This is a genomic window from Acidovorax sp. CF316 (assembly GCF_000276605.1).
In the GTDB taxonomy this organism is placed as follows: domain Bacteria; phylum Pseudomonadota; class Gammaproteobacteria; order Burkholderiales; family Burkholderiaceae_C; genus Acidovorax.
The window spans coordinates 1-55230 of sequence record NZ_AKJX01000165.1 but is presented as its reverse complement, the minus strand read 5'-3'; the positions used below and the strand labels follow the sequence as shown (position 1 = coordinate 55230).

At 67.3% G+C, this 55230-nt stretch carries 55 protein-coding genes and 3 tRNA genes (1 of these 58 only partly in view); 39 read left to right on the top strand and 19 right to left on the bottom strand.

What is annotated here, in order from left to right:
- The 10 genes from infC to PMI14_RS21360 form a co-directional block, all read left to right on the top strand.
- On the top strand, positions 1-208 hold the 3' end of the coding sequence (gene infC, locus PMI14_RS21405; RefSeq protein WP_081497365.1) for a translation initiation factor IF-3. The gene continues 401 nt to the left of window position 1, outside the view; the window shows 208 of its 609 coding nt (coding positions 402-609); the start codon falls outside the window, past its left edge; its stop codon occupies positions 206-208.
- Between the two features lie 186 nt (positions 209-394).
- Positions 395-598 carry a 50S ribosomal protein L35 gene (gene rpmI / locus PMI14_RS21400; protein WP_007857467.1) on the top strand — a complete coding sequence of 68 codons (204 nt, stop codon included), beginning with the start codon at positions 395-397 and terminating at the stop codon, positions 596-598.
- A 24-nt stretch (positions 599-622) separates the two neighbouring features.
- The gene (gene rplT / locus PMI14_RS21395) at positions 623-982 is read left to right on the top strand and encodes a 50S ribosomal protein L20 (RefSeq protein WP_005795139.1); all 360 of its coding nucleotides are present in this window, start codon (positions 623-625) and stop codon (positions 980-982) included.
- A 104-nt stretch (positions 983-1086) separates the two neighbouring features.
- Positions 1087-2139: a phenylalanine--tRNA ligase subunit alpha gene (pheS, locus tag PMI14_RS21390; RefSeq protein WP_007857463.1), complete on the top strand. Its 1053-nt coding sequence runs from the start codon at positions 1087-1089 to the stop codon at positions 2137-2139.
- A gap of 105 nt (positions 2140-2244) precedes the next feature.
- Positions 2245-4692, top strand: a complete 2448-nt coding sequence (gene pheT, locus PMI14_RS21385) for a phenylalanine--tRNA ligase subunit beta (RefSeq protein WP_007857462.1) — start codon at positions 2245-2247, stop codon at positions 4690-4692.
- A gap of 37 nt (positions 4693-4729) precedes the next feature.
- The gene (locus PMI14_RS21380) at positions 4730-5083 is read left to right on the top strand and encodes an integration host factor subunit alpha (RefSeq protein ID WP_007857461.1); all 354 of its coding nucleotides are present in this window, start codon (positions 4730-4732) and stop codon (positions 5081-5083) included.
- A gap of 101 nt (positions 5084-5184) precedes the next feature.
- Positions 5185-5616 carry a MerR family transcriptional regulator gene (locus tag PMI14_RS21375; RefSeq protein ID WP_007857460.1) on the top strand — a complete coding sequence of 144 codons (432 nt, stop codon included), beginning with the start codon at positions 5185-5187 and terminating at the stop codon, positions 5614-5616.
- A 30-nt stretch (positions 5617-5646) separates the two neighbouring features.
- Positions 5647-5723, top strand: a tRNA-Pro gene (locus PMI14_RS21370).
- Positions 5724-6040: 317 nt separating this feature from the next.
- Entirely contained in the window at positions 6041-6442 is a 402-nt protein-coding gene (locus tag PMI14_RS33670) for a hypothetical protein (protein ID WP_007857459.1), read from the top strand.
- A 94-nt stretch (positions 6443-6536) separates the two neighbouring features.
- Positions 6537-7229, top strand: coding sequence for a hypothetical protein (locus PMI14_RS21360; RefSeq protein WP_146187902.1), 693 nt, complete (start codon positions 6537-6539; stop codon positions 7227-7229).
- 66 nt (positions 7230-7295) lie between these two features.
- Here PMI14_RS21360 and PMI14_RS21355 read toward each other — a convergent pair whose 3' ends face one another.
- Positions 7296-7514, bottom strand: coding sequence for a hypothetical protein (locus PMI14_RS21355; protein WP_007857457.1), 219 nt, complete (start codon positions 7512-7514; stop codon positions 7296-7298).
- A 515-nt stretch (positions 7515-8029) separates the two neighbouring features.
- On the opposite strand from PMI14_RS21355, the gene PMI14_RS21350 reads away from it, so the two are divergent.
- The gene (locus PMI14_RS21350) at positions 8030-8395 is read left to right on the top strand and encodes a single-stranded DNA-binding protein (protein WP_369751505.1); all 366 of its coding nucleotides are present in this window, start codon (positions 8030-8032) and stop codon (positions 8393-8395) included.
- 25 nt (positions 8396-8420) lie between these two features.
- Here PMI14_RS21350 and PMI14_RS21345 read toward each other — a convergent pair whose 3' ends face one another.
- The 8 genes from PMI14_RS21345 to PMI14_RS21305 all read right to left on the bottom strand — a co-directional run bounded on the left by PMI14_RS21345 (position 8421) and on the right by PMI14_RS21305 (position 16706).
- Positions 8421-8612: a hypothetical protein gene (locus PMI14_RS21345; RefSeq protein ID WP_238541876.1), complete on the bottom strand. Its 192-nt coding sequence runs from the start codon at positions 8610-8612 to the stop codon at positions 8421-8423.
- Positions 8613-9033: 421 nt separating this feature from the next.
- Positions 9034-9109, bottom strand: a tRNA-Thr gene (locus PMI14_RS21340).
- A gap of 12 nt (positions 9110-9121) precedes the next feature.
- On the bottom strand, positions 9122-10129 hold the full coding sequence (locus PMI14_RS21335; protein ID WP_007857454.1) for a class 1 fructose-bisphosphatase: 1008 nt from the start codon (positions 10127-10129) through the stop codon (positions 9122-9124).
- A 36-nt stretch (positions 10130-10165) separates the two neighbouring features.
- Positions 10166-11008 (bottom strand): tetratricopeptide repeat protein, encoded by an 843-nt coding sequence (locus PMI14_RS21330; RefSeq protein WP_007857453.1) that lies wholly within the window; start codon positions 11006-11008, stop codon positions 10166-10168.
- 20 nt (positions 11009-11028) lie between these two features.
- Positions 11029-13743 (bottom strand): aminopeptidase N, encoded by a 2715-nt coding sequence (gene pepN / locus PMI14_RS21325; protein ID WP_007857452.1) that lies wholly within the window; start codon positions 13741-13743, stop codon positions 11029-11031.
- Complete coding sequence (locus tag PMI14_RS21320) at positions 13727-14461, bottom strand: HAD family phosphatase (protein WP_007857451.1); 735 nt, start codon at positions 14459-14461, stop codon at positions 13727-13729. The genes pepN and PMI14_RS21320 overlap by 17 nt, the downstream gene beginning before the upstream one ends.
- Positions 14461-15565 (bottom strand): peptide chain release factor 2 gene (prfB, locus tag PMI14_RS21315; RefSeq protein ID WP_108016494.1). Its coding sequence is split into 2 segments (ribosomal slippage): positions 14461-15483 and positions 15485-15565, totalling 1104 coding nucleotides; the frame shifts between segments, so codons are not numbered across the junction. The genes PMI14_RS21320 and prfB overlap by 1 nt, the downstream gene beginning before the upstream one ends.
- Positions 15566-15779: 214 nt before the next feature.
- Positions 15780-16706: an alpha/beta fold hydrolase gene (locus PMI14_RS21305; protein ID WP_007857448.1), complete on the bottom strand. Its 927-nt coding sequence runs from the start codon at positions 16704-16706 to the stop codon at positions 15780-15782.
- A gap of 204 nt (positions 16707-16910) precedes the next feature.
- On the opposite strand from PMI14_RS21305, the gene PMI14_RS21300 reads away from it, so the two are divergent.
- From PMI14_RS21300 to PMI14_RS21255, 10 genes are all read left to right on the top strand, one after another.
- Positions 16911-17927, top strand: coding sequence for an AraC family transcriptional regulator (locus tag PMI14_RS21300; RefSeq protein WP_007857447.1), 1017 nt, complete (start codon positions 16911-16913; stop codon positions 17925-17927).
- A gap of 122 nt (positions 17928-18049) precedes the next feature.
- On the top strand, positions 18050-19330 hold the full coding sequence (gene andAc, locus PMI14_RS21295) for an anthranilate 1,2-dioxygenase large subunit AndAc (RefSeq protein ID WP_007857446.1): 1281 nt from the start codon (positions 18050-18052) through the stop codon (positions 19328-19330).
- 13 nt (positions 19331-19343) lie between these two features.
- The gene (gene andAd / locus PMI14_RS21290; RefSeq protein WP_007857445.1) at positions 19344-19862 is read left to right on the top strand and encodes an anthranilate 1,2-dioxygenase small subunit AndAd; all 519 of its coding nucleotides are present in this window, start codon (positions 19344-19346) and stop codon (positions 19860-19862) included.
- A gap of 11 nt (positions 19863-19873) precedes the next feature.
- The gene (gene andAb / locus PMI14_RS21285) at positions 19874-20221 is read left to right on the top strand and encodes an anthranilate 1,2-dioxygenase ferredoxin subunit AndAb (RefSeq protein WP_007857444.1); all 348 of its coding nucleotides are present in this window, start codon (positions 19874-19876) and stop codon (positions 20219-20221) included.
- A gap of 56 nt (positions 20222-20277) precedes the next feature.
- Complete coding sequence (locus tag PMI14_RS21280; RefSeq protein ID WP_007857443.1) at positions 20278-21492, top strand: ABC transporter substrate-binding protein; 1215 nt, start codon at positions 20278-20280, stop codon at positions 21490-21492.
- 37 nt (positions 21493-21529) lie between these two features.
- Positions 21530-22450: a branched-chain amino acid ABC transporter permease gene (locus PMI14_RS21275; protein WP_007857442.1), complete on the top strand. Its 921-nt coding sequence runs from the start codon at positions 21530-21532 to the stop codon at positions 22448-22450.
- 50 nt (positions 22451-22500) lie between these two features.
- The gene (locus tag PMI14_RS21270; protein WP_007857441.1) at positions 22501-23454 is read left to right on the top strand and encodes a branched-chain amino acid ABC transporter permease; all 954 of its coding nucleotides are present in this window, start codon (positions 22501-22503) and stop codon (positions 23452-23454) included.
- The gene (locus PMI14_RS21265; protein ID WP_007857440.1) at positions 23451-24209 is read left to right on the top strand and encodes an ABC transporter ATP-binding protein; all 759 of its coding nucleotides are present in this window, start codon (positions 23451-23453) and stop codon (positions 24207-24209) included. The genes PMI14_RS21270 and PMI14_RS21265 overlap by 4 nt, the downstream gene beginning before the upstream one ends.
- Positions 24206-24925 (top strand): ABC transporter ATP-binding protein, encoded by a 720-nt coding sequence (locus PMI14_RS21260; protein WP_007857439.1) that lies wholly within the window; start codon positions 24206-24208, stop codon positions 24923-24925. The genes PMI14_RS21265 and PMI14_RS21260 overlap by 4 nt, the downstream gene beginning before the upstream one ends.
- A 17-nt stretch (positions 24926-24942) precedes the next feature.
- Positions 24943-26016 (top strand): CDP-6-deoxy-delta-3,4-glucoseen reductase, encoded by a 1074-nt coding sequence (locus PMI14_RS21255; RefSeq protein ID WP_007857438.1) that lies wholly within the window; start codon positions 24943-24945, stop codon positions 26014-26016.
- A 7-nt stretch (positions 26017-26023) separates the two neighbouring features.
- On the opposite strand, the gene PMI14_RS21250 is transcribed toward PMI14_RS21255, so the two are convergent.
- A complete protein-coding gene (locus PMI14_RS21250) occupies positions 26024-27073 on the bottom strand; it encodes an AraC family transcriptional regulator (protein ID WP_007857437.1) in 1050 nt (349 codons plus the stop codon).
- 249 nt (positions 27074-27322) lie between these two features.
- Here PMI14_RS21250 and PMI14_RS21245 point away from each other — a divergent pair, with 249 nt between their 5' ends.
- From PMI14_RS21245 to PMI14_RS21210, 8 genes are all read left to right on the top strand, one after another.
- Positions 27323-28123 carry an SDR family oxidoreductase gene (locus PMI14_RS21245; RefSeq protein WP_007857436.1) on the top strand — a complete coding sequence of 267 codons (801 nt, stop codon included), beginning with the start codon at positions 27323-27325 and terminating at the stop codon, positions 28121-28123.
- 13 nt (positions 28124-28136) lie between these two features.
- Positions 28137-29684, top strand: a complete 1548-nt coding sequence (locus PMI14_RS21240; protein ID WP_007857435.1) for an NAD(P)/FAD-dependent oxidoreductase — start codon at positions 28137-28139, stop codon at positions 29682-29684.
- A gap of 40 nt (positions 29685-29724) precedes the next feature.
- Positions 29725-30945 carry a dienelactone hydrolase family protein gene (locus PMI14_RS21235; protein WP_007857434.1) on the top strand — a complete coding sequence of 407 codons (1221 nt, stop codon included), beginning with the start codon at positions 29725-29727 and terminating at the stop codon, positions 30943-30945.
- 127 nt (positions 30946-31072) lie between these two features.
- A complete protein-coding gene (locus tag PMI14_RS21230) occupies positions 31073-32392 on the top strand; it encodes an ABC transporter substrate-binding protein (RefSeq protein WP_007857433.1) in 1320 nt (439 codons plus the stop codon).
- A gap of 58 nt (positions 32393-32450) precedes the next feature.
- A complete protein-coding gene (locus tag PMI14_RS21225; protein WP_007857432.1) occupies positions 32451-34199 on the top strand; it encodes an iron ABC transporter permease in 1749 nt (582 codons plus the stop codon).
- 13 nt (positions 34200-34212) lie between these two features.
- Positions 34213-35298 (top strand): ABC transporter ATP-binding protein, encoded by a 1086-nt coding sequence (locus PMI14_RS21220; protein WP_186458053.1) that lies wholly within the window; start codon positions 34213-34215, stop codon positions 35296-35298.
- A gap of 226 nt (positions 35299-35524) precedes the next feature.
- Positions 35525-36409, top strand: coding sequence for a LysR family transcriptional regulator (locus PMI14_RS21215; RefSeq protein WP_007857430.1), 885 nt, complete (start codon positions 35525-35527; stop codon positions 36407-36409).
- Between the two features lie 90 nt (positions 36410-36499).
- Complete coding sequence (locus PMI14_RS21210; RefSeq protein WP_007857429.1) at positions 36500-37561, top strand: aldo/keto reductase; 1062 nt, start codon at positions 36500-36502, stop codon at positions 37559-37561.
- Between the two features lie 34 nt (positions 37562-37595).
- Here PMI14_RS21210 and PMI14_RS21205 read toward each other — a convergent pair whose 3' ends face one another.
- Together PMI14_RS21205 and PMI14_RS21200 are read right to left on the bottom strand one after the other, a co-directional pair.
- Positions 37596-39023 (bottom strand): M20 family metallopeptidase, encoded by a 1428-nt coding sequence (locus PMI14_RS21205; protein WP_035204940.1) that lies wholly within the window; start codon positions 39021-39023, stop codon positions 37596-37598.
- 19 nt (positions 39024-39042) lie between these two features.
- On the bottom strand, positions 39043-40035 hold the full coding sequence (locus PMI14_RS21200; RefSeq protein ID WP_007857426.1) for a tripartite tricarboxylate transporter substrate binding protein: 993 nt from the start codon (positions 40033-40035) through the stop codon (positions 39043-39045).
- A 166-nt stretch (positions 40036-40201) separates the two neighbouring features.
- Here PMI14_RS21200 and PMI14_RS21195 point away from each other — a divergent pair, with 166 nt between their 5' ends.
- From PMI14_RS21195 to plsY, 3 genes are read left to right on the top strand one after another with little or no spacing between them, the layout of a single operon-like run.
- The gene (locus tag PMI14_RS21195; RefSeq protein ID WP_007857421.1) at positions 40202-41140 is read left to right on the top strand and encodes a LysR family transcriptional regulator; all 939 of its coding nucleotides are present in this window, start codon (positions 40202-40204) and stop codon (positions 41138-41140) included.
- Between the two features lie 25 nt (positions 41141-41165).
- The gene (locus PMI14_RS21190) at positions 41166-41657 is read left to right on the top strand and encodes an aminoacyl-tRNA deacylase (protein ID WP_007857418.1); all 492 of its coding nucleotides are present in this window, start codon (positions 41166-41168) and stop codon (positions 41655-41657) included.
- A gap of 45 nt (positions 41658-41702) precedes the next feature.
- Positions 41703-42356, top strand: coding sequence for a glycerol-3-phosphate 1-O-acyltransferase PlsY (gene plsY, locus PMI14_RS21185; RefSeq protein WP_007857417.1), 654 nt, complete (start codon positions 41703-41705; stop codon positions 42354-42356).
- Between the two features lie 31 nt (positions 42357-42387).
- Here the strand turns inward: plsY and PMI14_RS21180 are convergent, their stop codons facing one another.
- From PMI14_RS21180 to PMI14_RS21170, 3 genes are read right to left on the bottom strand one after another with little or no spacing between them, the layout of a single operon-like run.
- Positions 42388-43416, bottom strand: a complete 1029-nt coding sequence (locus tag PMI14_RS21180) for an HD-GYP domain-containing protein (RefSeq protein WP_007857415.1) — start codon at positions 43414-43416, stop codon at positions 42388-42390.
- Between the two features lie 25 nt (positions 43417-43441).
- Complete coding sequence (locus tag PMI14_RS21175; protein WP_007857414.1) at positions 43442-44095, bottom strand: TIGR02281 family clan AA aspartic protease; 654 nt, start codon at positions 44093-44095, stop codon at positions 43442-43444.
- A 12-nt stretch (positions 44096-44107) separates the two neighbouring features.
- A complete protein-coding gene (locus tag PMI14_RS21170; RefSeq protein WP_007857413.1) occupies positions 44108-44593 on the bottom strand; it encodes a YajQ family cyclic di-GMP-binding protein in 486 nt (161 codons plus the stop codon).
- A gap of 241 nt (positions 44594-44834) precedes the next feature.
- On the opposite strand from PMI14_RS21170, the gene murB reads away from it, so the two are divergent.
- Positions 44835-45908: a UDP-N-acetylmuramate dehydrogenase gene (gene murB, locus PMI14_RS21165; protein WP_007857412.1), complete on the top strand. Its 1074-nt coding sequence runs from the start codon at positions 44835-44837 to the stop codon at positions 45906-45908.
- A 66-nt stretch (positions 45909-45974) separates the two neighbouring features.
- On the opposite strand, the gene argG is transcribed toward murB, so the two are convergent.
- From argG to PMI14_RS21145, 4 genes are all read right to left on the bottom strand, one after another.
- Positions 45975-47315, bottom strand: coding sequence for an argininosuccinate synthase (gene argG / locus PMI14_RS21160; protein ID WP_007857411.1), 1341 nt, complete (start codon positions 47313-47315; stop codon positions 45975-45977).
- Between the two features lie 23 nt (positions 47316-47338).
- Positions 47339-47656: a pyrimidine/purine nucleoside phosphorylase gene (locus PMI14_RS21155; protein WP_007857410.1), complete on the bottom strand. Its 318-nt coding sequence runs from the start codon at positions 47654-47656 to the stop codon at positions 47339-47341.
- A 199-nt stretch (positions 47657-47855) separates the two neighbouring features.
- Entirely contained in the window at positions 47856-48482 is a 627-nt protein-coding gene (locus tag PMI14_RS21150) for a glycine zipper 2TM domain-containing protein (RefSeq protein WP_007857409.1), read from the bottom strand.
- Between the two features lie 146 nt (positions 48483-48628).
- On the bottom strand, positions 48629-49018 hold the full coding sequence (locus tag PMI14_RS21145; RefSeq protein ID WP_007857408.1) for an arsenate reductase: 390 nt from the start codon (positions 49016-49018) through the stop codon (positions 48629-48631).
- A gap of 57 nt (positions 49019-49075) precedes the next feature.
- On the opposite strand from PMI14_RS21145, the gene folC reads away from it, so the two are divergent.
- From folC to PMI14_RS21115, 6 genes are all read left to right on the top strand, one after another.
- Positions 49076-50404, top strand: a complete 1329-nt coding sequence (gene folC, locus PMI14_RS21140; RefSeq protein WP_007857407.1) for a bifunctional tetrahydrofolate synthase/dihydrofolate synthase — start codon at positions 49076-49078, stop codon at positions 50402-50404.
- Between the two features lie 24 nt (positions 50405-50428).
- A complete protein-coding gene (locus PMI14_RS21135; RefSeq protein ID WP_007857405.1) occupies positions 50429-51337 on the top strand; it encodes an SPOR domain-containing protein in 909 nt (302 codons plus the stop codon).
- 28 nt (positions 51338-51365) lie between these two features.
- A complete protein-coding gene (locus tag PMI14_RS21130; protein ID WP_007857404.1) occupies positions 51366-51854 on the top strand; it encodes a CvpA family protein in 489 nt (162 codons plus the stop codon).
- Positions 51855-51926: 72 nt separating this feature from the next.
- A complete protein-coding gene (purF, locus tag PMI14_RS21125) occupies positions 51927-53432 on the top strand; it encodes an amidophosphoribosyltransferase (RefSeq protein ID WP_007857403.1) in 1506 nt (501 codons plus the stop codon).
- Positions 53433-53628: 196 nt separating this feature from the next.
- Positions 53629-55053 carry a glutamate--tRNA ligase gene (gltX, locus tag PMI14_RS21120; RefSeq protein WP_007857402.1) on the top strand — a complete coding sequence of 475 codons (1425 nt, stop codon included), beginning with the start codon at positions 53629-53631 and terminating at the stop codon, positions 55051-55053.
- Between the two features lie 100 nt (positions 55054-55153).
- Positions 55154-55229: transfer RNA gene (locus PMI14_RS21115), tRNA-Ala, on the top strand.
- Position 55230: the final 1 nt, after the last annotated feature.

Genomic DNA, 55230 nt, shown 5'->3' with positions numbered 1-55230 from the left:
TTTTCGCGGCCGTGAAATCACCCACCAGGAGCTGGGTCTGGCGCTGCTCAACCGCATTCGCGATGAGCTGGCCGACACCATCATCATCGAGCAGTTTCCCAAGTTGGAAGGCCGCCAGATGATCATGATGATCGCGCCGGGCAAGAAGAAGCCCGCCGCCGCCAAGGCGGCCGCGACGGAAGGCACGCCTTCGGGCAGTGCCGCCTGAGGCGGGTCCGCTGCACAGAGACAAGGATTTGCCAGGCAGCCCCTGCAAGGGGGTTGCCCGGCGATAGGCAGTGCGAAAGCACTGCCGCACAGCCGGTGAAAGCCGGCTGAAAAAGTGGCTCGGGGCCAACAAGTTTGCAAATCGTTTTGCAAACGCCTCACGAGCACAACGAAAAGGAGCATTCACATGCCCAAAATGAAGACCAAGAGCAGCGCGAAAAAACGTTTCCGCGTTCGTCCCGGTGGCACCGTCAAGCGCGGTCAAGCCTTCAAGCGTCACATCTTGACCAAGAAGACCACCAAGAACAAGCGCCACCTGCGTGGTGCAGTGAATGTGCATGAGACCAACATGGGCTCTATTGCACAAATGCTGCCCGGTGCTGGCCTTTAATAACGACGAACAAGGAGTACTCACATGCCTCGCGTCAAACGTGGTGTAACGGCCCGTGCCCGTCACAAGAAAGTTCTCGCCCTCGCAAAGGGCTTCCGTGGTCGCCGCGGTAACGTCTTCCGTATCGCCAAACAGGCGGTAATGAAGGCTGGGCAATATGCCTACCGTGACCGCCGCACCAAGAAGCGCGTGTTCCGCCAGCTGTGGATCGCCCGTATCAACGCCGCTGCCCGTGAACTGGGCCTGACCTACAGCCAGTTCGCCAACGGCCTGAAGAAGGCATCCATCGAGATCGACCGCAAGATGCTGGCCGACCTCGCAGTGCACGACAAGGCTGCCTTCGGCAGCATCGTGGAGCAAGTCAAGGCCAAGCTGGCTGCTTGAGTTCACGACAGGCGGCCGTCTCTCACCGGACGGCTGTTTGCGCAATAACAGCAAGGGCTAGGGCTTGTGAAGGCACTAGCCCTTGTTCATTTTCAAGAGTCGATATGAACGAGTTGGATACCCTGGTCGAGAGCGCGACGCAACTGTTTGCGCAAAGCGCCACCCCTGCTGATCTGGAAAACGCCAAGGCGCAGTTCCTGGGCAAGTCGGGTCGCGTGACCGAGCTCATGAAGGGCATGGCGCAGCTGTCGGTGGACGAGAAGAAGTCCCGCGGTGCCGCCATCAACGTCGCCAAGCAGGCCATCGAAGCTGCGCTCACTGCGCGCCGCCAGGCGCTGGCCGATGCGGAGCTGCAGGTCCAGCTCAAGGCCGAGGCCCTGGACGTGAGCCTGCCAGGGCGCCAGCGCGGGCAGGGCGGCCTGCACCCGGTGTCGCTCACGTTCGAGCGCATCGAGGGCATCTTCGGCTCCATGGGTTTCGACGTGGCCCAGGGCCCCGAGATCGAGACCGACTGGTTCAACTTCACCGCACTGAACACGCCGGAAGACCATCCCGCGCGTTCCATGCACGACACCTTCTACGTGGAAGGCGGCACCCCCGAGGCGCCCAACCTGCTGCGCACGCATACCAGCCCCATGCAGATCCGCCACGCGGTGCAGCATGTGAAGAAGCACCGCGCTGCGCTGGATGCCGGCCAGTCCATGCCCGAGGTCCGCGTCATCGCGCCGGGCCGCACCTACCGTGTGGACAGCGATGCCACGCACTCGCCCATGTTCCACCAGTGCGAAGGCCTGTGGATCGGCGAGAACGTGAGCTTCAAGGACCTGAAGGTGATCTTCACGGCCTTCTGCCGCACCTTCTTCGAAAGCGATGACCTGGTGCTGCGCTTTCGCCCGAGCTTCTTCCCCTTTACCGAGCCCAGCGCCGAGATCGACATCCAGTTCCAGACCGGCCCGCTGGCCGGCCGCTGGCTGGAGGTGGCGGGCTCGGGCCAGGTGCACCCCAACGTGGTGCGCAACATGGGCCTGGACCCTGAAAAGTACATCGGCTTTGCCTTTGGCATGGGCATGGACCGCCTGACCATGCTGCGCTATGGCGTGAACGACCTGCGCCTGTTCTTCGACGGCGACATCCGCTTCCTGTCGCAGTTCCAGTAAGAAGGGCCGGCCCCCGCTGCAAGGCAGGGCCACCCGCCGTTTTCGCCCTGGCGCGCGCCTTGAGATCCTGGCCGCGCAAGGCACTTTCCGTACAAGAGTTCGACTATGCAATTCCCTGAATCCTGGTTGCGTGAGTTCTGCAACCCACCCCTTTCGACCGCCGAGCTGGCCGAGACGCTGACCATGGCCGGCCTGGAGGTGGAAGAGCTGCGCCCCGTGGCGCCGCCGTTCGCAAAGATCGTCGTGGGCGAGATCAAGGAGGCCGTGCAGCACCCCGATGCCGACCGCCTGCGCGTGTGCCAGGTGGACGTGGGGCAGGGTGCCCTGCTGAACATCGTCTGCGGTGCGCCCAATGCGCGCGTGGGCATCAAGGTGCCATGCGCCCTGGTAGGGGCCGAGCTGCCGCCCAGCGACGACGGCAAACCCTTCCTGATCAAGGTCGGCAAGCTGCGCGGCGTGGAAAGCCAGGGCATGCTTTGCTCGGCACGCGAACTCAAGCTGTCGGAAGACCATGGCGGCCTGCTCGAGCTCGACGCCTCCGCGCCCGTTGGCCAGGACATCCGCGAGCACCTGAACCTGGACGACACGCTGTTCACGCTCAAGCTCACGCCCAACCTGGCGCATTGCCTGAGCGTCTACGGCATTGCCCGCGAAGTTTCCGCGCTGACGGGCGTGCCATTGCAGCAGCCTGCCTTCCCGGCCGTGGCATCGACTGTGGCAGACAAGCTCGCGGTGCAGGTGAGCGCGCCCGACCTGTGCGGCCGCTTCAGCGGCCGCGTGGTGCGCAACGTGAACACGCGCGCCACCACGCCCCAGTGGATGCTCGATCGCCTGGCGCGCTGCGGCCAGCGCGGCGTGTCGCCGCTGGTGGACATCTCCAACTACGTGATGTTCGAGCTGGGTCGTCCCTCGCACATCTTCGACCTGGACAAGATCCACGGCGGCCTGGACGTGCGCTGGGGCAAGGCGGGCGAGCAGCTCAAGCTGCTCAACGGCAACACCATCACCGTCGACGAGAAGGTCGGCGTGATCGCCGACGCCCAGCAGGTCGAATCGCTCGCCGGCATCATGGGCGGCGATGCCACGGCCGTGTCGGACGACACGAAGCACATCTACATCGAGGCCGCGTTCTGGTGGCCCAAGGCCGTCGCCGGCCGCTCGCGCCGCTACAACTTCTCGACCGATGCGGGCCACCGCTTCGAGCGCGGCGTGGACCCCGAGCTGACGGTGGAGCACATCGAGCGCATCACCCAGCTGGTGATCGACATCTGCGGCACGCCCGAGACGGCCTGCGGCCCGATGGACGACCAGCGCGTGAACCTGCCGGTGCCGGCACCCGTCACGCTGCGCGTGGCGCGTGCGTCCAAGGTCATCGGCATGCCGCTCACGCAGGCGCAGTGCGCCGACGTGTTCCAGCGCCTGGGCCTGCCGTTCACCGAAGGTGAAGGCACCATCACCGTGACCCCGCCGGCCTACCGCTTCGACATCACCATCGAGGAAGACCTGATCGAGGAGGTCGCGCGCATGGTGGGCTACAACAACCTGCCCACCACGGCGCCGCTGGCACCGATCACCCCCAAGCTGCCGGCCGAGGCCACGCGCAGCCCGTTCGCCGTGCGCCGCACGCTGGCTGGTCTGGGCTACCAGGAAACCATCAACTTCAGCTTCGTCGAAGAGCGCTGGGAGCAGGAGCTGGCGGGCAACGCCCAGCCCATCAAGCTGCTCAACCCCATCGCCAGCCAGATGAGCGTGATGCGCTCTAGCTTGCTGGGCTCGCTGCTGCAGGTGCTCAAGTTCAACCTGGACCGCCGTGCCGAGCGCGTGCGCGTGTTCGAGCTGGGCCGCGTGTTCCTGCGCGACGCCAGCATGAAGAACACCGACACCACGGTGGAGGGCTTCCACCAGCCCATGCGCGTGGCCGGTGTGGCTTATGGCGCGAACGACATGCTGCAATGGGGCCGCAAGGAGCAGGGCATCGACTTCTTCGATGTGAAGGGCGATGTCGAGGCCTTGCTGGCGCCACTCAAAGCCACCTTCGAACCGGGCGAGCACCCGGCCATGCACCCCGGCCGCTGTGCCCGCGTGCTGGCGCAGGGCCGGGCCATCGGCTTCGTGGGCGAGCTGCATCCGCAGTGGCGCCAGTCGTGGGAGCTGCCGCTGGCGCCCGTGATGTTCGAGCTGGAGCTCGATGCCGTGCTGCAGCGCGTGGTGCCGCAGTTCAAGTCGGTCGCCAAGCACCAGGCTGTCGAGCGTGACCTGGCCGTGGTCGTGGCCGAGCGCGTGACGCATGCCGAGGTGGTAGCGGCCGTGCAGGCTGCCGTGCCCGGTGGCATGCTGCGCTCTGCCGTGCTGTTCGACGTCTACCGACCCAAGCCGCTCAAGGCCGGCGAAGAGACGCCGGCCGGCGGCCTGGCACCCAGCGAGAAGAGTCTGGCCGTGCGCCTGACCCTGGGCAGCGACGAAGCCACGCTGACCGAGGCCGAGATCGAGGCCGCCGTGCAGGCGGCTGTGACGCAGCTCACACAGCGCGTGGGCGCGCGGCTGCGCGGCTGAGGATCACGGCGACAATAGCCCAAGCGAACACAACAACATGACGATGCTGACGGGGAGAGATACCGTGATCGAATTTGCAGTCGAAAGCCTGGAAACCCCTGCGCTCACCAAGGCGCAGCTGGCGGATCTCTTGTTCGACCAGATCGGGCTGAACAAGCGCGAGTCCAAGGACATGATCGACGCGTTCTTCGACCTCGTCTCGCAGAGCCTGGTGGAAGGCGACGACGTGAAGCTCTCGGGCTTTGGCAACTTCCAGATCCGCACCAAGGCGCCGCGCCCCGGGCGCAACCCGCGCACCGGCGAGGCGATCCCGATCCAGGCGCGGCGCGTGGTCACCTTCCACGCCAGCAGCAAGCTCAAGGAACAGATCCAGGCCGCGGCCGGATTGTGAATTTTTGCCTGATCGGCGGCTGAATCCGCGCTGGCGGTCTGGCGGTTCCTGCCGGCCTGCAGTACCCTTGCAGGCTTTCCCGTTTGATTGCTGAATCACCCATGGGCACTGTGCTTCCCGCCATTCCTGCCAAGCGCTACTTCACCATCGGTGAGGTGGCGGAGCTGTGCGGCGTGAAGCCGCATGTGCTGCGCTATTGGGAACAGGAATTCACCCAGCTGCGCCCCATGAAGCGGCGCGGCAACCGCCGCTACTACCAGCACCATGAGGTGCTCATGATCCGCCGCATCCGCGACCTGCTGTACGACCAGGGGTTCACCATCAGCGGTGCGCGCAACAGGCTGCAGGAGCTGGCACTGCCGGCGCGCAGCGAGGCAGGGCAGGGCGAGCACGATGCACCGGACAGCGAGCTGCCGAGCATGTTGATCGACGAGGCGCACGGCCTGTCCATCGGTTCTTCGGCCTTCGCTTTTGACTCGAATGCAGTGCGCCAAGAATTATTTGAGATCCGAGCCCTACTTTCTCCGAACTAGCCAAATTTGTGCATATAATCTAAGTCTTGTCGGCGTGTAGCGCAGCCTGGTAGCGCACTTGCATGGGGTGCAAGGGGTCGCGAGTTCGAATCCCGCCACGCCGACCATTTTCTTCGATGAACAACGGGCTATCGCCACAAGCGGTAGCCCGTTTTTCTTTGTGCGCTCGCATCTTGTGGTGCGGTGATCGGCGCACCCGTCGCTGTTGATCGGATGTGTTGGAGACGCGCAGGCAGGCCTGGCTTTCGCGCTTGTTGCCGATGGCTTCATTCAAGCGCGCGGACGTATCGCTTCACTGGCCCTGGCCCTGGGCCTGGGCCACCGCCGCCGCTGGCGGGCGTTTTCTTGTTTGTGTATCCATGTGTTTCTGGTAAGGTTTTGCGCTCGGAAGACCAAGACCTCTCTTTTCCAGGACTGCTTTTTTATGCGTGTTTCCCGAATGACGTCGGCGGGGGTGGTGCTGTGCACCGCGGCACTGCTGGGTGGCTGTGCCACCTGGTCCACGAGTTCCGTTCACCATGCCGCGCCGGCCACTGAGGCCACAGCCAGCGCGCCCCGGCTGAGTCCCTCGCAGGTGTCCATCACCGACAAGGACATCGTGGACCGGCGCTACGCCGCGTTGGGCGATATCACCGTCAGGGTCAACAAGACCACGATCTTCCATCCTGCGCCGACACCCGAGCTCGTGAACGACAGGCTGCGCGAGAAGGCCGCCGCGATGTGGGCCGATGCCGTGGTCCTGGTGCGCTATGGCGACGTGGGCATTTCGATGATGAGTTGGGGCACCCTGGAGGGCAAAGGCCGTGCAGTCAAATTCGTACCTTAAGGTTCTGGGCGGCGCGGCCGCATTGGTGCTTGTGGCGGGTTGCGCAACCCGGGCACCCCGGCTGCCGGACGCCAGGGGGCCGGATCCGAGGGCCTTGGATGCCAGGGTTCCTGCCGGCAGCGGCGACCAGGCGGCACCGCCCACGACCTTGCTCATGCCGTTCGCTCCGCCTTCGGCTCCTGTGGCAGGCGTGGTGCAGGACCTCCGGCCGGATGCCGTGATCGCCTCCCGTGTGTGGGAGGGCCTGACCGAGGCCGAGCGTGCCCGGCTCAAGCTGCAGTATGCAACGCAGGTGCTGCGCGCCGATGGCTATGGCGCCATCGTCGATGTGCAAGGGGTTGATCGCTCGATCCCCGGCACAACGGCAGGCGCGCACCTGGGTGGCGCCATTGCGGGTGCTGCCTACCTCGACCGCGGCCTGCGTGGGGGCAACTACTCCGCCGGGGGCGCGCTGGCTGCCACCCTGGTGGGGGCGGTCATCGGCTCGGCCATGGACCGCAGGCACCAGGCGCGCTACCAGTTTCGCTACACGGTGCGCCAAGGCGACGGCGAGATGCGCTATGTGGATGACTTCACCACGACCCCATTCAGGCATTCGCCTGGTCTGTGCGTGCGGGTGCCCGAGCTGACGCAGGTGGGGCAGCATGTGTGCGAACAGACGCCGGAGTCGGTGCGCCAGCGCTACCTCGCGATGGAGTGGACGCCGCCCGCCGCTGCGGCAGAGCCTGCGCCCCAGGCCCTCGGCGCTGTGGTGCCCGTGGTGCCTCCTGCCAAGCCTGTGCAGTAGGGCCAGTCCAGGCGTACGCCTGCCGCACGCCCTGCCTGTCGAAGGGCTCCGTGCCTGTCGGATGCCTCAGCGCCCCAGCCGGGCCAGTGACTGCTGGATGTTGGCAAAGGCCTGGGTGAGCTTGTGGGTGGCGCGCTGCAACTCTTCGGGCTTGACCTCGCTGGTGCGGCGGCACCGCGGGCAGGTGATGCGCGGGCTCAGCTTGAGCTTGCCCAGCCGCTCCTTGATGGCCTGCTGGCAGTGCGGGCAGGGCAGTTCGATGCTGGCGTCGTCCAGAACAGTCATGGTGTCCCCTCTCGAAAGATGGTGGGTGCGAACTGGTGGAGCTTGCCAAGCCATTGTCACCGGTTTGCCGGCGCGCGCCAAATGGGGCCTGGGCGGCCGGGCGGCGTTGTGTGCCCGAAGTCTGCCGCCAGTGTCGCGTGCTTGCAGCACCGCGGTGCGCAAGGCACTTTGTTTGAGGGGCCGGTGGTTACAATACGTACTGGCTTTTGGATGGATGTGCGTGCTGCCCGTGGCGGCTGTGCGCAGGTCATGAGACAGGACGCCGTGCGGGTTGGTCCGGGGCCGCGGGGCAGTTCTGCTCCGGGGCGGGCCATTCTTTCAATGGGGTGCGGGGCGTGGTGGTTGCCATGTGCTGGCGAACTGCTGCGGTCTAGCGCTCCTTTGAAAAGCCCGTGTCGGCGGCGACCCCATCATTCACGGCAAGAGCCCAGAGCCAATTGGTCCTGGGCTTTTTTTGTGGACAGGGGCGGCGTGTTTTTCGAGACTGCTGTGTTCCGGCCGGGTGGGCGGGGGCGATGGCCCCGGCAAGAACAAACCGACAACAAGTGCTGGATGGGGATTGCATGATCGATGGACTGATTTCGGGCCGTCTCTACGGGGGCCCAGAGCGGCGTCTGGACAAGGTAGGAAAGCCTTACATGGTGGCCAAAGTGCGGGCCCCGAGTGCAGAGGGCGAGATGCTGTTCGTCAACGTCATTGCGTTCGATGACGACGTGTGCCTGGCCATGGAGCAGCTGCACGATGGCGAGTCCATCTCCGTCGCGGGCTCCGTGACCCCCAAGGTGTGGACCGACAAGCAGGGCAATGTGCGCCCGGCACTCGACATGGTCGCCCACCGCGTGATGAGCGCGCGCGACGCGTACCAGACGCAAACCAACTGATCTGCCTGGCTGGGGCCGCGCTGCCTCAGCCGTGGCTGGGTGGTCGACCGGTGTGCATGCCGCCGGGCCTGGCCTGGGTGCCGCTGCTGGCAAAGCCCATGGCTTCCAGCTCTTCGGGTGACGGATGCAGCTCGCACACTTCGGGCTGGCGATGCTCGATGGAGCGGCGCCGCTCGTGCTTGTCGGGCGGGCCGTCTTCACGTTGGCGGCGATCCATGCCGCTGCGTCGTTCAATAGGGACAGTCTTTTCCATGGCGTGGGCCTGAGGGTCTTTCTGGAGGCTGGCGGTCAATGCCCGCGGCCCGTGGCTTGTCGGCCATGGGTTCGTTGCATAGAGAGTCCGGGAGCCTGCCGGCAGGGTGGGTGCCAGTATGCCCTTGTGGTGGCCGGAAATAGACGGAAGTATCCCGGCTGCAAGACTTGTTGACGTTTGGGGTGTGGCCCAGGCCGTCATCGGGTTTCTTGGCCCCATGCCTGTGCACCTGGCCTGCGGCTGCTGGCACGAGCTGCATGCCGATCACCGGTGCTTTGCTGCCGCGTTGGAGGTGTGCGGTCGAGCGGTTCGAAGTGCCATGCTGCGGGAGAGGTACGAACCAAGCAAAAAGCCCCTGACTCTTGCGAATCAGGGGCTTTTCATTTGGTGCCGGAGAGATGAATCGAACACCCGACCTTCTCATTACGAATGAGCTGCTCTACCGACTGAGCTACACCGGCGTAAGACTTAGATTATAGCGTGGAATGGTAGCTTGTCACGCGTTCGACCTCATTTTTTGATCCGAGGATCACGCTGACGCGCTCATGCAACTGCGTGGGCTCTATGTCCATGATGCGCTGTTTGCCGTTGGTCGCGGCACCGCCGGCCTGCTCGACAAGCCAGGACATGGGATTGGCCTCGTACATCAGGCGCAGCTTGCCGGGCTTGTTGGGTTCGCGCTTGTCCCAGGGGTACATGAAGATGCCGCCGCGCGTGAGGATGCGGTGCACGTCGGCCACCATGCTGGCGATCCAGCGCATGTTGAAGTCCTTGCCGCGCGGGCCGTCCTTGCCCTGCAGGCACTCGTCGATGTAGCGCTTCACGGGAGCGTCCCAGTGGCGCATGTTGCTCATGTTGATGGCGAATTCCTTGGTGTCCTCGGGAATGCGCACGTTCTCTTCGGTGAGCACGAAGGAGCCCTGCTCACGGTCCAGCGTGAACATGGCCACGCCGTCGCCCACGGTGAGCACCAGCGTGGTCTGCGGGCCGTAGATGCAGTAGCCTGCCGCCACCTGGGAGGTGCCGGGCTGCAGGAAGTCGCCAGCCTCCACGCCGCGGTCGTCATCGGGCTTCTTGAGCACGCTGAAGATGGTGCCGATGCTCACGTTCACGTCGATGTTGCTCGAGCCGTCGAGGGGATCGAACAGCAGCAGGTATTCGCCCTGCGGGTAGCGGTTGGGCACCAGGTAGATGCCGTCCATTTCCTCGGAGGCCATGGCGGCCAGGTGGCCGCCCCATTCGTTGGCTTCGATCAGCACCTCGTTGGCGATGATGTCCAGCTTCTTCTGGATCTCGCCCTGCACGTTCTCGCTGGACGCCGTGCCGAGCACGCCGCCGAGTGCGCCCTTGTTGACGGCCTGGCTGATGCTCTTGCACGAGCGGGCCACCACTTCGAGCAGCAGGCGCAGCTGCGAGGGGATGAGCCCGTCGATGCGTTGCTGCTCGACCAGGTAGCGGGTGAGGGAGATGCGGGAGCTCATCGGTAGATCGTCCTTGGCTTGGGTTCTTTGGTGGAATTACTTGGATTGCTGCTCGCGTTCGGACAGCTCGGCCAGCGTCGCCTGTGCTTCTTCGAGCAGGTTCTCGTCGCCGCTGGCGCGGGCAATGGCCACCCGTTGCGTGAGCAGGCTGCGCGCCAGGGCGTCGTCGCCGGTCTCATGGGCCAGCACGCCTTGCTGGAACAGCGTGTCCAGCACGATGCCATCGTCCTGCAGTGCCTGGCCCAGGGCCAGCCGCTGCTGCAGATAGCTGTGGGATTGGGCATGCTCGCCCAGTTCGTAGGCGTTCTGCGCCAGGTTGTTGATGAGGCCTGACAGGCGCAGGTCGGTATCCGAGCCGAAGACCTGCCGCGCGTCGGTCAGCAACTGCTGGTTGTGCGCCAGGGCCTCGGCAAAGCGGCCGGCCTCGTGCAGGGCGTAGCCGATCTCTTCGCGGATGCCCAGCTTCTGGTCGGCGCTCAGCGTTGCACCCTCCTGGTCGGCCCAGTGGGCCGACTGGCGCAGGTGCTCGATGGCGGTGTCGTACTCCTCGGACTGCAGCGCCGACTCGCCGATGGCGTAGTGCTTCTGGCAGCGGTCCGCCGTGGTGAGATCACCCAGCGCCGAGCGGATGGCCAGGGCGCGCAGCCCCAGGGGCAGGCCCTCGTCGTCCATCTGGCGCTTGGAATACACCACGAACTGCAGCCACAGCAGCTGGGCCAGCTCGGGTGACTCCGCGCCCAGGCCCTCGGCCAGCGGGCGCAGGGCGGCCAGGTCGGCCGACATGGCCGTGCCGCTGAACATGGCGTCGGCGTCGTACACCGTGTCGAGCAGCTGGTTGAAGCGCCGCGCGAACTCTTGTGCGGAATCGGTGAATGCCATGGTGCGTCGCGTGCGATCGATCAGTCTGCCAGCGCGCGGGTGACCACCTCGCGCACGTCGTTGCTCAGGTCCGGGCGCGTGGCCACGCGGGCAATGGCCTCGCGCGCCGCGGTGCGCCAGGGCTCGGCCAGCTTCTTCCAGCGGTCGAGCGCTCGCGCCAGGCGCGCGGCGACCTGCGGGTTGATGGCGTCGAGCTCGATCACGCGGTCGCTCCAGAACACGTAGCCCGCCGCATCGGTGCGGTGGAAGGCGCCGGGGTTGGCGCTGCAGTAGCTGAAGATCACGCTGCGCGCGCGGTTCGGGTTCTTCAGGCTGAAGTCTGGGTGCTGCATGAGCTGGCGCACGGCGGGCAGCACGTTGCCGCCCTTGTCGGGCGCACCGGCCTGCAGCGCGAACCACTTGTCGATGACCAGGGGCTCGTCCTTGAACAGCGCGTGAAAGCGCGCCAGCGCCGCAGCCGCATGCGTGCTGCCGCTGGCCACCAGGGCCGTGAGGGCGTTGAAGCGGTCCGTCATGTTGCTGGCCACCTTGAAGCGCTGGTAGGCCTTGCCGGGCCAGACCTCGTCGCCCGTGCGCTGGGCGGCGATGCACAGCATGTGCAGCGCCATGCCGCTGAGCGAGCGGCGGCCGGACGAGACCGGGTCGGGGCTGTAGCCGCCGGTGTCCTGGTTCTGCTCCCAGGCCCACTCCCAGTCGGCCTGCAGGGCCACGGCCAGTTGCTCGCGCATGGCCTCGCGCACGGCGTGGATGCGCTGCGGGTCCACCACGTCGAGCTGCTCGGCGATGTAGGTCTCCGACGGCAGGGTCAGCACCAGCTCCTTGAAGGCCGCATCCAGCGCCGGGCTGCGCAGCACGCTGCGCAGCGCATCGACCACGGCAGGGGGCAGGATGTCGCCGCCGGCGGGGCCACTGCCGGTGATGGCATGGATGGCGGTGCGCAGCGCCAGGCGCTGGCCCGCTTCCCAGCGGTTGAAGGCATCGGTGTCGTTGGCCAGCAGGGTGAGCAGTTGCTCGTCGGTGTACTCGATGTCCAGCACCACCGGGGCGCTGAAGTCGCGCAGCAGCGAGGGCACGGGTTCGGCGTCGAGGCCGGTGAACACCAGGGTCTGGCTGGCCTCGGTCAGCACCACGGTGCGCGATGGCGCGCCCGCGGCGTCCTCGCCCTGCAGCTGCAAGGGCAGGGCGGCGCCCTGGTGCGTGAGCAGGCCCAGCCCGACGGGAATCACGAAGGGCAGCTTGTCGGCCTGGCCCGGCGTGGGCGCGCAGCTTTGCGCCAGGGTCAGGGTGTAGGTGCGCGCGGCGGCGTCGTAGCTGCCCGTGGCCTTCACGCGCGGCGTGCCGGCCTGGCTGTACCAGCGCTTGAACTGGGGCAGCAGGCGTGCCAGGTCGCTGGCGGGGTTGGCATCGGCAATGGCCTGGGCGAAGTCGTCGCAGGTCACGGCCTGGCCATCGTGGCGCTCGAAGTACAGCTTCATGCCCTTGGCAAAGCCTTCACGGCCCACCAGGGTGTGCATCATGCGCACCACCTCGGCACCCTTTTCGTAGATGGTGACGGTGTAGAAGTTGTTGATCTCGATGTAGCTGTCGGGCCGCACCGGGTGGGCCATGGGGCCCGCGTCCTCGGGGAACTGGGCGGTGCGCAGCACGCGCACGTCCTCGATGCGCTTGACGGCGCGGGCCGAGGGGCTGCCGGCCAGGTCCTGGCTGAACTCCTGGTCGCGGAACACCGTGAGGCCTTCCTTCAGGCTCAGCTGGAACCAGTCGCGGCAGGTCACGCGGTTGCCCGTCCAGTTGTGGAAGTACTCGTGGCCGACCACGCTCTCGATGTTGGCGAAGTCCACGTCAGTCGCGGTCGACTCGCTGGCCAGAACGTACTTCGTGTTGAAGATGTTCAGGCCCTTGTTCTCCATGGCGCCCATGTTGAAGTCGCTGGTGGCGACGATCATGAAGCGCTCCAGGTCCAGCGGCAGGCCAAAGCGCGCCTCGTCCCAGGCCACGCTGGCCATCAGCGAGTTCATGGCGTGCTCGGTCTTGCCCAGGTCGCCCGGGCGCACGTAGACCTGCAGCAGGTGGTCGGTGCCGGCGCGCGCGCGGATCTTCTGCTCGCGGGCCACCAGCTTGCCCGCCACCAGGGCGAACAGGTAGCAGGGCTTCTTGTGCGGGTCGACCCATTGGGCGAAGTGGCGGCCATCTTCCAGGTCGCCGCTGTCCACCAGGTTGCCGTTGGACAGCAGCACCGGGTACTGGGCCTTGTTGGCGCGCAGCGTGACGGTGTAGCTGGCCATCACGTCGGGGCGGTCCAGAAAGTAGGTGATGCGCCGGAAGCCCTCGGCCTCGCACTGCGTGAAGAAGGTGCCCTGGCTCACGTACAGGCCCATCAGGTGCGTGTTCTTGGCGGGGCAGCAGGTGGTGAAGATCTCGAGCGCGAAGGCGTCAGGGCCCGTGGGCAGGTTCTCCAGCACCAGGCGCGAGCCCTCCATCTTGAACGAGGTGCCCTGGCCGTTGACCAGCACGCGTGCCAGGTTCAGGTCCTCGCCGTCGAGCTTGAGCGGCTGCTCGGCCACGTCCGGGTTGCGGCGCAGCGTCATGCGGTTGAGCACGCGCGTCTTGGCGGGGTCCAGGTCGAAGGTCAGCTCGACGCTGTCGATCCAGTAGGCGGGGGCGGTGTAGTCCTCGCGGCGGATGGCGAGGGCCGGTCCCGCTCCACTGGCGTCTGCGTTAGGCGATGGCAACATGGATGCGCTCCAGAAAGTCGGTGTTCATGAGTTCGTGGTAGTCACGCACGGCGGCCAGCACATGGGGGCCCGCCAGTTCCTGCGCGCTGTGGGTGCTGCACACCGCCACGGCATGCATGCCCGCGCGGCGCGCGGCCTCGATGCCGAAGGGGGCGTCCTCGAAGACGATGCAGCGTTCGGGTGCGGCGCCGATGCGGCGTGCCGCTTCGAGAAAGATGGCCGGCTGGGGCTTGCCGGGCAGGCCCTCGTCGCCGCGCACGATGGTCAGGGGCTCGGGCTCCATGGACAGGCGCGCCATGGCGAAGGCCACGTTGTGGATGTCGCCCGCCGTACCCACGGCCAGCTTGTAGCCGCGTGTGGAGACCTGCGCCGCAAAGGCGCGAAAGCCCGCCACCTCGGCAAAGGCCGGGCCGAACAGCTCGCGGTAGATGTCTTCCTTCTCGCGCGTGAGGGCATCGGCCTCGGCCTGCTCCACCTCGCGCTGCAGCAGCTCGCGGATGCACTCTGTGCCATTGCGGCCCGTGGTGCGGGCCATCAGGTCGGGCACGTCTATGGCCATGCCGCGGCGGCGCGTGAACTCGACCCAGGCCTTGGCGTGCCAGGGCATGGAGTCGATCATGGTGCCGTCCATGTCGAAGATGAAGGCTTCGACAGGGATCGCGCCGCGGCCTGGGGCCGTGGCGTCGACGGTGGTGGCGGCTGCTGCGTCGCGCTGCATCACACGCCCTGCTTGAGCGAGGCTTCGATGAAGGCGTCCAGGTCGCCGTCCAGCACCTTTTGCGTGGCGGAGATTTCCACCCCGGTGCGCAGGTCCTTGATGCGGCTGTTGTCCAGCACGTAGCTGCGGATCTGGTGACCCCAGCCCACGTCGGTCTTGGTGTCCTCGAGCTTTTGCTGCTCTTCCTGGCGCTTGCGCATCTCGTGGTCGTACAGGCGCGAGCGCAGGCGCTGCCAGGCGATGTCGCGGTTGCCGTGCTGGCTGCGGCCGTCCTGGCACTGCACCACGATGCCCGTGGGGATGTGGGTCAGGCGCACGGCCGAGTCGGTCTTGTTGATGTGCTGGCCGCCCGCGCCCGATGCGCGGTAGGTGTCGGTGCGCACGTCCGATGGGTTGATGTCGATCTGGATCGAATCGTCGATCTCGGGGTAGACGAACAGGCTGGCAAAGCTGGTGTGGCGCCCGCCCGACGAGTCGAACGGCGACTTGCGCACCAGGCGGTGCACGCCCGTCTCGGTGCGCAGCAGGCCGTAGGCGTACTCGCCCTCGACCTTGATGGTGGCACTCTTGAGCCCGGCGATGTCGCCCGGGGTCTCTTCCTCGACCGTGGTCTTGAAGCCCTTGCGCTCGGCGTACTTGAGGTACTGGCGCAGCAGCATGCCGGCCCAGTCGCAGGCCTCGGTGCCGCCGGCGCCGGCCTGGATGTCGACGAAGCAGTTGAGCGGGTCGGCCTCGTGGCGGAACATGCGGCGGAATTCCAGCTGCTCGATCTCGGGCTGCAGCTTGGCGGTCTCGGCCTCGATGGTCATCAGGCCGTCTTCGTCGCCGTCTTCCTTGCTCATGTCGTAGAGCTCGGTGTTGTCGGCCAGCTCACGCGTGAGTTTTTCGAGCGTGAGCACCACGCCGTCCAGCGACTTCTTTTCCTTGCCCAGTTCCTGGGCCTTCTTCGGATCGTTCCAGACCGAAGGGTCTTCCAGCGAGGCGTTGACGGTTCTCAGGCGTTCGAATTTGGCATCGAAGTCAAAGATACCTCCGTAACTCTTGCGTGCGCACGGTCAGGTCGCTCAAGGTGTTGCCGATGAGGTTGATGCGTTCTGCGTCCATGGTGGTGTCCTGGTAGGTGTGTTCTGTAGAGGGTGACAAGGCCGAACGGGCCCCGTGTGCGCTGCGCTGGTGTGCGCACGCAAGGGGAGGACCCGCACCGAGGCGGGTCGGTTCAGCATCGCCCGAATCGGCCATTTTCTCATGGATGGGCATGGGGGCCGGCAATGCCCCTTGCGCCCTCGAAAACGGCCGCGGAACCGTGCCGCAGGAGGGGTCAGGAAGACAGGTGCTCTTCGATCAGCCGCGCCACCGCTTCGGGCTGGTCATGGTGCAGCATATGCGCGGCGTCCTGCACCACGGCCGTGCGGCAGTCGCGCACGTGGGTCAGGCGCTGGTGGTATTCAGGCAGGGCATAGCGGCCCTTCCACCACTGGCCCAGGCTGTCGTCGCTGGCCTCCACGGCCAGCACGGGGGCGGCAATGCGCTCGTACAGGGCCAGGGCCTCGTCCAGGCGGTACAGCTGCGAGCTGGTGATCTTGTGCGCCGGGTCGCCCAGGATCTCCCAGCGGCCCTCTGCGTTGGGCTCGGCCCAGTGCTGCGCCAGCCAGTCGGCCTTGTCCTGCGACAGCCGCGGGTTGGTCTTCATCAGGCGCTGGGCCACGCCGGCCACGTCGTCGTAGGCCTTGAGGGCCATGTCGCCCGTCTGCAGCTTCTTGATCTCGTCGATCCACTGCGCATAGCGCCTGGGTGCCTGGTCGGGTTTGGTGGCGGGCATGCCGAAGCCCTCCAGGTTCACCAGGCGGCGAATGCGCTCGGGCCGCACGCCCGCATACATCATGGCGATGTTGCCGCCCATGCTGTGGCCCACCAGGTCCACGGGCTGATCGCCCACGTAGTGGTCGAACAGCAGGTCCAGGTCGGCCAGGTAGTCGGGAAAGGTGTAGTGGTCGCAGGGCGTGGGCAACTTGCTCAGGCCGAAGCCGCGCCAGTCGGGCGCGATGATGTGCCGGCCTTGCGCGAACGCGGCCGAGAACGCGTCCACCACGAACTGGTAGGAGGCGCCCACGTCCATCCAGCCATGCACCAGGACCAGCGGGGGCCTGGCAGAGGCCGGGGATGCCTCACCCCAGTGGCGGACGTGGTAGCGCAGGGTGCGGATGGGGACGAACTCGCTGCGCGAGGTGCGGACGGTGGAATACATGGAGAGCAGCGGGGTGAAAGGATGGACAGGCGTTGTTGCTCCAATGGTACGTCGGCAGCCCTGCGGCCGTGGCTGCGGGGGTGTCGCATGGGCGCCTGCCGGTCCATGGGTATGGAAATTGCTGAGGTTGACGCATATCAAAGCGGTGCGCCCCGACGCGTGCTGCGCCTCCTTCCCCCAGCCCCCACGCGAGGTCTCTGTCCGATGGTTCCCCTGTCGTCCGCCCTGTCCCTGGATCTGTCGGCGCTGCAGCAGCGCCCGCTGTTCACGTCGGACCTTCGGGTGGACTCCCATGACCTGGTGGCGCGCGAGTTCTCCGACCATGGGCTGAAATGGTGCGGCGGGCCGGTGGCCACCTCGCTGTCCAAGGTGCGCGTGCGCCAGTTGCAGCTGTTCATGCTGCAATACGGTGCGGAGGTGGAGATCCGCCCGCGCCCGTTCGACGACTTCGTGCTGGTGCACCTGTCGCTCTCGGGCACAGCGCAGCTGGTGTCCGACGGCGTGCCCGTGCGCCTGCCCGCCGGTGCCGCCGCGCTGATTGCACCGCGCCACAACCTGCACATGCACTGGCAGCAGGGCGCGCGACAGCTCATCCTCAAGGTGCCGTGCAGCCTGCTGCGCGCCTGGGCGCCCGAGTCGCTGGTGGGCGACTCGACCTTCGTGCACCCGCTGCTGCCGCTGAGCGCGGGGCAGGGCCAGCAGTGGCACTTTCTCATGCAATCGCTGCTGCATGTGAGCCAGCAGGCGGTGGAGAGCACCGCGCATGCGCGCTGGGTGGACCACATGGAGAGCAACGTGGCGCTGTTCCTGGCCTCCTGCGCGCAGAGCGTGCCGATGCCTGCGGCGCCGCTGTTGTCCCTGGGGGCGCTGGACATCGACACCGCCGCGCCGGTCCCCCATGGCGACATGGGCCGGCTCGACCGGCTCGATGCCTACATGCGCAGCCGCCTGTGCGCGCCCGTGGCGCTCGAAGACCTGGCGCGCGCCGCCGGTGTCAGCGTGCGCGGCCTGAATGCGCTGTGCCAGCGCCACCATGGCGAATCGCCCATGGCGCTGCTGCGCAACATGCGGCTTGACGCGGTGCGTGCGCGCCTGCAGGAGCGCCCCGGCCACTGCGTGACCGATGCGGCGCTGGAGTTCGGCTTCGGCCACCTGGGCCGTTTTTCGAGCTACTACCGCGAGCGCTTTGGCGAACTGCCGAGCCAGACCAGCTTCAATTGAGCAGGCACCACTGCACATTTGCAAGAACCGGACAGGCCCGCAGCGCCGCGTGCCGATAGTGGATAGCGGGGCAGGGCGTTGATTTCTAGCATGGAGGCATACCAATCGAAGAGGCCGTGCCCATGTCTGAAATCCCCGCCGTCGAAGTCGCTGCCCCCGTCTCGCTCAAGGCGCAGCGGCAGGTGTTCTTCCCGCAGCCCGATGGCTCCAACGTGCCCTACCGGGTGTTCAGCTCGCAGGAGGTCTACGACCGCGAGCAGGAGCGCATCTTCCGCGGGCCGGTCTGGAGCTTTCTGGGGCTGGAAGCCGAGATCCCGAATGTGGGCGACTTCAAGTCCACCTTCGTCGGCGACACTCCCGTGGTGGTCACGCGCACGGCCGACGGCCTGGCCTGCTGGGTCAACCGCTGCGCCCACCGCGGCGCCATGGTCTGCCGCGAAAAGCGCGGCAACGCGGCCAGCCACACCTGCGTGTACCACCAGTGGAGCTTTGCCGCCAACGGCGACCTGCAGGGTGTGCCGTTTCGCCGCGGCCAAAAGGGCATGGTCGGCATGCCCAAGGATTTCAAGACCGAAGAGCATGGCCTGCAGAAGCTGCGCGTGGACAGCTACAAGGGCTTGCTGTTCGCCACCTTCAGCGACGCGACGCCGCCGCTGCCCGAGTACCTGGGCGAGCAGATGCGGCCGTGGATCGACCGCATCTTCCACAAGCCCATCGTCTACCTGGGCTGCACGCGCCAGTACTCCAAGTCGAACTGGAAGCTGTACTTCGAGAACGTCAAGGACCCCTACCACGCCAGCCTGCTGCACCTGTTCCACACCACCTTCAACATCTTCCGCGTGGGGATGAAGGCGCGCTCCATCCCCGATGCGAACCACGGCCTGCACAGCATCATCACCGTGACCAAGCCCGAGGTGGAGACGGACACCGCCGCGGCCTACAGCGCGCAGAACATCCGCTCCATGGACGAAGGCTTCGAACTCGAAGAGCCCGCGCTGCTCGGCCAGATCCAGGAGTTCGACGAGATGACCACCAACCACATCCAGCCGATCTTTCCGCAGCTGGTGGTGCAGCAGATCCACAACACGCTGGTGGCGCGCCAGCTGCTGCCCAAGGGCCCGGGCAACTTCGAGCTGGTGTTCCATTTCTTCGGCTACGCCGATGACACGCCCGAGCTGCGCGAGCTGCGCCTGCTGCAGGCCAACCTGGTGGGCCCTGCGGGCTACATCTCGATGGAGGACACCGAGGCCACCGAGCTGGTGCAGCGCGGCACCGTGCGCGATGGTGACAAGCACTCCTACATCGCCATGGCGCGCGAGGCGCCCGAGCAGATGGACACCGTGATCACCGAGAACCTGATCCGCCGCTTCTGGGTGGGCTACCAGGGACTGATGGGCTACTGAAGGACTGCACGCCATGACCACGATGACCACCCCTACCGCCCCCATCGACATCAGCCGCCAGGAGCGCCTGCAGCTGTGGACCGAGCTGCTCGAGCTGCAGCACCGCTATGTGAGCGCGCTGGACAACAACCGGCTCGAAGAGTGGCCCGGCTTCTTCGTCGAAGAGGGCCGCTACGAGATCATCCCCAAGGAGAACTTCGACGCCGGCTTTCCCGCGCCCATCATGTACTGCCGCAATGCCGGCATGCTGCGCGACCGCGTGCTGTCGCTGCGCAACGCCAACATCTTCGAGGACCACGTGTACCGCCACGGCACCTCGGGCCTGGTGATCACCGCCGTCAAGGACGGCGTGGTGCACACGCAGTCGAGCTACGTGGTGGTCATCACCGGCACGGCCGGCGAGTCCAGCGTCTACCAGGCCGGCACCTACCTGGACGAGGTGGTGCAGCACCAGGGCGAGTGGCGCTACCGCAGCAAGCGCGTGGTCTACGACACCTCGCGCGTGGCCACCTTGCTCGCCACCCCCATCTGAGGACCCGCACCATGCAGACAACGACCGATAAGGCACTGGAACAGGGCGCGGTAGCCGCCTGGCACGACGTGGGCGAGCCCGAGGATTTCCCGGACGGCGCCGTGTGGCCCGTGGTGGTGCAGGGGCTGCCCGTTGCGGTGTTCCGCGACGGGGAAGGGCTGTTCGCCCTGTACGACCTGTGCACCCACGGTGCCGCCAAATTGTCCGACGGCTGGGTGGAAGACGGCTGTGTGGAATGCCCCTTGCATCAGGGCACCTTCGACATCCGCACGGGGGCGCCCTGCAAGGCGCCCGTCACCGAAGCGGTGCGCACGTTCCCGGTGCGCGTGGTGGCAGGGCGTGTCGAGGTCGGGCTCTGAAGCCCCGCCTGCGCGGCCCCTGGTTCTCTTTTTTTGTTGATGGATAAGGACTGACGATGGCACAACTCTCCCGCACCTCGCTTCGCAAGCGTCTTGAAGCAGTCGCTCTGGCTGCCCTGGCCACCCTGGCGGCCTGCGCCAGCTTCACCGCCGCAGCGCAGCAGGGCCCCATCAAGGTCGGCATGGCGCTCGACATCTCGGGCCCGTTCGCCGGCCCCGGCGCCGATGCGCGCGATGGCTTCAACCTGGCCATTAAGCAACTCGCTGGCAAGCTCGGCGGCCAGCCGGTGGAGTTCGTGCAGACCGACATGGCCGGCAGCCCCGACCAGGCCAAGCAGCTGGTGGACCGCTTCGTGCAGCGCGAGAAGATCGATCTGTTCACCGGCCCCATCGCTTCCAACGTGGCATTGGCCGTGGCACCCACGCTGTTCGCGGCCAAGGTGCCCTATCTGTCGAACAACGCCGGCCCGAGCCAGCTGGCCGGCGCGCAGTGCAATGCCTACTTCTTCGGTACCGCCTACCAGAACGACCAGTACCACGAGGCCGCAGGCCAGTTCGCAGCCGACCGCGGCTTTGGCCGCATGGTGCTGATCGCCCCCAACTACCCCGCCGGCAAGGACGGGCTCACCGGCTTCAAGCGCAAGTTCAAGGGCACGGTGGTCGACGAGGTGTACACCAAGGTCGGCCAGATTGACTACGCGACCGAGCTGGCGCAACTGCGCGCCGCCAAGCCCGAGGCCGTGTACTTCTTCCTGCCCGGAGCCATGGGCATCAACTTCATCAAGCAGTTCGTGGGGGCCGGCCTGTCCAAGGACATCATGCTGGTGACCAGCGGCTTCTCGGCCGACGAGGACATCATCGGCGCGGTGGGCGAGCCCATGCTCGGCCTGTTCAACACCTCGCACTGGGCGCACGACCTGGACAACGCGGCCAACAAGGCCTTCGTCGCGGCCTTCCGCAAGGAATACGGCGGGCGCTACCCGTCCATCTACGCCGCACAGGCCTTCGACGTGATCAGCGCCATGGACGCGGCCGTCAAGGCCGTGGGCGGCAAGGTGGCCGACCGCGAGGCCCTGGCCAAGGCGCTGGCCAAGGCGCAGTTCCCCTCGGTGCGCGGCAGCTTCCGCTATGCCAACAACCACTACCCGGTGCAGAACTTCTACCTGCGCACCATCGGCAAGAACGCCGAGGGCCGCGTGACCAACAAGACCATCAAGACGGTGCTTGAGAACTACGGAGATGCCTTCTCTGCCCAGTGCCCGTTGAAGTGACCTTGTCCCCACCGCTTTCGCGCATTCCAAGCACACCATGAACTGGATCCTCGTCATCGAGCAATTGCTCAACGGAGCGGGCTACGGGCTCATGCTCTTCCTGATCGCGGCCGGCCTCACGCTGGTCTTCGGGATCATGGACGTGATGAACCTCTCGCACGGCTCGCTGTTCATGGTGGGCGCCTACGTGGCGGCCACGGTGCATGTGCACAGCGGTTCGTTCGCAGGAGCAGTGCTGGTGGCCATCGCCGCCACCGTGTTCGTGGCCGTGCTGCTGGAGGTGACGCTGATGCGCCGCCTCTACGGGCGCGACCACCTGGCCCAGGTGCTCGCTACCTTCGGCGTGATCCTGGTAGCCGATGACGCGGTGAAGATGGCCTGGGGCCCGTCGCCCGTGATGGCGCCCACACCGGCCCTGCTCTCGGGCCCGGTGGAGCTGTTCGCCGGCCTGCCGTACCCCTCGTACCGGCTGGTGGTGCTGGTGGCCGGGGTGCTGGTAGCGGGCCTGCTGTACCTGCTGGTCAACCACAGTCGCGTGGGCATGCTGGTGCGGGCCGGCGCGTCGGACCGGTGGATGGCCGAGCTCATGGGCGTGCGCGTCAAGCGCGTGTTCTGCGGCATCTTCGTGCTGGGGGCTGCTCTGGCGGCCCTGGCCGGCGCCCTCATGGGGCCGCTGATGGCCGTGCAGGTGGGCATGGGCGAAGCCATCCTGATCCCGGCGCTGGTGGTCATCGTCATCGGCGGCATCGGCTCGGTGCGCGGGGCCTTCGTGGCTGCGCTGCTGGTGGGGCTGGTGGACACCATCGGCCGGGCCTTCCTGCCGCTCTTGCTGCGCGCCACGCTGCCGCCCTCCGTGGCGGCCGACCTGGGCCCGCTGTTCGCCGAGGTTGCCATGTACGCCCTGATGGCCGCCGTACTGAGCTTTCGCCCCGCGGGGCTGTTTTCTGCCAAAGCATGAGTGCCATGTCTGCCTCCTTGACCTCATCCCCCTCGCTACCCTCGCCGCCGATGGCTGCGCCGCGCTGGCGTGGTGCCATCGTGCCGTTGGTGCTGCTGGCCGCGTTGGCCGCCTTTCCCTTGGTCGCGCCGGCCCTGGGCCTGGATTTCTACATCGGCTTCATGCGCCGGGTGCTGGTGGTGGCCCTGGCCGCGGCCAGCCTGAACTTCATCATGGGCTTTGGCGGCATGGTGGCGCTGGGGCATGCGGGCTTCGTGGGCGTGGGCGCCTATGCGGTGGTGGTACTCAGCGATGCGGGCGCCACCTCGGCCTGGGTCGTCTGGGGCGCTGCCATGGCTGCGGCCGCGCTGGTGGCCGCACTGGTGGGCGCCATCTCGCTGCGAACCAAGGGGGTGTACTTCATCATGATCACCCTGGCCTTCGCGCAGATGCTGTACTTCGTCTTCGTCTCGCTGCGCAGCTATGGCGGCGACGACGGCTACACGCTGCCCCTGCGGCCGGCGCTGGGCATGGGCCTTGATGTGATGCACGAGCCCACGCTGTACTGGGTGGTGCTGGCCCTGGTGGCGCTGGTGCTGTGGTGGCTGGACCGGGCCACGGCCTCGCGCTTCGGTGCGGCGCTGGCGGGTATCCGCGACAACGAGACGCGCATGCGTGCCCTGGGCTACCCGGTGTACCTGCTGCAGCTGGCGGCCTTCACGCTGGCCGGCGCCGCCGCGGGCCTGGCGGGCGCGCTGCTGGCCACGGGCAACAGCTTCGTGAGCCCATCGATGATGCACTGGACGCAGTCTGCCACGCTGATCGTGATGGTCGTCATCGGCGGCCTGGGCCGGCGCTGGGGCGGGCCGGTGGGCGCGGCTGTGTGGCTGGCACTCGAAGAAGCGCTCAAGCTGCACACCGACTACTGGCACATGCCGCTGGGCGTGCTGCTGATCGCCACCGCGCTGTATGCGCCCAAGGGCCTGGCGGCGCTGGCGGACCTGCGCGCAAGGAGCAAGCCATGAGCCTTTTCCAAGTGCAGGGCCTGGTCAAGCGCTTCGGCGGCCTGCTGGCCACCGACCATGTGAGCCTGTCGGTGGGGCATGGCGAGGTGCACGCCCTCATCGGCCCCAACGGCGCGGGCAAGACCACGCTGGTCAACCAGATCTCGGGCCTGTTGGCGCCCGACGAGGGGCGGGTGCTGCTGGACGGCGCCGACATCACCGCGCTGCCCATGCACCGCCGGGTGGCCAAGGGCCTGTCGCGCTGCTTCCAGGTCACGCGCATTTTCCCCAGGCAAAGCGTGCGCGACAACCTGCTGCTGGCCGTGCAGGCGCACAGCGGCTCGAGCTTTCGCTTCCTGCAGCCGCGCTCGCAGGCGCGTGGCCTGTACGAAGCCGCCGACCGGCTGGCCGAGCGCGTGGGCTTGCAGGGCCAGCTCGATGAGATCGCCGGCGCTCTGCCGCACGGCGCGCAGCGCACGCTGGATGTGGCGCTGGCGCTGGCCTCCGGACCCAAGCTGCTGCTGCTCGACGAGCCCATGGCCGGCATGGGGCCCGACGAGTCGCAGCAGATGGTGCAGCTCATCGAGACCCTGCGCCAGGACATGGCCGTGCTGCTGATCGAGCACGACATGGAGGCCGTGTTCCGCCTGGCCGACCGCATCTCGGTGCTGGTCTATGGCCGCGTGCTCACGGCCGGCACGCCCGACGAGATTCGCAACAACGCCGAGGTGCAGGCTGTGTACCTGGGCACCGAAACCCTGGAGACCACCCCATGAGCGCGCCCGAACCCTTGCTGAGCTGCCAGGGCCTGGAGGCCGGCTACGGCGTGAGCCAGGTGCTGTTCGGCATCGATCTGCAGATCGGGGCCGGCGAGGTGGTGTCCCTGCTTGGCCGCAACGGCATGGGCAAGAGCACCACCATCAAGACCCTGGTGGGGGCGCTGCGCCCCACGGCGGGCGATATCCGCTTTGCCGGCCAGGCGACCGACCGCCTCAAGAGCGATGCGATCGCCCGCCTGGGCCTGGCCATCGTGCCCGAGGGGCGCCATGTGTTCCCCAACCTCACGGTGCGCGAGCACCTGCAGGCCTTTGCCGACCACCGCAACGGCCTGCGCGACGCCTGGGACATCGGGCGCATCTACGGCGTGTTCCCGCGCCTGAAGGAGCGGCAGAACAACCTCGGCAACCAGCTCTCGGGTGGCGAACAGCAGATGCTGGCCATCGGCCGGGCGCTGTCGACCAACCCGCGCCTGCTCATTTTGGACGAGGCCACCGAAGGCTTGGCCCCTGTCATTCGCGAGGAGATCTGGCGCTGCCTGGCCACGCTCAAGGCCGCGGGCCAGACCATCCTGGTGGTGGACAAGTACGTGCACCGCCTGGTGGGCCTGGCCGACCGCCATGTGATCCTGGAGCGCGGGCGCGTGGTCTGGCAGGGCGATTCCGCCGCGCTCAACGCCGACCGCAGCCTGTGGTCGCGCTACCTTACCGTTTAAGCCTATCAGGGTTTCCCATGCAGATGATCGAAGAGGCCGGCGCAGCCGTGGCCGAAGCGCCTGTGCACGCCATCACCCTGTTGCCGTCCGGCAAGACCTTCTCTTCCCCAGCGGGTGAAAGCGTGCTCGACGCCGCCCTGCGCCAGGGCATCCTGCTGCCCCACCAGTGCAAGACCGGCACTTGCGGCGCCTGCCGTGCCCGCGTGGTCGATGGTGAGGCCGCCTGCCTGCCAGGCGCCCAGCCTGCAGCGCTTTCACCGGAAGAGGCGGGGCAGGGCGTGCACCTGCTGTGCTGCACGCAGGCGGCGAGCGACCTGCGCATCGAATGTGCCGAGATCCCGCACATCCCCGGCATCGCCGTGCGCAAATTGCCGGTGCGCGTGGTGGCCATGGAGCGCCTGGCGCCCGACGTGATGCGCGTGCAGCTGCAGCCCCCGCCGGGCCAGCAGCGCCTGCATTACGCGGCAGGCCAGTATGTGGACGTGCTGCTGCCCGGCAACCGCCGGCGCAGCTATTCGCTGGCCACGACGGCCCGCGAGGGGCAGGACCTGCTGGAGCTGCACATCCGCCACCTGCCGGGCGGGCTGTTCACCGACCAGGTGTTCGGCAAGCTCAAGGCGCGCGATGTGCTGCGCATCGAGGGGCCGTTCGGTACCTTCGGCATGCACGACGACGCCTCGCAGGCGCCGGCCATCCTGCTGGCCAGCGGCACCGGATTTGCACCCGTGAAGGCCTTGGTGGAGCAACTGCTGGCCACCGGCAGCGGGCGCCGCGTGCACCTGTACTGGGGCGGCCGCGCACGGCAGGACCTGTACCTGCACAGCCTGTGCCTGGAATGGGCGCACGCCCTGCAAGGCCGGCTGACCTACGTGCCTGTGCTGTCCGATGCGCCCGAGGCCGACGCGTGGGCTGGCCGCACCGGCTGGGTGCACCAGGCCGTGCTGCAGGACCATGCGGACCTTTCGCAGCACGAGGTGTATGCCTGTGGTGCCCCGGCCATGGTGGATGCGGCCCGGCGCGACTTCGCCACCCTGGCAGGCATGCGGCCCACGGCCTTCTTTGCGGACGCCTTCGTGGCGCAGCCGGGGTGAGCCGGACTCAGTGGGTTTTGCCCTGCCGCAGGCGGGTGTCCGAGGGTGTCTCGCCAAAGCGCTTGCGGTAGCCCTCGGCAAAGTGCCCCAGGTGGAAGAAGCCGTAGCGCGCCGCAATGTCCGAGACCTGCGGGGCGCGCTCGGACCGGGCGGGCTGCTGCAATGCCGCACGCACCGCATCGAGCCGCAGCTCGCGCAGGAAGGCCATGGGGCTCCTGCCCGTGCACTGGGCAAACGTCTGTTGCAGCGACCGGGCGCTGACGCCCACGTGCGCGCACACATCGGCCAGGGTGATGGGCAGCTCCAGCTGGCTGTGCATGAACTCCTGCGCCCGCTTGACCACGCGTGGCAGCACCACGGGTGCGCTGCCCGGCAGGGCCGTGCCCGCTGCCAGCGCTGTGGAGTAGTTGTGCTGCGTTGACAGCAGCAGGCTGGTGAGCAGGTGGTTCTCGGCCTGCTCGGCCAGCACCGGGTGGCCCAGCAGGAAGGCCTTGGTCTCGACCGCCGAGCGCAGGTAGGCAATGAAGCTGGCCATGCCCATGAGCGTGGGGTTGGCCAGGTCCACCCCCAACTCGAATACCAGCGGCTTCTGCACCGGCGCCTGCAGCAGGGCCGACAGGCGCGCCTGCAGGGCTTCGCGGTCGATCTTGACGATGAACTGCGGGCTGTCCTCGTGCCAGCGCATGGACAGCGGCTCGGTGGGCGAGGGCAGCGAGGCCATGAGCGCGTGCGACTCCAGCGCCTGGCCGCCGCAGCGCACGCTGGCACCACCGCGCAGCGGTATCTGCAGCAGGTAGAAGCCCGCGAGGTGGCCGGGCTCGATGCGCACGGCCGGGCCGTACTGCACATAGTTCAGGCTGGCGTCCCGGTGCAGGGGCACGCTGTGGTGGCAGGCATCGAGCTGCGCGCCCGGGTGCAGCGTGGCCAGCTCGTGCGGGCAGAACACCCGGCCCACGAACTCGCGCGCCTCGTCCAGGTCGTGGCTGTCGAACAGGCGGTAGTGCGCCAGCGGTAGCGGGTGCGCGGTGCTGCTGCTGCACTGCTGGGCGGTGGGCATGTGTTTCGGCCGGTGGGGCGTCGTTTCTTCTGGAGCAAGCACGAAGCACGCCACGGCAGGGGCGCGAAAACATGCGTTTGCGGGATACGCCCTGCGCTTTCGGGATGCCGATGCGCGGGCTGCTTTCCTATTCTTGTGCATGCCCCGGATGCTTTGCAAGAGCGTTAGCACCCGGGTGCACCGGGGCGGGTGTGACGGTGTGTTACCGCTGCTGCACCGCAACATGTTTCAGTCAGCACAGGAGTCAGCATGGTCCAGGGATTCGAAGGCATGCGCGGCAAGAGCGCGATCGTGACCGGGGGCGCCACGCTCATCGGCGCCGGGGTGGTGCGTGCATTGCACCAGGCTGGGGTACGGGTGGTGGTGGCCGACATCAACGCCGAGGCCGGGCAGGCGCTGGCGGACGCGCTGGGGGATGGGGTGCTGTTCAGCCGCACGGACATCACCGATGACGCCCAGGTGGCCGCCTGCGTGGCCCTGGCCGCCGAGCGCCATGGTGGGGTGCACTACCTGGTGAACCTGGCCTGCTCGTACCTGGACGACGGCATTGCCTCGCCGCGCGAGGACTGGCTGGCCTCGCTCAACGTCAACCTGGTCAGCGCGGTGATGGTGCTCAAGGCCGTGCGCCCGCACTTCCAGCGCGCGGGCGGCGGGGCGGTGGTCAACTTCACCAGCATCTCCTCGGGCGTGGCGCAGACGGGGCGCTGGCTCTACCCCGTAGGCAAGGCGGCCATGGTGCAGCTCACGCGCAGCATGGCCATGGACCTGGCGGGCGAGGGCGTGCGCGTGAACAGTGTCTCGCCCGGCTGGACCTGGTCGGCCATCATGGACCAGCTCACCGGTGGTGACCGCGCCAAGACCGACCGCGTGGCCGCCCCGTTCCACCTACTGCGCCGCGTGGGCGACCCGGCCGAGGTGGCCAATGTGGTGCTGTTCCTGTGCTCGGACCTGGCCAGCTTCGTGACCGGTGCCGACTATGCGTGCGACGGCGGTTACTCGGCCATGGGCCCTGAGTCCTATACGCCCGCCATTCCCCAACTCATGTCGTGAAGGAGCAATGGCCATGACCATCCGATCCGTAGGCATCATCGGTGCCGGCTTTGCCGGCCTTTCCACGGCCAAGGTGCTGCGCGCCTTCGGCTTCGAGGTGACGGTGTTCGAGAAGGAGCCCGACGTGGGCGGCGTCTGGGCCGCCTCGCGCCGCTACCCGGGCCTGACCACGCAGAACCCGCGCACCACCTATGCGCTGTCGGACTTTCCGATGCCAGCCGACTACCCCGAGTGGCCTTCGGGCCAGCAGGTGCAGGCCTACCTGCACGCGTATGCCGAGCACTTCGGGTTGATTCCCCACCTGCGCATGTCCACCACGGTGGAAAGCGCGGTGCTCGACGAAGAGGCCGGCGTCTGGACCGTGAAGGCGCGCCGGGCCTTGGCCGGGCAGGGCGGCGCCCTGCCGGCCGAGGTGCACCGCTTCGACTACCTGGTGGTGTGCAACGGCATCTTCAGCGAGCCCGCCGTGCCGCAGTACCCGGGTGCCGATGCCTTTGAGGCGGCGGGCGGGCGCGTGTGCCATACCAGCCAGTTCAACGACGCCGATGAGGCGCGCGGCAAGCATGTGCTGGTGGTGGGCTACGGCAAGTCCTCGTGCGACGTGGCCAATGCGATTGCGGCCGACAGTGCCAGCACCACAGTGCTGGCGCGCCAGCTGATCTGGAAAATCCCGAAGAAGTTCATGAACGTGCTGAACTTCAAGTTCCTGCTGCTCACGCGCATGGGCGAGGCGCTGTTCAAGTACATCGAGCCCAAGGGCTTCGAGAAATTCCTGCATGGCGCGGGCCTGCCGGTGCGCAACTCCATGCTGGGCAGCGTGGAGTCGGTGGTCACGCGCCAGCTGAAATTGCGCGAGATCGGCCTGCACCCGGGCACGCCGCTCGAAACCATTGCCCGCAGCACCGTGAGCCTGGTGACCGATGGCTTTTACGAGAAGGTGGCAGCCGGCACCTTGGGCGTGCGCAAGGGCGTGAGCATCCGCGCGCTGCAGCCCGGCCAGGCGGTGCTGAGCAATGGCGAGACGGTGCCAGCCGACCTGGTGGTCTGCGGCACCGGCTGGCAGCAGCAGGTGCCGTTCTTCGACAGCAGCGTGCTGCAGCGCGTGACCGATGCGCGCGGAAACTTCCGGCTGTACCGTTCCATCCTGCCGGTGGGCATGCCGCGCCTGGCCTTCAACGGCTACAACTCCTCGTTCTTCAGCCAGCTCAACTGCGAGATCGGTGCGCTGTGGCTGGCCAACCACCTGCGCGGCGGGCTGCAGCTGCCCCCGCAGGACCAGATGAACGCGCAGATCGACCGGCGCCTGGCCTGGATGGAGGAGCGCACCGACGGCAAGCATTCCAAGGGCACCAACATCATCCCGTTCTCGGTGCACAACATCGACGAGCTGCTGCAGGACATGGAACTGCCGCTGGGCGCCTTCACCCGCTTCAGGCAGTGGCTGGAGCCCGTGAACCCGTCGGACTATGCGGTGGTCACCCGGCAGTTGCTGGCGCGGCATGCGGGTGCCCCCGCCACGGCTGCCGCGCCCCAGGCCACCTCCGGTGCCGCCGCCTCCTGAGTCTTCCCAGAAATTACCACCACCCACAAGGACCCCCACCATGCCTGGACAATGGACCACGCTCGACGCCGCAGACGGCAGCGGCCGCTTTCGCGCCTACCTTGCCACCCCCGCCAGTGGCAGTGGCCCGGGGCTGGTGCTCGCGCAGGAGATCTTCGGTGTCAACGCCACCATGCGCGACGTGGCCGACTACTACGCCGAAGAGGGCTATGTGGTGCTGGTGCCCGACCTGTTCTGGCGCCAGAAGCCGGCGGTGGAGCTCGATGCTGCCAGCGACATGCCGCGCGCCTTCGGGTTCTACCAAGGCTTTGACGAGGCGAAGGGTGTGCAGGACCTGCAGGCGGCCATCTCGGCGCTGCGTGCGCGCCCCGAGGTTCGCTCGCAGGGCGGCAAGGTCGGCGTGCTGGGTTTTTGCCTGGGTGGCCAGCTGGCCTACCTGGCGGCCTGCCGCACCGATGCCGACGTGGCCGTGGGCTACTACGGCGTGGGCATCGAGGCCGCGCTGGCCGAGGCTGCGGACATCCAGTGCCGCCTGGTGCTGCACATTGCCGAGCTTGACGGCTTTTGCCCGCCGCCGGCGCGCGAGGCCATCGTGCAGGCCCTTTCGGGCCGCGAGAACGTGGAGCTGTACGTCTACCCCGGCACCGACCATGCGTTTGCGCGCGTGGGCGGCGACCACTTCCACAAGCCCTCGGCGCTGATGGCGCACCAGCGCAGCGTGGCCGCGCTGCGCCGCGCCATGGGCCCGCACTACGACCTGTCGGCCCTGTGGGACAAGCACTGCGAATACGAGTTCGCCACGCGCGACGTGGACGCAACCATGTCCACCATGGTGGCCGAGCCCTACGTGAACCACATCCCCACCATGACGGGCGGCGTGGGCTACCGGCATCTGCACGATTTCTACACGCGCCACTTCGTCAACAGCAACCCGCCCGACACCAGCCTGACGCCGATCTCGCGCACGGTGGGCGCCACGCAGGTGGTCGACGAGATGCTGTTTTGCTTCACCCACACCACGGAGATCCCCTGGATGCTGCCCGGCGTGGCGCCCACCGGCCGGCGCGTGGAGATACCGCTCTTGGCGGTGGTCAAGTTCCGCGGCGACAAGCTCTACCACGAGCACATCTACTGGGACCAGGCCAGCGTGCTGGTGCAGGTGGGCTTGCTCGACCCCAAGGGCCTGCCGGTGGCCGGTGTGGAGACCGGCCGCAAGCTGCTCGATGAGACCCTGCCGTCCAATGGCTTGATGGAGCGCTGAAGTCACCCGCTCTCCTAGGTGATAACCCGACAGGTCTTGTGACTGATGTGCCGCATCAGAAACAATGATTGGCACAGGCCGTCGGCGCGCCCTACATTGGGGCCACTAGAACATCGAGGAGACAAGCATGCAGCGCATTCTTTGTGCCGGAGCCCTGGCCGCCGGTCTGTTCGTGCAAGGCGCCCAGGCGGGCACCGTGACGGTGCTCACGTCCTTCCCCAAGGAACTGACCACGGCCTACCAGAAGGCCTTCGAGGCCAGGAACCCGGGGATCAAGATCGAGATCCTGAACAAGAACACCACGGCGGCGATCGCCTACGTGCGTGAGCTGCCCGAGGGCCAGCGCCCCGACATCATGTGGGCCTCGGCCCCCGATGCCTTCGAGGTGCTGGCGCGCAACAAGCTGCTGCAGGCCGCACCCGACACGAAGAACCCCGCTGCGCCGGCCAAGATCGGCAACTACCCGCTCAACGACCCGCAGGGCCTGTACTACGGACAGGCGCTGGCGGGCTACGGCATCATGTGGAACACGCGCTACCTGCAGGCCAACAAGCTGCCCGCGCCCAGGGAGTGGGCCGACCTCACGCGGCCCGAGTACTTCGGCCACGTGGCGATCTCCTCGCCCTCGCGCTCGGGCACCACGCAGCTCACGGTGGAGACCATTTTGCAGGGCGAGGGCTGGGACAAGGGATGGTCGCAGCTGCTGGCCATGATGGGCAATGCCGCCGCCGTGACCGACCGCAGCTTTGCCGTGCCCGATGGCGTGAACAACGGCCAGTACGGCATCGGCATCGTGATCGACTTCTTCGGCCTGGCGGGCAAGTACTCGGGCTTTCCGGTGGACTTCGCCTACCCGGCCATGACGGCGGTGGTGCCGGCCAACATCGCGCTGATCGCGGGCGGCAAGAACACCGATGAGGCCAGGAAGTTCATGGCCTTCAGCATGTCCACCGAAGGGCAGCAGCTGCTGTTCGACCCCAAGATCAGCCGCCTGCCCATCCTGCCCTACAGCAGCCTCAAGGCGCCCGCGGGCTACCCCGTGCCGCAGGACGTGGCCAAGCGCGCCAAGGTGCAGTTCGACGCCGATCTGTCCGAGAACCGCTACCAGGTGGTGACCAGCCTGTTCGATCAGATGGTGACCTTTCGCCTCAAGGAGCTGCAGTCCGCCACGCGCGCCATCCACGACGCCGACAAGGCCCTGAAGGCCAAGCCCAACCCCAAGGGGTCCGAGCTGCTGGCCCAGGCGCGCAGCCTGGCCTACACCTCGCTGGTGGGCGAGTCCAACGTGAAGAACGAGGAGTTCCTCGCGCTGTTCCGCAAGAACCGGCGCGACGTCGAGGTCTCCAAGCAGCTCACAGGCCTGGAGCAATTGTGGGCCACCAAGGCGCGCGAGAACTATGAGCGCGCGCGCGGCCTGGCACAGCAGGCCCAAGGCCTGGCCAAGTAGCCGCATCGCATCCCTCTCATCCAAGGGCGCCCCTCGCGGGCGCCGGGAAGCCCCCGCCATGTCTGCTGTCTATTCCGAACCCGGTGCCGCCGGGCCCGGTGCGGCCCGCCCGCGCCGTTTGCTGCACGCCCTCACGGGCGTGGGGCCCTGGCTCGCCTTCGGGCTGATCCTGGCCTTTCTCGCGCTGTTCCTGCTGATCCCCGTGGGGCTCGTGGTCTACACCGCCTTCATCAACGAGACGGGCGCGCTCACCATCGGGCACTTCGCCAATTTCTTTGCGCAGTCGGTGTTCCGCGAGTCGTTCTTCAACAGCCTCGTGGTGTCGCTGGCCAGCGTGTTCTTTGCGAGCCTGATCGCCGTGCCGCTGGCCTACCTCACGGTGCGTTTCGAGTTCCGCGGGGCGCTGCTGATCCAGACCCTGGGCGTGCTGCCGCTGATCATGCCGCCCTTTGTCGGCGCGGTGGCGCTGCAGCTGATCTTCGGGCGCAATGGCTCGGTGAACCTGCTGCTCAATGAATACCTGGGCTTCACCGTGCCCATCATGGACGGTCTGGTGGGCGTGACCTTCGTCGAGAGCATCCACTACTTTCCGTTCATCCTGCTGAACCTGGTGGCGTCCATGCGCAACATCGACGGGGCCATGGAGGAGTCGGCCCTGAACCTGGGGGCGCGCGGCTGGCGGTTGTTCCGCCGCGTGATCTTCCCGCTGGCCATGCCGGGCTACCTGGCCGGTGCTGCGCTGGTCTTCGTGAAGGTGTTCGACGACCTGGGCACGCCTCTGGTGATGGGCGTGACCAACATGCTCGCGCCCCAGGCCTACCTGCGCATCACCTCGGTGGGCATCGACGACCCGCTCGGCTATGTGATCAGCGTGATCATGATCGCCTTCTCGATCCTGGCGCTGTGGATGGCGGCGCGCGTGATGAAGGGCAAGGACTACGCCACCCTGCAAAAGGGCGGCAGCTCGCTGCAGCGCCGACGCCTGTCGGCCTGGGAGTCGGTGCTGGCCTATGGCTGGATAGGGCTCATCCTGCTGGTCACGCTGGCACCGCACATCGGCATCCTGCTGATGTCGTTCTCCAAGGTGTGGAGCTTCTCGGTGCTGCCCGATGCCTACACGCTGGAGCATTACGCCACGGTGTTCACCGATTCCAAGCAGATGATCGGCAACACGCTGCTCTACTGCTTCATCGCGGCCGGGCTGGACGTGGTGATCGGCACGGCCATCGCCTACCTGATTTTGCGCACGCAGCTGCCGGCGCGCCGCTGGCTCGATTACCTGGCATCGGCCGCGCTGGCCATTCCGGGGCTGGTGCTGGCGATTGGCTACCTGCGCATGTTCAAGGGCGTGAACCTGCCGTTCACCGACACGCCGGTGGTCACCACCTGGGTGCTGATCATGCTGGCCTATGCGGTGCGGCGCCTGCCGTATGCGCTGCGCTCGTGCATGGCGGCGCTGCAGCAGGTGCATGTGTCGCTGGAAGAGGCGGCGCAGAGCCTGGGGGCATCGCGCCTGTCCACCATCCGCCGCATCATGGTGCCGCTGATGATGGGCGGCATCCTCGCGGGCTTCGTCACCAGCTTCATCACGGCCGCGGTGGAGCTGTCGGCCACCATCCTGCTCGCCTCGGCGCAGAGCCAGGCGCCCATAAGTTACGGCATCTACCTGTACATGCAGAGCATTTCGGGCCGCGGCCCGGGCGCGGCCCTGGGCGTGCTGGCCGTGGTGGTGGTGGGCCTGGGCACGTATTTCTCGCACCGCTTCGTGGAGCGCTCGCGCACCACGGTGCAGGCCAAACAGGGGTGAACATTCCATGCATCTGAACAAAGTCTCTCTCGAAGCCCGGCACATCAGCCTGAGCTATGGCAGCACCGAGGTGCTGCGCGACGTGAACCTGCGCATCGAGCCCGGCGAGTTCTTTGCGCTGCTGGGCCCCTCGGGCTCGGGCAAGTCCACCCTGCTGCGGCTGATCGCCGGCTTCAACCAGCACCAGCGCGGCGAGCTGCTGGTGGACGGGCAGGACATCACCGGCACGCCGCCGCATGCGCGCAACGTCGGCATGGTGTTCCAGAACTACGCGCTGTGGCCCCACATGACGGTGTGGGACAACGTGGCCTTCGGCCTGGTGGAGCGGCGCGAGACCAAGGATGCCATCCGCCGCAAGGTGGGCGCGGTGCTGGAGCTGGTGGGCCTGGCCGACTACGCGCAGCGCCGGCCCGGTCAGCTCTCGGGCGGGCAGCAGCAGCGCGTGGCGCTGGCGCGCACGGTGGTGATCGAGCCCAAGCTGCTGCTGCTCGACGAGCCCCTGTCCAACCTGGACAAGCAGCTGCGCGTGCAGATGCGCGAGGAGCTCAAGAACCTGCAGCGCAAGCTGGGTCTGACCACCATCTTCGTCACGCACGACCAGGAAGAGGCCATGACCACCGCCGACCGCATGGCCGTGCTGGACAAGGGCATCCTGCAGCAGGTGGGGGCCGCCACGGGGCTGTACGACTTTCCCATCAACCGTTTCGTGGCGGGCTTCGTGGGCACGGCCAACCTGCTCGAGGGGCAGGTGCTGTCGGTCGGCGGCGAGACACTGGTGTTCCGCGTCGAGGGCCTGGGCAATCTCACGCTGCCCCGGCCGGCCGACCCGCCCGCCGTGGGGGCGGCAGCCCTGGCCTTCCGGCCGCACCAGGTGAGCATCCGCGTGCGCGACGAGCAGGTCGATGCCTCGCGCCTGTGGCTCAACGGCCTGGTGGAGAGTGCCGAGTTCCTGGGCGAGTTCTCGCGCTACCGGGTGCGCGTGGGCGAGGTGGCCATGGTCACCGACCAGCCGCACTATGCGGGCCTGGCCATGTTCGCGCCGGGCGCCGAGGTGCGCCTGGGCATCGAGCCCACGCAGGTGCGCTTTCTTGACCAATGAGAAGGTGTGAACGAACCCGCCATGCCCGCTCATGCCGCCAAAACACGCGCGCTCGTCGTTGCAAATGCTCGCCATAGCCCCCGCTATGGCTGCGCTTTGCGCCTGGATCGCGCGCGTTTTGACTGCCTGCTCGGACACGCCGGATTCATTCGCACCTTCTGACCACGCCACAATGCAGCCCGATGCCTGAACCTTTCTTTTGCCTTCACTCCGTGGCCTGAGCGGCATGGAGATCTACCAACTGCGTGCCTTCGTCACGGCGGCCAAGCTCGGCCATGTGACGCGCACGGCCGAGGCCCTGCACCTGACCCAGCCGGCCATCACCGCCCAGATCAAGGCGCTGGAGGAAGAGCTGGGCGTGGCCCTGTTCGACCGGCGGCCGGGCCGCATCAGCCTGACCCGGGCCGGCGAGGCCCTGCTGCCCGAGGCCGAGAACGTGCTGACGGCGGCCGGCCACCTGCTGGGCAAGGCGCGCGACCTGCAGGGCGAAGTCACGGGTTCGCTGACCCTGGGCACCGTGGCCGATCCGGACACCCTGCGCCTGGGCTCGCTGCTCGGTGCGCTGGTGCGCAGCCTGCCGCTCCTGGAGATCCGCACGCGCAATGGCGCGGCCGAGGAACTGCGCGAGCAGGTTGCGGCCGGGCTGCTGCAGGGGGCGTTCTATATCGGCCCCAATATCCCGCGCGAGGTGATGGGCCTGGCGCTGCAGACCATCCACTACCGCATTGCCGGGCCGGCCAGCCAGGCGGCGCAGGTACTGCATGCGGGCTGGCGCGACATCGCGGCGATGCCCTGGATCGGTGCGCCGCCGCTGCACCACGTGCAGACGCTGATGCGCGACATGTTCGCGCGCCAGGGGCTCACGCCGCACCAGGTGATCGAGTCCGACGAGGTCTCGCTGCCGCAAAGCCTGGTGCGCGCCGGGGTGGGCCTGTCGCTGCTGCGCGAGGACGTGGCGCTGCCCGCCAGCGAACGCGGCGAGGTGGTGATCTGGCCGCATGCCCGGGTCGGGGCGCTGCTGAGCTTCATCTACCCGCGTGCGGCCGAGCACGACCCGGCCACCGTGGCCACGCTGCAGCTGCTGCGCACGGTGTGGGGGCTCTCTGGATAGGGCGTCGTCCTTATTCGGTGGCGGCAGAAGCTCATGCCAGCAGAGTTTGCTGGCAACCCGTAAACTGCGCGGCTTGCCAACGGAGTCCGCATGAAAACCATCCAGCTCGGCCAGAGCGATCTGCACGTCACCCCCATTTGCCTGGGCACCATGACCTTTGGTGAACAGGTCAACGAATCCGATTCCCACGACATCCTTGCCCGCTCGCTGGCAGGGGGCGTGAATTTCATCGACACGGCCGAGATGTACTCGGTGCCCGCCAAGGCCGAGACCTTCGGCGCCACCGAGACCATCATCGGCAACTGGTTCGCCAAGAACCCCGGTGCGCGCGAGAAGCTGGTGGTGGCTACCAAGGTGGCCGGGCCCTCGCGCGGCATGCCCTGGGTGCGCGAAGGCAAGGGCATGGCGCCTGCCGACATCGTCGCCTCGTGCGAGGGCAGCCTGCGCCGCCTGCAGACCGACGTGATCGACCTCTACCAGATCCACTGGCCCGAGCGCCATGTGCCGGCCTTCGGCACCATGTACTACGACCCGGCCAAGGAAACCTCGCAGACCCCCATCCATGAGCAGCTCGATGCGCTGGCCGGCCTGGTCAAGGCCGGCAAGGTGCGCACCATCGGCCTCTCGAACGAAACGCCCTATGGCGTGCACGAATTCGTGCGCCTGGCCGAGCAGCATGGCCTGCCGCGCGTGGCCACGGTGCAGAACCCGTACTGCCTGGTCAACCGCACCTGGGAAAACGGGCTGGACGAGACCTGCCACCGCCTGAACGTCTCGCTGCTGGCCTACTCGCCGCTGGCCTTCGGCCTGCTGACTGGCAAGTACGACGTGAGCGGCACCACCGGCCCCGATGCCCCCAAGGGTGCACGCATCTCGTCCTACGAATCGGTGCGCAAGCAGCGCTGGGGCCGCCCCGAATCGCTCGAAGCCGCGCGCCGCTACAACGCGCTGGCGCGCGCCAACGGCCTCACGCCGACGCAACTGGCGCTGGCGTTCTGCTACACCAAGTGGCAGGTGGCCAGCACCATCATCGGCGTGACCTCGGTGGCGCAGCTCGAGGAAGACCTGAACGCCTGGGGCACCACGCTCTCGCCCGAGGTGCTCAAGGCCATTGACGCGATCCGCCAGGAACTGCGCGACCCGGCGCTGTGACGAACGGGTGACGGCCCGGCCGGCCGCCACGTCTTCAGGCGGCGCTGGCCTCGGCGGGCAGCGCGCCTTCCTTCCACGGCACACCCGCAGACTCGCCCAGATCCCAGAACAGCCCGGCCATCACGGCCAGGCCTTCGCGGGCCACGCTGGCCAGCAGGTGCTCGTTGGGCGCGTGCTGTGCACAGGCGGGGTACGAGTGGGGCACCCACAGCGTGGGCAAGCCCAAGTCGTCGGCAAAGATGTCGTTGGGCAGCGAGCCGGCCAGGTTGGGCAGCAAGGTGGCGGGTTGGCCCGCGCTGTGCTGCATGGAGGCCAGCGCCCAGTCCACCCAGGGGTTGTGCAGGTCCAGGCGCGTGGCGCCGCACTGCATGCCGAGGTCGATCTCCACCTCGGCAAAGCCGTGGGCATCCAGGTGGGCGCGCACGATGTCCTGGAGCTTGCGCCAGTCCGTGCCGACCACGAAGCGCAACTGGCAGTGCGCCACGGCACTGGAAGGAATGGCGTTGACGGGCCGTGCGGGCGAACCTGCGCCCAGGGCCAGCACCTCCAGCGTGTTCCAGCCCACCAGTTGCTCTCCCGGTGTCAGGCCGGGTTCGCCCCAGCCCGGGGTCAGGGCCGGGTCGTCGGCGCCGCCGCCGATCACCACGTCCTTCATGGCCGTGCGCAGCTTTTCCGGGAGGGGCGGGGGGAGCAGGCCGGGCACCAGCATGCGGCCGTGCGCGTCGACCATGCTCGCCACGGCATGGGCCAGCACCGTGGCCGGGTTGGACAGCACGCCGCCCCAGTTGCCCGAGTGGTAGGCCCGCGGACGGCTGTTCACCTTGAGCGAGAAGTTGATCGCGCCGCGCGAACCCAGGAACAGCGTGGGCCGCGCCGCGTTCACGCGCGGGCCGTCGCTGGCGACGAACAGGTCGGCCTTGAGCGCCTCGCGCTGCTGCTGGCAGAAGGCGGCCAGGCCTGGCGAGCCGGCTTCCTCGCCCATCTCCATGAGCAGGGTCACGTTGTAGCCCAGGCGCCCCTGGCGGGCCGCAATGGCCTGCGCCAGGGCCGTGAGCACCACCGTGTGCTGGCCCTTGTTGTCCGCCGTGCCGCGGCCGTACCAGCGGTCGCCCTCGATCTTCAATTCCCAGGGCGACAGGCCTTCGCGCCAGTTGGCGTCCTGTCCGTTGACCACGTCGCCATGGCCGTAGGTCAGCACCGTGGGCAGGTCGGCCGATTCCACACGGCGCGCCAGCAGCACCGGGCCGCCGCGTGGGTCGGGGTTGTCGAGCACCTCGCAGGCAAAGCCCAGCGGCTCGAGGCCGGGCACGATCTCGTCGGTCAGGTACTGGCGCAGTGCCGGGGCGCCGGGCTGGCCGGTGTCGCTTTCGGTGCGCCAGCCGACGCGGCGGCGCAGGTCGGCCTCAAACTGGCCCGCATCGAAATGGCGGTGGACGCTGGCGAGCAGTTGGTCCCGGTTCATCGTCGTTGTCATGTCGTCGTCACTCCACAATGATTTTGGCGCGGTGCGCCAGGGCGCGGTAGCGCCCGATTTCGTCGTCGATCACGGCCCGCGTGGCCACGGGCCCCAGGTGCACGGGCTCCATGCCCTGGGCGCGCATCTGTTCCTGGATGGCGGGATCGCGCGTGACGGCCTCGACCTCGCTCACCAGGCGGCGGATGACTGTCTGCGGCGTGCGCGCCGGTGCGGCGATGGCGTACCAGGCGTCGAAGGCCGCATCGGGCAGCTTGAGTTCGGCCACGGTGGGAACACCGGGCAGCATGCTGGAGCGGGCCTTGCCCGCAATGGCCAGGGCGCGCAGCTTGCCCGCGCGGATCTGCGGTGCAGCAGCGGCCACGGTGTCGATGCCCAGCTGGATCTCGCCGCCGATCAACGCCATCAGCGACTGGCTGCTGCCGCGGTAGGGCACATCCTGCAGCTGAATGCCCGCTGCCTGTTCGAGCAGCGCGCCTGCCAGGTGCGGGCCCGAGCCGGAGCCGAAGGTGGCGTAGTGGATGGTCTTGGGCGCGGCCTTGGCAGCCGCGATCAGGGCGTTGAGGTCCTTGTAGGGTGCATTGGCGCTGACCACCATGACCAGGGGCGCGCGTGCCACGGTGGCCACGGGCACCAGGTCGTTGAGCGGGTCGTAGGGCAGCTTGGCGCGCAGCGCGGGGTTGACCGAGTAGCTGGTGGAGCCCGAGACCAGCAGCGTATAGCCGTCGGGCTTGGCGCGCACCACGGCCTCGGTGCCGATGATGGTGGAGGCGCCGGGCTTGTTGTCCACCACCACCGGCGTGCCCAGGCGGGTACCGAGCTTCTGGCCGAGGGCGCGGGCCACCGCGTCGGTGCCGCCGCCGGGCGGGAAGGGCACGACCAGGCGCACGCTCTGGTCGGGCCAGGTGTCCTTGGCGGCCGCGGCTGTTTGCGCACCGGCCATGCCGCAGGCTGCAGCAAGCGCGGCCATCAGCAGGGGGACTCGAAGGCGTTGTGTCATGGGGGCTCCAGGGTAGGGCGCCGGGCTTTGCACCGCAAGGGGCGGGCGCGGCGTGGCGATGGGTTGATTGGAGCCTCGATGCACGCAAGATCGATGCTGGTTTACCATTGCTATTCGTAGAGAATAAGCAACTGTCTATTGCCTCAAAGGCAATACAAAAGCATCCATGCCCTTGTCCCTGCTGAGCCTGCCCCTGCGCTACTTCCTGGAGGTGGCGCGCACCGGCTCGGTCAACCAGGCCGCGCAGCGCCTGCATGTGGCCGCGTCGGCCGTGAGCCGGCAATTGGGCAAGCTGGAGGATTCGCTGGGCGTGGCGCTGTTCGAGCGGCAGTCGCGCGGCATGCGCCTCACGGCCGCGGGTGAGCGCCTGCTGGCGCATGCGGGCGCGCATGCGCAGGAGTCGGCCCAACTGGTGGAGCAGCTGCAGGGCCTGGCTGCGCAGGAGGCTCGGCGTGTGCGGCTGGCCTGTACGGAGGGCTTTGCAGCGGGCTTCATGCCCCTGGTGATGGCGCAGTTCCGCGGAATGCACCCCGAGGTGGAGCTGCAACTGCACGTGGGCACGCCCGAGGAGGTGTCGACCCAGGTGCTGCGCGGCGACGCGGACCTGGCCCTCAAGTACAGCGTGGCGCCCGAAAAGGGCCTGGCGGTGCTGCATTCGGCCATTGCGCCCGTATTCGCCATCACCGTGGCTGCGCACCCCCTGGCGCAGCAGCGCAGCGTGAGCGTGGCCGATGTGGTGCGCTACCCGCTGCTGCTGGGCACGGCCGGCATCACGGGGCGCCAGCTGTTCGACCTGTCGTGCACGCTGCAAGGCCTGCGCTACACACCGGCCGTGGTGAGCAACTTCTCGTCGGCCCTGCTGCCGCTGCTGGGCCCGCGCGACGTGGCGCTGGCCAGCTACCTCACGGCCGCGCGCTGGGTGGAGGAGGGCGTGCTCGCCGCCCGCCCGTTCGAGGACGTGCAGCTGCAGCAGCGCCGCCTGCAGGTGCTGGCGCTGGACGGCCGGGCGCCGCCGCCGCTGGTGCAGGAGTTCACGGGCGTGCTGGTGGCGGCCATCGAACAGTACGGCAAGCGCAAGGTGGGGCGGCGCAGGCGCTCTGGCTGATTCGGGCGGGTACCATCGGTGCACCATGGCCAAGAAAGAACATGTCTCCGAAACCCCCGCCACCCAGCTTCTCAAGGCGCACAAGGTGGCCTTCACCGAGCACCCCTACGAGTACCTGGAGCGCGGCGGTGCCCTGCACAGCGCCGAGGTGCTGGGGCTCGATCCCTTCACGGTGGTCAAGACCCTGGTGATGCAGGACCAGAATGCCAAGCCCCTGATCGTGCTGATGCACGGCAACCGCAAGGTCTCCACCAAGAACCTGGCGCGGCAGATCGGCGCCAAGTCGGTCGAGCCCTGCGCCCCCGAGGTGGCCAACCGGCACAGCGGCTACCTGGTGGGCGGCACCTCGCCCTTCGGCACGCGGCGCGAGATGCCGGTCTACATCGAGGGCAGCATCCTCGCGCTGCCGCGCATCGCCATCAATGGCGGGCGGCGCGGTTTTCTGGTGCAGATCGACCCAGAGGTCTGCGTGCAACTGCTCGGTGCGCAGACCGTGCACTGCGCGCTGGCAGAATAGCGGCCCTGCGCCGCTGTCGGCACGCACCCCATCCAAGGAACTGAATTGACCGCCGTGTACCCCATCCTCGCCACCGTGGCGGCCTACCTGCTCGGCTCGCTGTCGTTTGCCGTGATCGTGACGCGCGCCATGGGCATGCGCGACCCGCGCACCTATGGCAGCAAGAACCCGGGCGCCACCAACGTGCTGCGCTCGGGCAGCAAGGTGGCGGCCGTCGTCACGCTGCTGCTGGACGCCGTGAAGGGCTGGCTGCCGGTGGCGCTGGTGGCCTGGTTCGGCAAGCCCTACGGTCTGCAGGAGGGCACCATGGCCCTGGTGGGCCTGGCGGCCTTCCTCGGACACCTGTGGCCGGTGTTCTTCCGCTTCGAAGGCGGCAAGGGCGTGGCCACGGCGCTCGGCGTGCTGCTGGGCGTGAGCGGCTGGCTGGGTCTGGCCACGGCCGTCACCTGGGTGATCATCGCCTTCTTCTTTCGCTACTCGTCGCTGGCCTCGCTGGCGGCAGCCCTGTTCGCGCCGATGTACTACCTGCTGGCCGATGGCGTGGTCTGGAATGCCGACAACCGCATTGCCGGTGCCATCGTGGTGATGGGCCTTTTGCTGGCCTGGCGCCACAAGGAGAACATCCAGCGCCTGCTCGAAGGCAAGGAATCGCGCCTGGGCAGCAGCAAGGTGGGCAAGGCCAAGGGCGCCAAGGGCTGAGCCCTGGCCCATTGACTGGACTGTTCGTTATCTAGCGCGCCCCAAGCGATGCGGGCGCCGTAATGAGCGAGCGCATGCCCGAGATGCGCTGTGCGGCATACAGGCCCAGGCGCACCATGGTGCGGTGGTTGAGCTCCACCTTGACGGCAGAGCGCGCCACGGCCGACTGGATGCGCGGCTTGCCGCTGGCCGTCTGGTACAGGTTGGGCAGGTTCTGCTGCTGGCCCACCGGGTCCAGCAGGCTGGCCACCAGCGGGTAGTTGGCTTTTTCGCTGCGGCGCAGCACGATGGCCACCTCGCCGTTGTCCAGCCGCACGAAGGTACCGGGCGGGCACAGGCCGATGGAGCGCACGAGCGTGTAGCTCACTTCGTCGCGCTGGTCCACTTCCTGGCCCACGATGGCGCGCACCGAATCGGTGGCGCTGCGCCCCGCACGCGATTTGCGCGGGCTGATCATGGCCGCGTAGCGGTCGATGGTGCCCAGGATGCGTGTCAGGCGGTCTTCGGGGTTCTGCTGGGCCAGGGGAACCTGGTCGGCCATGTTGGTGTGGTGCTGGCCCACGACGTCGAGCCACAGCTGGTCGTTCACGAACAGGCGCTCCAGCAGGGCCTGGCTTTCCTCGGGGTGGCTGCGGATGGCCTCCTGCTGGGCGCTGCTGGGGCGCTCGCGCTGCTCGGCCAGCTCGTCCTGCAGTGAGGTCATGCCGATGTTCATGGTGAGCGCGGCGCGCACCAGGCTGTCGCGCTCGCTGGGCGCCAGGCGCAGGTCCTGCGCCATGATGTGGCACAGGGTGCCGCAGACCAGCGCATGCGCTGCGCTGTAGCCCACCGACGAGGTGGAGGCGAGCTGGAACATGAGGTACAGCGCCGCATCGATGTCGTGCGCCACCAGTTCCTGCAGCCACAGGTCGAAGCTGCGCACCTTGCCCGGGAAGTCCTGCACCTGCAGCGGCTTGGACAGCAGCACCGACAGGCCAGACTCCAGGTCCGACCACAGACTCAGCAGGTCCTCGTACTCGCCTTCGGGCGGGCTGTTGCTGGGCAGGGCGATGGCGTTCATGGGGGGGTGTGGCGGGCCGAAGCGCTCAATGGCGCTTTTCCAGCACCATCTGGTCGTTGTTGCGTGTCATCTGGAACTGGGTCAGAAAGCTGTTGCCCAGCAGCACGAAGGGCATGCCCGTGGGCATCACCACACCCTCCACGTCCAGGAGTTCAACGTCCCCAAGACGTACCGATTTGAGGCGTACCCGCCAGCCTTCGGCAACGCCGTTGGCCGTGGCCATGACCACTTTCATCTTGTCGTCAACCTTGATGCCCATGCGCTCCGCATCGGGCTTGCCAACGGCGACCACCGACGCGCCGGTGTCCACCATGTATTTCATGGGCTTGCCATTGATGAAGCCGTTGTTGACGAAATGGCCTTGGTTGTCGGCCATGAGGACGACACGCTTGCCGCTGCCGCTGGAACCCAGCGCCACGGGGGATTCGCCGAGCCGCAACAGGCGCCGGATGCCCTGGACTTCCACGGTGGCTTCGTCGCGCGTGACGGACAGCACCTTCACGCCCTGGTGCGTCTCTCCGGGGCCGACGGCACGTGGCTCCCCGCCATCGACCACCAGCAAGGCCTTGCTCCCCAGCATGCCGGCCAGCGCGATGGACTGACCGGATGGCTGCGCCGCCAGCGGGCATGCCAGGCCGGCGGCGAGAGCGAAGGAGAGGGCGGAACGCAGATGGCGCATGGTGAGAACGCGTCAGTCGCGGAAGTTGTCGAACGACAGCGGCACGTCGGTCACGTCCTTGCGGATCAGCGCCATGGCCGCCTGCAGGTCGTCGCGCTTGGCGCCGGTGATGCGCACCTTGTCCTCCTGGATGGCGGCCTGCACCTTGAGCTTGCTTTCCTTCATGAGCTTCTGGATCTTCTTGGCCAGCTCGCTCTCGATGCCGTTGCGCACCTTGATGACCTGCTTGACCTTGTCGCCACCCATCTTCTGCACGTCGCCCATGTCCAGGAAGCGCACGTCCACATTGCGCTTGGTGAGCTTGTTGCGCAGCACGTCCTCGATCTGGGTCAGTTGGAAGTCGGCGTCGCCGATCAGCGTGATCTCCTTGTCCTTGATCTCGATGCTGGCGGAAGTGCCCTTGAAATCGAAACGGGTACCGATCTCCTTGGCGGTGTTTTCTACGCCGTTCTTCACTTCGACCAGGTTGGCTTCGCAGACGGTATCAAAAGATGGCATGGTGGTGGCTCTCAATCTATCTCGGGAATACGGGTTTCGCCCCAGCGCTCCAAGGCGACACTGAATAAGTCTTCGCGATGGCGCGTGCCCTGATTTGGGATGGGCTGCCAGGCGCAAAGCGCAGCCATAGCCAGTGCTATGGCGAGCATTTGCAACGCCGCAGACCGACCAAAGCGGGGCGCGCGGCGCGCGAGGGACTTGTTCAGTGTCGCCTTAATGCGTGGGTGCGACAATCGGGCCAATGGTAGTCGAGAAAAACGTCCCTTTGCAGCCCTGCAATACCTTCGGCATTGCGGCGCGCGCCCAGACACTGGTGCGCGTGCACTCCGCCGATGATATTTCGGCCTTCCTGGCCGATAAAGAACTGTCTGGCAGCCCGGCCTTCGTGCTGGGCGGCGGCAGCAACATCATCCTGACGGGCGACGTGCGCCCCGTGGTGCTCAAGATGGAGATCAAGGGCCTGCGCCTGGTTGAGGAAACACCCAAGGCCTTCATCGTCGAGGCCGGTGCCGGCGAGGTCTGGCACGACTGCGTGGCCTGGACGCTGGAGCAGGGCTACCCAGGCCTGGAAAACCTGGCCCTGATCCCCGGCACCGTGGGGGCATCGCCTGTGCAGAACATCGGCGCCTATGGCGTGGAGCTGCAGGACCGCTTTGAATCCCTGGATGCCATCGACCTGGCCACGGGCGAGCGTTTCACGCTCGACGCGGCGCAGTGCGCCTTTGGCTACCGCGATTCGGTGTTCAAGCACGCCCCTGCGCAGCCCGAGGTGCCTGGCGGCCTGCCGCGCGGCATGGGGCTGGCCGGGCGCGCGGTGATCACCCATGTGCGCTTTCGCCTGCCACGCCCCTGGAAGCCGGTGCTGGGCTACCTGGAGCTGGAGCGCCGCAGGGCCGAGGCCGGCATCGAGAACCCCACGGCCCGGCAGATGTTCGACTGGGTGTGCGACATCCGCCGCGCCAAGCTGCCCGACCCGGCCGTGGTGGGCAATGCCGGCAGCTTCTTCAAGAACCCCACGGTCTCGCCCGAGCAGTGCGCCGACATCATCGCGCGCGAGCCCAAGATCGTGCACTACCCCATGGCCGACGGCAGCATCAAGCTGGCCGCCGGCTGGCTCATCGACGCCTGCGGCTGGAAGGGCAAGTCGATCGGCAAGGCGGGAGTCTATGAGAAGCAGGCCCTGGTGCTCGTCAACCGCGGGCGCGGCGAGCAGAGCGTGACCGGAGGCGAGGTGATGACCCTGGCCAAGGCCATCCAGACCAGCGTGTACGAGCGCTTCGGCATCCGGCTGGAGCCCGAGCCGGTCGTCGTGTAGCGCCACGAAGTAAAAAAAGCCACCCGAGGGTGGCTTTTTTCATGGGGGCGAAGCGAACGCTGCTGTTTACCCGCCGCGCTCGTCGTTGAGCTGTGCCAGTGCGGCATTGCCACCCAGGGACAGCAGGCCGGCGCGCGAGTACACGCCAAGCTTGGCGCGCGTGTCGATGATGTCCAGGTTGCGCATGGTCAACTGGCCGATGCGGTCCGCTGGCGAGAACGGCGCGTCTTCCACCTTTTCCATGCTCAGGCGCTCGGGCGCGTAGGTCAGGTTGGGGGATTCGGTGTTCAGCAGCGAGTAATCGTTGCCGCGGCGCAGTTCCAGCGTGACCGTGCCGGTGATGGCGCGGGCCACCCAGCGCTGGGCGGTTTCGCGCAGCATGATGGCCTGGGGGTCGAACCAGCGGCCCTGGTAGAGCAGGCGGCCGAGCTTGAGGCCGTTCATGCGGTACTGCTCGATCGTGTCTTCGTTGTGGATGCCGGTCACCAGGCGTTCGTAGGCGATGTGCAGCAGCGCCAGGCCCGGGGCTTCGTAGATGCCGCGGCTCTTGGCCTCGATGATGCGGTTCTCGATCTGGTCGCTCATGCCCAGGCCATGGCGGCCACCGATGCGGTTGGCTTCCAGGATCAGGGCCACGGGGTCGCTGAACTCGACGCCGTTCAGGGCCACGGGCTGGCCTTCCTCGTAGCGCACCGAGACTTCCTCGGCCTTGACCTGCACGTCGTCCTTCCAGAACGCGACGCCCATGATGGGATTCACGATGCGGATGCCGCTGTTCAGGAATTCGAGGTCCTTGGCTTCGTGCGTGGCACCCAGCATGTTGCTGTCGGTGCTGTAGGCCTTCTCGGCGCTCATCTTGTAGCCGAAACCTTCCTTGGTCATGAAGGCCGACATCTCGGCGCGACCGCCTAGCTCGTCGATGAACAGCTGGTCCAGCCAGGGCTTGTAGATCTTGAGCGAAGGGTTGGTCAACAGGCCGTAGCGGTAGAAACGCTCGATGTCGTTGCCCTTGAAGGTCGAACCGTCGCCCCAGATGTGGACGTCGTCTTCCTTCATGGCGGCCACCAGCATGGTGCCGGTGACGGCACGGCCCAGCGGCGTGGTGTTGAAGTAGGTGATGCCAGCGGTGCTGATATGGAAGGCGCCGGCCTGCAGGGCGGCAATGCCTTCGTGCGCCAGCTGCGTGCGGCAATCGACCAGTCGGGCCTTCTCGGCGCCGTATTCCATGGCCTTGGCCGGAATGGCGTCGTAGTCGGGCTCGTCGGGCTGGCCCAGGTTGGCCGTGTAGGCGTAGGGCACGGCGCCCTTGTTCTTCATCCAGCGCAGTGCGGCGCTGGTGTCGAGGCCGCCGGAGAAGGCGATGCCGACCTTCTGGTCGATGGGCAGGTTCTGGAGGATGGTGGCCATGACGGTCAGGACTTTCTCAGGGCTCAGCCGAAATGGCAGATGTAGTGGTAGGCGCTGGCGACGCGGATCTCGAACTTGGAGTTGCCTGGCACGCTGAACTTTTCGCCCGCGCCGGACTTGACCCAGGCATCGGTGCCGTCGAGCTTGTACTCGCACTCGCCGCCCACGCATTCCATGATCTCGGGCGCCCCGGTGTTGAAGGTCAGCGACGCGGGCAGCACCACGCCCACCGACTTCTTCGTGCCATCGGGGAAGGTGATGTTGTGGCTCACGCACTTGCCGTCAAAGTACACATTGGCCTGGGTGGTGACGGACACGCCGTCGATTTTTTCGGTGGTCATGGATGCGCGTTGGTTAGAGGGAAACCCCTGATTTTAGGCCACCGTGCCGCATTGAAGCTTTCGATCCGGCACAAGGCAAAAAAAAGAGCCCCGAAGGGCTCTTTGAAGACTGGCGCAAGGGGAGGGCAGCCGTCAAAGGCAGTGGTCACTGGGCCGGCGGCGTGCTCATGCCGCCGGCTGCCCGGGCTGCCCGCCCGAATCAGCGCCAGTAGGGATTGCGGGGGTGGTGGTAGGAGCGGTCGTAGCCGTACTCGATCACCGTGACCGGGGGCGTCACGTAGGTGGGGGGCGGTGCCGGGTAGGTCGAGGTGACCACGCCCGGCTGGGCATAGCCCTGCTGGTACGAGGGCTCGGTGGAGTAGGTCTGGCCTGGCTGCACGCTCACGGGGATCCAGCGGCCCGGGTCGTACTGGGTGCGCGTGGTGTACTGGCGGCCTGCGTACTCGTAGGTCACGTTGTAGCCCACGGTGCGGTTCTCGTAGTAGGTCTGGTTGTGGCAGCGCTGCACGTTTTCGTACTGCGGCTGGCCATTGCCTTCGATATTGTTGCCCAGCACGGCGCCACCGATCAGGCCCAGCGCCGTGGCGGCAGCGCGGCCGCTGCCCTTGCCGATCTGGTTGCCCACGGCCCCGCCGGCGATGGCACCGATCACTGCGCCGCCGCCGGTGGTGCGGTTGCCGCTGTACACGGTTTCGTTGTTGCACACCTGCTGGGGCACGGCCACCTGCTGCACGATGGGGGTGGACGAGAGCACGCGGCCCTGTTCCTGGGCTGCGGCCATGGAGGCAATGGCTGCCATGGCGGAAAAAACGACGATCTTTTTCATGGAGAAACTCCTTTCAGGTCGGTACATAACGCACCAGACTGTCGAAAAGTTTAGGCGCTACCCGTCAATACCGGGTGGGCAGGCCGTAAAACTGCGTAAAGATTTGTGCAATATCTCCGGTTTCAGTGCACTGCATCCGGGCGATTTCAGCGGTTGGAGCCCGCCTGGCGCCATTCGTTCCAGGTTTCAGGCACAAAACCGACCGAAATACGGGTCGTGCCGCCCTGGCTCCACTCCACCAGCGGGCGCTTGACCACGCTGGGCTGGGCCTGCAGCAGGGCGCTGGCGCTGGCATCGTCCTGCACGGCGGCCTGGGTGTCTGCGTCGAGCTTGCGCCAGGTGGTGCCCTGGCGGTTCACGAGCCTGTCGCGCCCCACGGCGGAAAACCAGCCGGGCAGGCGGTCGGCCGGAACGCCCTGTTTCTTGAAATCGTGGAAGCGGTATTCCAGGCCCTGGTCGGTGAACCAGGTGCGGGCCTTTTTCACGGTGTCGCAGTTGGGAATGCCATAGAGGGTGATGGTGTGCTGGCTTGTCATGGGTAATTGGGGCTGAAGATGTGCGCGACCGTGGGCTGGGCGACAATCGCGGGCTGTATGCACACCAATAATATCGACACCCTGGAAGGCTGGCTGCAGCATTGCGAGCAACTGCACCCGCACAACATCGACATGGGCCTGGACCGGGTCAGCGAAGTGGCCCGCCGCATGGCGCTGCGCTTCGACTGCCCGGTGATCACCGTGGCGGGCACCAATGGCAAGGGGTCCACCTGCGCCATGCTGGAGGCCGTGGGCCTGCAGTCGGGCTACCGCACGGGGGTGTACACCTCGCCCCACCTGGTGCATTTCGAGGAGCGCTGCCGCGTGCACGGCGAGATCGTGGCCGCCGCCGACCTGGTGCCGCACTTCGCGGCCGTCGAGGCCGCCCGCACGCAGGGCGGCGAAGCCATCTCGCTGACCTATTTCGAGTTCAGCACCCTGGCCATCCTGCGCCTCATGAGCCAGTCGCGCCTGGACCTGGCCATCCTCGAGGTGGGCCTGGGCGGCCGGCTCGACGCCACCAACATCATCGATGCCGACTGCGCCATCATCACCAGCATCGACATCGACCACACCGAATTCCTGGGCAAGGACCGCGAAAGCATCGGCCGCGAGAAGGCCGGCATCATGCGCGCCGGCCGCCCGGCGATCGTGAGCGACCCCATGGCCCCGCAGAGCGTGGTGGACCATGCGGCGGCCATCGGCGCCGACCTGTGGCGCTCGGGCCGGGATTTCAATGTGTCGGGCGACAAGCAGCAGTGGAGCTGGGCCGGCCGCGGCCGGCGCTATGCAGGCCTGGCCTACCCCTCGCTGCGTGGCGCCAACCAGCTGGTGAATGCCGCCGGTGTGCTGGCGGCCTTCGAGGCGCTGCGCGAGCGCATCCCCGTGACGGCCCAGGCCGTGCGCACCGGCATGGCCATGGTGGAGCTGCCCGGGCGCTTTCAGATCGTGCCGGGCGAGCCCACGCTGGTGCTGGACGTGGCACACAACCCGCATTCGGTGGCAGCCCTCACGGCCAACCTGGATGCGATGGGCTTTTTCCCCACCACGCATGCGGTGTTCGGTGCCATGGCCGACAAGGACCTGGCCACCATGCTGGCCAAGGTGGGCCCGCTGGTAGACCGCTGGTACTTCACCAGCCTGCCCACGGCCCGGGCCGAGACGGGCGCGGCGCTGCAGCAGAAATGGAATGCCCTGCAGATGGTGGCCGGCGGGCGCCGCGAGGTGGCCACCAGCGTGCACCAAGACCCCATGCAGGCACTGCAGGCCGCCGTGGCGGCGGCAGACCCCGCTGATAGAATCGTGGTCTTTGGCTCGTTCTACACGGTGGGCGGGGTATTGATCAACGGCACCCCCCGCCTGCACGCCAAACATCTGGGCGCGTAAGCACCCCGCACGAGTCGCAACTCCATGGCATTTTTCAAGTTTCGGTGGCCCGGTCAGAGTGAACCCGCACCGGCCGACAAGCCGGCCAAACGCTCGCGCGCAGCGCCCCCGGCCGAAAGCATCGAAGCGATGCGCCGGCGCGCGCGCCACCGCCTGATCGGCGCGGCCGTGCTGGTGGCCCTGGGCGTGGTGGGCTTTCCACTGCTGTTCGATACCCAGCCGCGCCCTATCGCGGTGGATATTCCCATCGAGATCCCTGATCGCAACAAGACCGCGCCCGTGGTCGTGCCCGCCCCCGCGCCTGCCGCAGCACAGGCGCCATCGCCTGCTCCGGCTCCGGCCTCTGCCGCCGTGGCACGCCAGGCGGCGCCAGCGACCGCTCCTGCCGCGCCGTCCGGCAGCCGCTCCGCGCCGACAGGCCAGGGCAACGCCGGCAATGGACTGAGCGAGGGCGAAGAGATCATTCCCAGCCCCAGGCCCGCACTGGTGCCCAAGCCGCCCGCAGTGGCGGCCGCACCCAAGCCGGAGCACAAGCCCGAACCGAAGCCCGAGCCCAGGCCGGCCGTGGTGGCCGCCACGCCCGCACCCGCACCGGCGGCGCCGGCGCGTGCCAACGACGAAGCTGCCCGCGCCCGCGCACTGCTGGAAGGCCGCACCGCGGCGCCGGCCGTTGCAGCAGCCGCCGCCTCGGCCAGTGCCGAGGATGCCCGTTTCATCGTCCAGGTGGGGGCGTTCGCCGATGCAGACAAGGCCCGCGAGGCGCGCACCAAGGTGGAGCGCTCTGGCCTCAAGACCTTCGTGCAGGTGGTGGATACCAAGGATGGCAAGCGCACCCGGGTCCGCGTGGGGCCCTTCAACAACCGGGCCGATGCGGACAAGGCGGCCGGCAAGATCCGTTCGCTGGAGCTGTCGGCGTCGGTGCTGACGCTCTGATGTGATGCCAGAGCAGGCTGCGCCGGTGATGGCGGCGCTGGACTGGGTTTTCGTGGCCGTGCTGCTGGCCTCCATGCTCATGGGGGCCTGGCGCGGCCTGGTGTACGAGGTGCTGTCCCTGGTGGGATGGGTGGCGGCGTTTTTTGTGGCGCAGTGGCTGGCCGACGATGTGGCGGCGCTGCTGCCCATGGGGGAGTCGGCCAGCGGTCTGCGCTATGCGGCGGGTTTTGCCCTGGTGTTCATCGCTGCGGTGTTCGCGTGCGGCTTCCTGGCCTGGGTGGCCAAGAAGCTGGTGGAGTCCATCGGCCTGCGCCCGGCAGACCGCACGCTGGGTGCGGTCTTCGGGGTGCTTCGGGGCATGGTGCTGCTGCTGGCCGTGGCTGTGGTGGCCGGGCTCACGCCGCTGCACGAGGCCGCCTGGTGGCAGGAGTCGCGGGGGGCGCCGGTATTGGCCCAGGTGCTCGAAGGGTTGAAACCGGCACTTCCGGAAGAATTTACGAGGCACTTGCCTTCGTGAGGCGGCAACGGCCAGAAGCTGTTGTCGTGGGTTTGCAGCGGGGATGTTCCCGCAAACGGATGGAAACGAACTATGTGTGGAATCGTCGGCGTCGTCAGTACCGCGCCCGTCAATCAGTTGATCTATGACGCCTTGCTGTTGCTGCAGCACCGGGGCCAGGATGCCGCCGGCATCGTGACCCAGCAGGGCCGCAAGTTCTTCATGCACAAGGCCAAGGGCATGGTGCGCGACGTGTTTCGCACGCGCAACATGCGGGCCCTGCCCGGCAATGTGGGCCTGGGCCAGGTGCGCTACCCCACGGCCGGCAACGCCTACAGCGAGGAAGAGGCCCAGCCCTTCTACGTGAACGCGCCTTTCGGCCTGGTGCTGGTGCACAACGGCAACCTGACCAACGCACAGACGCTGCGCACGGAGCTGTTCCAGACCGACCACCGCCACACCAACACCGAGAGCGACTCGGAAGTGCTGCTCAACGTGTTCGCGCACGAGCTCGAGCGCGCCACTGCCGGCGTGCCGCTGCGCCCTGAAGACGTGTTCACCGCCGTGCGTGCCGTGAACAAGCGCATCAAGGGCTCCTACGCCGTGATCGCCATGATCGCCGGCCACGGGCTGCTGGCCTTCCGCGACCCGCATGGCATCCGCCCCCTGGCCATTGGCCGCAGTGCCGACGGCAACGTCATGGTGGGCAGCGAATCCGTGGCGCTGGAGGGCACCTCGCATGTGTTCGAGCGCAATATCGAACCCGGCGAGGCCGTGTTCATCACGCTCGACGGCACCGTGCATTCGGCCCAGTGCGCCGAGAACCCGCAGCTCAACCCCTGCATCTTCGAGTTCGTGTACCTGGCGCGCCCCGATTCGGTGCTCGACGGCATCTCGGTCTACCAGGCGCGCCTGAACCTGGGTGAGGCCCTGGCCAAGCGCGTGGTCTCCACCGTGCCGCCCAACGAGATCGACGTGATCATCCCCATCCCCGAGTCGAGCCGCCCCAGCGCCACGCAGCTGGCGCACCTGCTGGGCGTTCCGTACCGCGAAGGCTTCGTGAAGAACCGCTACGTGGGCCGCACCTTCATCATGCCGGGCCAGGGCGTGCGCAAGAAGTCCGTGCGCCAGAAGCTCAACGTCATCGCCAGCGAGTTCAAGGGCCGCAACGTGCTGCTGGTGGACGACTCCATCGTGCGCGGCACGACCTCGCGCGAGATCGTGCAGATGGCGCGCGATGCCGGCGCCCGCAACGTCTACCTGGCCAGCGCCGCACCACCGGTGCGCTACCCCAACGTCTACGGCATCGACATGCCCACCAGCAGCGAGCTGGTGGCCCATGGCCGCACGGTGGAAGAGATCCGCCAGGTCATCGGCTGCGATGCGCTGATCTACCAGGACGTGGATGGCATGAAGCGCGCCATTGGCTCGCTCAACAAGGCCATCGTCGGCTTTGACGCATCGTGCTTCGACGGCACCTACGTCACGGGCGACATCACCGCCGAGGACATCGCCCGCCTGAACGAAGGCCGCGTGGGCGTGGAAGAGAACGAAGAGGACACCTCTCGCCTGGCCCTGCCCAACGCCCAGGACGCGTGAAAGACGCCCCCTCGGGGGCTGCCGCCTTCTTCATCGAGAAGCCTTTCGCGGGCGCGCCGATCATCCGGGGCGCCCGTGCCGTTTCAGCTGCCGGGACACCCGGCCAGGGCGCGGCACTTATCATTACCGGCATCGACCGCCGCCTTCGCACCTGCCCGGACCGCAGCAGGGCAGGGTGGCCCACCCAGCAAGACCTATGACCGACCAGAACAACACCCCCGCCACCGGCCGCGTGCGCACGCGCTTCGCGCCCTCGCCCACCGGCTTCATCCACCTGGGCAACATCCGCTCGGCCCTGTACCCCTGGGCCTTTGCGCGTGCCATGGGCGGCGACTTCATCCTGCGCATCGAGGACACGGATGTGGAGCGCTCCAGCCAGGTGGCGGTGGACGTGATCCTGGAAAGCATGGAATGGCTGAGCATGCAGCCCGACGAGGGCCCGTTCTACCAGATGCAGCGCATGGACCGCTACCGCGCCGTGCTCGAGGACCTCAAGGCCACCGGCCTGGTCTACCCCTGCTACATGGGCATTGCCGAGCTCGACGCCCTGCGCGAAAAGCAGATGGCCGCCAAGGAAAAGCCGCGCTACGACGGCACCTGGCGCCCCGAGCCCGGCAAGACCCTGCCGGCCATCCCCGACGGTGTGCAGCCCGTGCTGCGCTTCAAGAACCCGCAGGGCGGCGTGGTCGCCTGGGACGACAAGGTCAAGGGCCGCATCGAGATCAGCAACGATGAGCTCGACGACCTGGTGATCGCGCGCCCCGACGGTACGCCCACCTACAACTTCTGCGTGGTGGTGGACGACCTCGACATGGCCATCACCCACGTGATCCGTGGTGACGACCACGTGAACAACACGCCGCGCCAGATCAACATCTTCCGCGCGCTGGGCAAGGAGCCGCCGGTCTACGCCCACCTGCCCACCGTGCTGAACGAGCAGGGCGAGAAGATGAGCAAGCGCAACGGCGCCAAGCCCGTGACGCAGTACCGTGACGAGGGCTACCTGCCCGACGCCATGGTCAACTACCTGGCCCGCCTGGGCTGGAGCCATGGCGACGATGAGATCTTCAGCCGCGCGCAGTTCCTCGAGTGGTTCAACCTCGATCACCTGGGCCGCAGCGCCGCGCAGTTCGACGAAGCCAAGCTGCGCTGGGTGAACGCCCAGCACCTCAAGGCCATGGACGACGAGGCCCTGGCCGCTCTGGTGTCGACCCAGCTGCAAAAGCGTGGCGTGTCTGCCGCCGACCTGGCCGATGGCCGCCTGCCGCGCATCTGCGCACTGTTCAAGGACCGCTGCGACACCACCGTGGCCCTGGCCGACTGGGCCCAGGTGTTCTATGGCGACGTGACTCCCAATGAAGCGGAACTCGCCCAGCATGTGACCGAGGCCATCCGGCCGGCCATCGCCGCGCTGGCAGAAGTGCTGGCCACCTGCGAATGGAACAAGGCCGCCATCAGCGCTGCCTTCAAGCAGGTGCTGGCTGCGCATGGCCTGAAGATGCCGCAACTGGCCATGCCGGTGCGCGTTCTGACCGTGGGCACGGCCCATACGCCATCGGTCGATGCGGTGCTGGAATTGATCGGACGCGAAAAAATTGGCGTTCGTTTGCAAAACCGCTAAAAACCTGTCTATAATTTGAGTCTCTGATGAAGACGACATACACAGTGTGAATGAAGTCGACAAGGAGCGGTTTGGGAAGGTATTTCCAGTCGCATCAAGTGGGGGTATAGCTCAGCTGGGAGAGCGCTTGCATGGCATGCAAGAGGTCATCGGTTCGATCCCGTTTACCTCCACCAC

Coding starts and splice junctions, on each gene's coding strand:
- PMI14_RS21255 (WP_007857438.1), top strand. CDS start 24,943: ATGCAGATGATCGAAGAGGCCGGCGCAGCCGTGGCCGAAGCGCCTGTG.
- PMI14_RS21170 (WP_007857413.1), bottom strand. CDS start 44,593: ATGCCATCTTTTGATACCGTCTGCGAAGCCAACCTGGTCGAAGTGAAG.
- andAb (WP_007857444.1), top strand. CDS start 19,874: ATGCAGACAACGACCGATAAGGCACTGGAACAGGGCGCGGTAGCCGCC.
- PMI14_RS21330 (WP_007857453.1), bottom strand. CDS start 11,008: ATGGCATTCACCGATTCCGCACAAGAGTTCGCGCGGCGCTTCAACCAG.
- PMI14_RS21355 (WP_007857457.1), bottom strand. CDS start 7,514: ATGACTGTTCTGGACGACGCCAGCATCGAACTGCCCTGCCCGCACTGC.
- PMI14_RS21265 (WP_007857440.1), top strand. CDS start 23,451: ATGAGCCTTTTCCAAGTGCAGGGCCTGGTCAAGCGCTTCGGCGGCCTG.
- rpmI (WP_007857467.1), top strand. CDS start 395: ATGCCCAAAATGAAGACCAAGAGCAGCGCGAAAAAACGTTTCCGCGTT.
- PMI14_RS21345 (WP_238541876.1), bottom strand. CDS start 8,612: ATGGATCGCCGCCAACGTGAAGACGGCCCGCCCGACAAGCACGAGCGG.
- PMI14_RS21245 (WP_007857436.1), top strand. CDS start 27,323: ATGGTCCAGGGATTCGAAGGCATGCGCGGCAAGAGCGCGATCGTGACC.
- PMI14_RS21275 (WP_007857442.1), top strand. CDS start 21,530: ATGAACTGGATCCTCGTCATCGAGCAATTGCTCAACGGAGCGGGCTAC.
- pheS (WP_007857463.1), top strand. CDS start 1,087: ATGAACGAGTTGGATACCCTGGTCGAGAGCGCGACGCAACTGTTTGCG.
- rplT (WP_005795139.1), top strand. CDS start 623: ATGCCTCGCGTCAAACGTGGTGTAACGGCCCGTGCCCGTCACAAGAAA.
- folC (WP_007857407.1), top strand. CDS start 49,076: ATGCACACCAATAATATCGACACCCTGGAAGGCTGGCTGCAGCATTGC.
- PMI14_RS21210 (WP_007857429.1), top strand. CDS start 36,500: ATGAAAACCATCCAGCTCGGCCAGAGCGATCTGCACGTCACCCCCATT.
- PMI14_RS21270 (WP_007857441.1), top strand. CDS start 22,501: ATGGCTGCGCCGCGCTGGCGTGGTGCCATCGTGCCGTTGGTGCTGCTG.
- andAc (WP_007857446.1), top strand. CDS start 18,050: ATGTCTGAAATCCCCGCCGTCGAAGTCGCTGCCCCCGTCTCGCTCAAG.
- gltX (WP_007857402.1), top strand. CDS start 53,629: ATGACCGACCAGAACAACACCCCCGCCACCGGCCGCGTGCGCACGCGC.
- pepN (WP_007857452.1), bottom strand. CDS start 13,743: ATGTTGCCATCGCCTAACGCAGACGCCAGTGGAGCGGGACCGGCCCTC.
- PMI14_RS21305 (WP_007857448.1), bottom strand. CDS start 16,706: ATGTATTCCACCGTCCGCACCTCGCGCAGCGAGTTCGTCCCCATCCGC.
- PMI14_RS21130 (WP_007857404.1), top strand. CDS start 51,366: ATGGCGGCGCTGGACTGGGTTTTCGTGGCCGTGCTGCTGGCCTCCATG.
- PMI14_RS21180 (WP_007857415.1), bottom strand. CDS start 43,416: ATGAACGCCATCGCCCTGCCCAGCAACAGCCCGCCCGAAGGCGAGTAC.
- PMI14_RS21155 (WP_007857410.1), bottom strand. CDS start 47,656: ATGACCACCGAAAAAATCGACGGCGTGTCCGTCACCACCCAGGCCAAT.
- PMI14_RS21230 (WP_007857433.1), top strand. CDS start 31,073: ATGCAGCGCATTCTTTGTGCCGGAGCCCTGGCCGCCGGTCTGTTCGTG.
- pheT (WP_007857462.1), top strand. CDS start 2,245: ATGCAATTCCCTGAATCCTGGTTGCGTGAGTTCTGCAACCCACCCCTT.
- PMI14_RS21195 (WP_007857421.1), top strand. CDS start 40,202: ATGCCCTTGTCCCTGCTGAGCCTGCCCCTGCGCTACTTCCTGGAGGTG.
- PMI14_RS21215 (WP_007857430.1), top strand. CDS start 35,525: ATGGAGATCTACCAACTGCGTGCCTTCGTCACGGCGGCCAAGCTCGGC.
- PMI14_RS21260 (WP_007857439.1), top strand. CDS start 24,206: ATGAGCGCGCCCGAACCCTTGCTGAGCTGCCAGGGCCTGGAGGCCGGC.
- purF (WP_007857403.1), top strand. CDS start 51,927: ATGTGTGGAATCGTCGGCGTCGTCAGTACCGCGCCCGTCAATCAGTTG.
- andAd (WP_007857445.1), top strand. CDS start 19,344: ATGACCACGATGACCACCCCTACCGCCCCCATCGACATCAGCCGCCAG.
- PMI14_RS21145 (WP_007857408.1), bottom strand. CDS start 49,018: ATGACAAGCCAGCACACCATCACCCTCTATGGCATTCCCAACTGCGAC.
- PMI14_RS21225 (WP_007857432.1), top strand. CDS start 32,451: ATGTCTGCTGTCTATTCCGAACCCGGTGCCGCCGGGCCCGGTGCGGCC.
- PMI14_RS21175 (WP_007857414.1), bottom strand. CDS start 44,095: ATGCGCCATCTGCGTTCCGCCCTCTCCTTCGCTCTCGCCGCCGGCCTG.
- PMI14_RS21300 (WP_007857447.1), top strand. CDS start 16,911: ATGGTTCCCCTGTCGTCCGCCCTGTCCCTGGATCTGTCGGCGCTGCAG.
- argG (WP_007857411.1), bottom strand. CDS start 47,315: ATGGCCACCATCCTCCAGAACCTGCCCATCGACCAGAAGGTCGGCATC.
- PMI14_RS21380 (WP_007857461.1), top strand. CDS start 4,730: ATGACGATGCTGACGGGGAGAGATACCGTGATCGAATTTGCAGTCGAA.
- PMI14_RS21240 (WP_007857435.1), top strand. CDS start 28,137: ATGACCATCCGATCCGTAGGCATCATCGGTGCCGGCTTTGCCGGCCTT.
- murB (WP_007857412.1), top strand. CDS start 44,835: ATGGTAGTCGAGAAAAACGTCCCTTTGCAGCCCTGCAATACCTTCGGC.
- PMI14_RS21280 (WP_007857443.1), top strand. CDS start 20,278: ATGGCACAACTCTCCCGCACCTCGCTTCGCAAGCGTCTTGAAGCAGTC.
- PMI14_RS33670 (WP_007857459.1), top strand. CDS start 6,041: ATGCGTGTTTCCCGAATGACGTCGGCGGGGGTGGTGCTGTGCACCGCG.
- PMI14_RS21190 (WP_007857418.1), top strand. CDS start 41,166: ATGGCCAAGAAAGAACATGTCTCCGAAACCCCCGCCACCCAGCTTCTC.
- PMI14_RS21335 (WP_007857454.1), bottom strand. CDS start 10,129: ATGAGCTCCCGCATCTCCCTCACCCGCTACCTGGTCGAGCAGCAACGC.
- PMI14_RS21200 (WP_007857426.1), bottom strand. CDS start 40,035: ATGACACAACGCCTTCGAGTCCCCCTGCTGATGGCCGCGCTTGCTGCA.
- PMI14_RS21135 (WP_007857405.1), top strand. CDS start 50,429: ATGGCATTTTTCAAGTTTCGGTGGCCCGGTCAGAGTGAACCCGCACCG.
- PMI14_RS21205 (WP_035204940.1), bottom strand. CDS start 39,023: ATGAACCGGGACCAACTGCTCGCCAGCGTCCACCGCCATTTCGATGCG.
- PMI14_RS21150 (WP_007857409.1), bottom strand. CDS start 48,482: ATGAAAAAGATCGTCGTTTTTTCCGCCATGGCAGCCATTGCCTCCATG.
- PMI14_RS21235 (WP_007857434.1), top strand. CDS start 29,725: ATGCCTGGACAATGGACCACGCTCGACGCCGCAGACGGCAGCGGCCGC.
- PMI14_RS21375 (WP_007857460.1), top strand. CDS start 5,185: ATGGGCACTGTGCTTCCCGCCATTCCTGCCAAGCGCTACTTCACCATC.
- PMI14_RS21250 (WP_007857437.1), bottom strand. CDS start 27,073: ATGCCCACCGCCCAGCAGTGCAGCAGCAGCACCGCGCACCCGCTACCG.
- PMI14_RS21320 (WP_007857451.1), bottom strand. CDS start 14,461: ATGCAGCGCGACGCAGCAGCCGCCACCACCGTCGACGCCACGGCCCCA.
- PMI14_RS21350 (WP_369751505.1), top strand. CDS start 8,030: ATGGCCCCGGCAAGAACAAACCGACAACAAGTGCTGGATGGGGATTGC.